The 57,671-nt window shown below is 70.7% G+C and carries 50 protein-coding genes (1 of these 50 cut by a window edge); 33 read left to right on the top strand and 17 right to left on the bottom strand.

Annotation, left to right across the window (positions count from 1 at the left end; all coding sequences use genetic code 11):
* A protein-coding gene (gene corA, locus AB0M11_RS11105; protein WP_365703757.1) for a magnesium/cobalt transporter CorA crosses the window boundary here: on the bottom strand, window positions 1-931 show its 5' portion. Its footprint begins 74 nt before the window's first position; the window shows 931 of its 1,005 coding nt (coding positions 1-931); it begins with the start codon at window positions 929-931; its stop codon lies off the left edge, out of view.
* Window positions 932-993: 62 nt separating this feature from the next.
* Here corA and AB0M11_RS11100 point away from each other — a divergent pair, with 62 nt between their 5' ends.
* From AB0M11_RS11100 to mshC, 4 genes are all read left to right on the top strand, one after another.
* Window positions 994-1,680 carry a histidine phosphatase family protein gene (locus tag AB0M11_RS11100; RefSeq protein WP_365703755.1) on the top strand — a complete coding sequence of 229 codons (687 nt, stop codon included), beginning with the start codon at window positions 994-996 and terminating at the stop codon, window positions 1,678-1,680.
* A gap of 102 nt (window positions 1,681-1,782) precedes the next feature.
* Entirely contained in the window at window positions 1,783-2,373 is a 591-nt protein-coding gene (locus AB0M11_RS11095; RefSeq protein ID WP_365703753.1) for a DUF3090 domain-containing protein, read from the top strand.
* Complete coding sequence (locus AB0M11_RS11090; protein WP_365703751.1) at window positions 2,337-3,152, top strand: SCO1664 family protein; 816 nt, start codon at window positions 2,337-2,339, stop codon at window positions 3,150-3,152. Before AB0M11_RS11095 ends, AB0M11_RS11090 begins: the two co-directional genes overlap by 37 nt.
* 92 nt (window positions 3,153-3,244) lie before the next feature.
* Entirely contained in the window at window positions 3,245-4,474 is a 1,230-nt protein-coding gene (mshC, locus tag AB0M11_RS11085; protein WP_365703749.1) for a cysteine--1-D-myo-inosityl 2-amino-2-deoxy-alpha-D-glucopyranoside ligase, read from the top strand.
* Window positions 4,475-4,652: 178 nt separating this feature from the next.
* Here the strand turns inward: mshC and AB0M11_RS11080 are convergent, their stop codons facing one another.
* From AB0M11_RS11080 to AB0M11_RS11055, 6 genes are all read right to left on the bottom strand, one after another.
* The gene (locus AB0M11_RS11080; RefSeq protein WP_365703747.1) at window positions 4,653-5,702 is read right to left on the bottom strand and encodes a PAC2 family protein; all 1,050 of its coding nucleotides are present in this window, start codon (window positions 5,700-5,702) and stop codon (window positions 4,653-4,655) included.
* A gap of 151 nt (window positions 5,703-5,853) precedes the next feature.
* Entirely contained in the window at window positions 5,854-6,525 is a 672-nt protein-coding gene (locus tag AB0M11_RS11075; protein WP_365703745.1) for a FadR/GntR family transcriptional regulator, read from the bottom strand.
* A gap of 191 nt (window positions 6,526-6,716) precedes the next feature.
* Window positions 6,717-8,333 (bottom strand): glycerol-3-phosphate dehydrogenase/oxidase, encoded by a 1,617-nt coding sequence (locus AB0M11_RS11070; RefSeq protein ID WP_365703743.1) that lies wholly within the window; start codon window positions 8,331-8,333, stop codon window positions 6,717-6,719.
* A gap of 53 nt (window positions 8,334-8,386) precedes the next feature.
* Window positions 8,387-9,925: a glycerol kinase GlpK gene (gene glpK / locus AB0M11_RS11065; protein WP_365703741.1), complete on the bottom strand. Its 1,539-nt coding sequence runs from the start codon at window positions 9,923-9,925 to the stop codon at window positions 8,387-8,389.
* Window positions 9,926-9,999: 74 nt separating this feature from the next.
* On the bottom strand, window positions 10,000-10,794 hold the full coding sequence (locus AB0M11_RS11060) for an MIP/aquaporin family protein (protein WP_365703739.1): 795 nt from the start codon (window positions 10,792-10,794) through the stop codon (window positions 10,000-10,002).
* A gap of 374 nt (window positions 10,795-11,168) precedes the next feature.
* Window positions 11,169-11,933 carry an IclR family transcriptional regulator gene (locus AB0M11_RS11055; RefSeq protein ID WP_365703737.1) on the bottom strand — a complete coding sequence of 255 codons (765 nt, stop codon included), beginning with the start codon at window positions 11,931-11,933 and terminating at the stop codon, window positions 11,169-11,171.
* A gap of 360 nt (window positions 11,934-12,293) precedes the next feature.
* On the opposite strand from AB0M11_RS11055, the gene metH reads away from it, so the two are divergent.
* From metH to AB0M11_RS11040, 3 genes are all read left to right on the top strand, one after another.
* The gene (gene metH / locus AB0M11_RS11050; protein WP_365703735.1) at window positions 12,294-15,809 is read left to right on the top strand and encodes a methionine synthase; all 3,516 of its coding nucleotides are present in this window, start codon (window positions 12,294-12,296) and stop codon (window positions 15,807-15,809) included.
* A gap of 139 nt (window positions 15,810-15,948) precedes the next feature.
* Window positions 15,949-16,650 carry an HAD family phosphatase gene (locus AB0M11_RS11045; protein WP_365703733.1) on the top strand — a complete coding sequence of 234 codons (702 nt, stop codon included), beginning with the start codon at window positions 15,949-15,951 and terminating at the stop codon, window positions 16,648-16,650.
* 423 nt (window positions 16,651-17,073) lie between these two features.
* Window positions 17,074-18,678 (top strand): ABC transporter substrate-binding protein, encoded by a 1,605-nt coding sequence (locus AB0M11_RS11040; protein ID WP_365703731.1) that lies wholly within the window; start codon window positions 17,074-17,076, stop codon window positions 18,676-18,678.
* A gap of 99 nt (window positions 18,679-18,777) precedes the next feature.
* Here AB0M11_RS11040 and AB0M11_RS11035 read toward each other — a convergent pair whose 3' ends face one another.
* Together AB0M11_RS11035 and AB0M11_RS11030 are read right to left on the bottom strand one after the other, a co-directional pair.
* Window positions 18,778-19,449, bottom strand: a complete 672-nt coding sequence (locus tag AB0M11_RS11035; RefSeq protein ID WP_030608351.1) for a response regulator transcription factor — start codon at window positions 19,447-19,449, stop codon at window positions 18,778-18,780.
* A gap of 16 nt (window positions 19,450-19,465) precedes the next feature.
* Window positions 19,466-20,404 (bottom strand): RecB family exonuclease, encoded by a 939-nt coding sequence (locus tag AB0M11_RS11030; RefSeq protein WP_365703729.1) that lies wholly within the window; start codon window positions 20,402-20,404, stop codon window positions 19,466-19,468.
* 140 nt (window positions 20,405-20,544) lie between these two features.
* Between AB0M11_RS11030 and AB0M11_RS11025 the strand changes: the two genes are divergently transcribed.
* The 3 genes from AB0M11_RS11025 to AB0M11_RS11015 all read left to right on the top strand — a co-directional run bounded on the left by AB0M11_RS11025 (window position 20,545) and on the right by AB0M11_RS11015 (window position 24,054).
* On the top strand, window positions 20,545-22,206 hold the full coding sequence (locus AB0M11_RS11025) for a site-2 protease family protein (protein WP_365703727.1): 1,662 nt from the start codon (window positions 20,545-20,547) through the stop codon (window positions 22,204-22,206).
* Between the two features lie 82 nt (window positions 22,207-22,288).
* Window positions 22,289-23,191 carry a tRNA (adenine-N1)-methyltransferase gene (locus tag AB0M11_RS11020; protein ID WP_365703725.1) on the top strand — a complete coding sequence of 301 codons (903 nt, stop codon included), beginning with the start codon at window positions 22,289-22,291 and terminating at the stop codon, window positions 23,189-23,191.
* Window positions 23,192-23,472: 281 nt separating this feature from the next.
* Window positions 23,473-24,054 carry a hypothetical protein gene (locus AB0M11_RS11015; protein WP_365703723.1) on the top strand — a complete coding sequence of 194 codons (582 nt, stop codon included), beginning with the start codon at window positions 23,473-23,475 and terminating at the stop codon, window positions 24,052-24,054.
* Window positions 24,055-24,121: 67 nt separating this feature from the next.
* On the opposite strand, the gene AB0M11_RS11010 is transcribed toward AB0M11_RS11015, so the two are convergent.
* Complete coding sequence (locus AB0M11_RS11010; RefSeq protein ID WP_365703721.1) at window positions 24,122-24,427, bottom strand: ferredoxin; 306 nt, start codon at window positions 24,425-24,427, stop codon at window positions 24,122-24,124.
* Window positions 24,428-24,953: 526 nt separating this feature from the next.
* On the opposite strand from AB0M11_RS11010, the gene arc reads away from it, so the two are divergent.
* The 6 genes from arc (at window position 24,954) to prcA (ending at window position 31,138) form a co-directional block, all read left to right on the top strand.
* Window positions 24,954-26,720: a proteasome ATPase gene (arc, locus tag AB0M11_RS11005; RefSeq protein WP_365703719.1), complete on the top strand. Its 1,767-nt coding sequence runs from the start codon at window positions 24,954-24,956 to the stop codon at window positions 26,718-26,720.
* 244 nt (window positions 26,721-26,964) lie between these two features.
* On the top strand, window positions 26,965-28,476 hold the full coding sequence (dop, locus tag AB0M11_RS11000) for a depupylase/deamidase Dop (RefSeq protein ID WP_365703717.1): 1,512 nt from the start codon (window positions 26,965-26,967) through the stop codon (window positions 28,474-28,476).
* 190 nt (window positions 28,477-28,666) lie between these two features.
* Entirely contained in the window at window positions 28,667-28,885 is a 219-nt protein-coding gene (locus AB0M11_RS10995) for a ubiquitin-like protein Pup (RefSeq protein ID WP_234531430.1), read from the top strand.
* Between the two features lie 33 nt (window positions 28,886-28,918).
* On the top strand, window positions 28,919-29,512 hold the full coding sequence (locus AB0M11_RS10990) for an endonuclease VII domain-containing protein (protein WP_365703714.1): 594 nt from the start codon (window positions 28,919-28,921) through the stop codon (window positions 29,510-29,512).
* A complete protein-coding gene (gene prcB, locus AB0M11_RS10985) occupies window positions 29,464-30,309 on the top strand; it encodes a proteasome subunit beta (RefSeq protein WP_365703712.1) in 846 nt (281 codons plus the stop codon). The genes AB0M11_RS10990 and prcB overlap by 49 nt, the downstream gene beginning before the upstream one ends.
* 70 nt (window positions 30,310-30,379) lie before the next feature.
* Entirely contained in the window at window positions 30,380-31,138 is a 759-nt protein-coding gene (gene prcA, locus AB0M11_RS10980; protein ID WP_365703710.1) for a proteasome subunit alpha, read from the top strand.
* Between the two features lie 72 nt (window positions 31,139-31,210).
* Here the strand turns inward: prcA and AB0M11_RS10975 are convergent, their stop codons facing one another.
* Window positions 31,211-32,227: a LacI family DNA-binding transcriptional regulator gene (locus AB0M11_RS10975; protein WP_365703708.1), complete on the bottom strand. Its 1,017-nt coding sequence runs from the start codon at window positions 32,225-32,227 to the stop codon at window positions 31,211-31,213.
* An 88-nt stretch (window positions 32,228-32,315) separates the two neighbouring features.
* Here AB0M11_RS10975 and AB0M11_RS10970 point away from each other — a divergent pair, with 88 nt between their 5' ends.
* From AB0M11_RS10970 to AB0M11_RS10920, 11 genes are all read left to right on the top strand, one after another.
* Window positions 32,316-33,575: an MFS transporter gene (locus AB0M11_RS10970; protein ID WP_365703706.1), complete on the top strand. Its 1,260-nt coding sequence runs from the start codon at window positions 32,316-32,318 to the stop codon at window positions 33,573-33,575.
* Between the two features lie 9 nt (window positions 33,576-33,584).
* Window positions 33,585-34,946 carry a Pup--protein ligase gene (gene pafA / locus AB0M11_RS10965; RefSeq protein WP_028801611.1) on the top strand — a complete coding sequence of 454 codons (1,362 nt, stop codon included), beginning with the start codon at window positions 33,585-33,587 and terminating at the stop codon, window positions 34,944-34,946.
* 114 nt (window positions 34,947-35,060) lie between these two features.
* Entirely contained in the window at window positions 35,061-36,059 is a 999-nt protein-coding gene (locus tag AB0M11_RS10960) for an FKBP-type peptidyl-prolyl cis-trans isomerase (protein WP_365703703.1), read from the top strand.
* 75 nt (window positions 36,060-36,134) lie between these two features.
* Entirely contained in the window at window positions 36,135-36,506 is a 372-nt protein-coding gene (locus AB0M11_RS10955) for an FKBP-type peptidyl-prolyl cis-trans isomerase (protein ID WP_181801150.1), read from the top strand.
* A gap of 207 nt (window positions 36,507-36,713) precedes the next feature.
* Window positions 36,714-37,667 carry a WYL domain-containing protein gene (locus AB0M11_RS10950; protein WP_365703701.1) on the top strand — a complete coding sequence of 318 codons (954 nt, stop codon included), beginning with the start codon at window positions 36,714-36,716 and terminating at the stop codon, window positions 37,665-37,667.
* A 19-nt stretch (window positions 37,668-37,686) separates the two neighbouring features.
* Complete coding sequence (locus tag AB0M11_RS10945; protein ID WP_365703699.1) at window positions 37,687-38,700, top strand: WYL domain-containing protein; 1,014 nt, start codon at window positions 37,687-37,689, stop codon at window positions 38,698-38,700.
* A 59-nt stretch (window positions 38,701-38,759) separates the two neighbouring features.
* Window positions 38,760-39,020, top strand: coding sequence for a hypothetical protein (locus tag AB0M11_RS10940; protein ID WP_351490293.1), 261 nt, complete (start codon window positions 38,760-38,762; stop codon window positions 39,018-39,020).
* A gap of 10 nt (window positions 39,021-39,030) precedes the next feature.
* The gene (locus AB0M11_RS10935; protein WP_365703697.1) at window positions 39,031-39,225 is read left to right on the top strand and encodes a hypothetical protein; all 195 of its coding nucleotides are present in this window, start codon (window positions 39,031-39,033) and stop codon (window positions 39,223-39,225) included.
* A gap of 260 nt (window positions 39,226-39,485) precedes the next feature.
* Window positions 39,486-39,764 carry a Sec-independent protein translocase subunit TatA gene (tatA, locus tag AB0M11_RS10930; RefSeq protein WP_365703695.1) on the top strand — a complete coding sequence of 93 codons (279 nt, stop codon included), beginning with the start codon at window positions 39,486-39,488 and terminating at the stop codon, window positions 39,762-39,764.
* A gap of 47 nt (window positions 39,765-39,811) precedes the next feature.
* Window positions 39,812-40,753, top strand: coding sequence for a twin-arginine translocase subunit TatC (tatC, locus tag AB0M11_RS10925; RefSeq protein ID WP_365703693.1), 942 nt, complete (start codon window positions 39,812-39,814; stop codon window positions 40,751-40,753).
* Window positions 40,754-40,835: 82 nt separating this feature from the next.
* Complete coding sequence (locus AB0M11_RS10920) at window positions 40,836-43,688, top strand: DEAD/DEAH box helicase (protein ID WP_365703691.1); 2,853 nt, start codon at window positions 40,836-40,838, stop codon at window positions 43,686-43,688.
* A gap of 63 nt (window positions 43,689-43,751) precedes the next feature.
* Here the strand turns inward: AB0M11_RS10920 and AB0M11_RS10915 are convergent, their stop codons facing one another.
* From AB0M11_RS10915 to AB0M11_RS10895, 5 genes are all read right to left on the bottom strand, one after another.
* Window positions 43,752-44,300, bottom strand: a complete 549-nt coding sequence (locus AB0M11_RS10915; RefSeq protein WP_365703689.1) for a DUF1062 domain-containing protein — start codon at window positions 44,298-44,300, stop codon at window positions 43,752-43,754.
* Between the two features lie 196 nt (window positions 44,301-44,496).
* Window positions 44,497-46,152 (bottom strand): allophanate hydrolase, encoded by a 1,656-nt coding sequence (gene atzF / locus AB0M11_RS10910; RefSeq protein WP_365703687.1) that lies wholly within the window; start codon window positions 46,150-46,152, stop codon window positions 44,497-44,499.
* Between the two features lie 17 nt (window positions 46,153-46,169).
* Window positions 46,170-49,682 carry a 5-oxoprolinase/urea amidolyase family protein gene (locus tag AB0M11_RS10905; protein WP_365703685.1) on the bottom strand — a complete coding sequence of 1,171 codons (3,513 nt, stop codon included), beginning with the start codon at window positions 49,680-49,682 and terminating at the stop codon, window positions 46,170-46,172.
* Window positions 49,679-50,338: an urea amidolyase associated protein UAAP2 gene (locus AB0M11_RS10900; protein WP_365703683.1), complete on the bottom strand. Its 660-nt coding sequence runs from the start codon at window positions 50,336-50,338 to the stop codon at window positions 49,679-49,681. The genes AB0M11_RS10905 and AB0M11_RS10900 overlap by 4 nt, the downstream gene beginning before the upstream one ends.
* A complete protein-coding gene (locus AB0M11_RS10895) occupies window positions 50,335-51,159 on the bottom strand; it encodes an urea amidolyase associated protein UAAP1 (protein ID WP_365703681.1) in 825 nt (274 codons plus the stop codon). The genes AB0M11_RS10900 and AB0M11_RS10895 overlap by 4 nt, the downstream gene beginning before the upstream one ends.
* 186 nt (window positions 51,160-51,345) lie before the next feature.
* On the opposite strand from AB0M11_RS10895, the gene AB0M11_RS10890 reads away from it, so the two are divergent.
* From AB0M11_RS10890 to AB0M11_RS10865, 6 genes are all read left to right on the top strand, one after another.
* Window positions 51,346-51,972: a helix-turn-helix domain-containing protein gene (locus AB0M11_RS10890; RefSeq protein WP_365703679.1), complete on the top strand. Its 627-nt coding sequence runs from the start codon at window positions 51,346-51,348 to the stop codon at window positions 51,970-51,972.
* 334 nt (window positions 51,973-52,306) lie between these two features.
* Window positions 52,307-53,929, top strand: coding sequence for an ATP-binding protein (locus tag AB0M11_RS10885; RefSeq protein ID WP_365703677.1), 1,623 nt, complete (start codon window positions 52,307-52,309; stop codon window positions 53,927-53,929).
* Window positions 53,926-54,333: a roadblock/LC7 domain-containing protein gene (locus tag AB0M11_RS10880; RefSeq protein WP_046726726.1), complete on the top strand. Its 408-nt coding sequence runs from the start codon at window positions 53,926-53,928 to the stop codon at window positions 54,331-54,333. The genes AB0M11_RS10885 and AB0M11_RS10880 overlap by 4 nt, the downstream gene beginning before the upstream one ends.
* Window positions 54,330-54,752 carry a DUF742 domain-containing protein gene (locus AB0M11_RS10875; protein WP_365703675.1) on the top strand — a complete coding sequence of 141 codons (423 nt, stop codon included), beginning with the start codon at window positions 54,330-54,332 and terminating at the stop codon, window positions 54,750-54,752. The genes AB0M11_RS10880 and AB0M11_RS10875 overlap by 4 nt, the downstream gene beginning before the upstream one ends.
* The gene (locus tag AB0M11_RS10870) at window positions 54,733-55,353 is read left to right on the top strand and encodes an ATP/GTP-binding protein (protein WP_365703673.1); all 621 of its coding nucleotides are present in this window, start codon (window positions 54,733-54,735) and stop codon (window positions 55,351-55,353) included. Before AB0M11_RS10875 ends, AB0M11_RS10870 begins: the two co-directional genes overlap by 20 nt.
* 35 nt (window positions 55,354-55,388) lie before the next feature.
* The gene (locus tag AB0M11_RS10865; protein WP_365703671.1) at window positions 55,389-56,873 is read left to right on the top strand and encodes a cytochrome P450; all 1,485 of its coding nucleotides are present in this window, start codon (window positions 55,389-55,391) and stop codon (window positions 56,871-56,873) included.
* Here AB0M11_RS10865 and AB0M11_RS10860 read toward each other — a convergent pair.
* Window positions 56,870-57,671: RluA family pseudouridine synthase (locus AB0M11_RS10860; RefSeq protein WP_365703669.1), on the bottom strand; the 802-nt coding region annotated here is incomplete at its 5' end. The genes AB0M11_RS10865 and AB0M11_RS10860 overlap by 4 nt on opposite strands.

Here is a 57,671-nt window from a genome sequence, read left to right as displayed (position 1 = left end):
GGTACGACCAGACCCAGTGCAGCTCCGGCATGTGGTCGAAGTTCATGCCGTAGATCCCCGCGATCATCGTGGGCACCGCGGCCATGGCCGCCCACGCGGAGATCTTCCGCATGTCGTCGTTCTGCCGCACGCTCATCTGCGCCAGATGGGCGTTGAGGACGTCCGACACCAGCCGGTCCAGGCCCTCCACGCTCTCGTTCACCCGCATCAGGTGGTCGTTGACGTCCCGGAAGAACGGGCGCGCCGACTCCTGCACGAAGGGCACCGTCACACCGCCGCCGTACGCACCCACCCCCGCCAGCTTGGTCATCGGCACGGCCAGCGGCACCGTCGCCCGCCGGAACTCCAGGATCTGCCGCTTGAAGGTGTAGATGCGCGACGCGGTGTGCCGGGAGCCGCCGGCGCTCGGCGAGAACACCTCGGTCTCCAGCTCCTCCAGGTCGTTCTGCAACTCGGTCGCGACCTCCAGGTAGTGGTCCACGATCGCGTCGGAGATCGAGTACAGCACCCCCGTCGGCCCGTGCTTCAGCATCTCGTGCTGCTCCTCCAGGTGCCGCCGGACGTCGCCGAGCGGCGACGGTGTCCCGTGGCGCACGGTGACCACGAAGGAGTCCCCGATGAAGATCATCAGCTCGCCGGAGGTCACCGTGTCGCTCTTCGGTTCGTAGGTGACCGGCTTCAGGACGACGAACAGCGAGTCGTCGTACACCTCGAGCTTGGGCCGCTGGTGGGCGGTCAGCGCGTCCTCGACCGCCAACGGATGCAGCCCGAACTCGTCGGTGACCAGGTCGAACTCGCGCTCCGTGGGCTCGTACAGGCCGATCCACAGAAAGCTGTCGCCACGGGCGCGTGCCTCGGCCAGGGCGTCGGAGAAGTCCTGCGGCGTCTCGGTCCGCTCACCGTCCCGGTAGATGGCGCAATCGACGATCACGGAGCGTATTCTCCCGTCGCTCGCGGCTCTGCGCACGTCGGCGTGCGCCTACCCTGGGCCGCATGCCCACGCTGATCCTCGTAAGGCACGGACGGTCCACCGCCAACACCTCGGGTGTGCTGGCCGGCTGGACGCCGGGCGTCGCCCTCGACGAGCGCGGAGCCGCCCAGGCGGCCGCGCTCCCCGGCCGGCTCGCCGGGCTGCCGATCTCCGAGATCGTCACCAGCCCGCTGCAACGCTGCCAGGAGACGGTTCGCCCGCTGCTCGACGCCCGCCCCGAACTCGCCGCCCACACCGACGAGCGGATCGGGGAGGCCCACTATGGCGACTGGTCCGGCCGCAAGCTCGCCGAACTCAAGGACGAGCCGCTGATGGAGGTCGTCCAGGCCCACCCCTCGGCGGCCGCCTTCCCCGGCGGCGAGTCCATGCGGGCCATGCAGACCCGCGCCGCCGAGGCGGTACGCGAGTGGAACGCGCGCGTGGAGCGCGACCACGGTGCGGACGCCGTCTATCTCATGTGCTCGCACGGTGACATCATCAAATCCCTCGTAGCTGACGCTCTCGGCCTGCATCTCGACCTCTTCCAGCGGATCTCCGTCGAACCGTGTTCCATCACCGCGATCCGTTACACCCGTCTCAGGCCGTTTCTCGTCCGCCTCGGGGACACCGGCGACTTCGCCTCCCTCGCCCCCCGCGAGGAACCTCCGGGCGAAGACGCCCCGGTCGGTGGCGGCGCCGGCGCGCCGTGATCGTCAGCCGCAGTAGGGTGAAGCGATCCACGTAAGCGGCCCCCTGGCCGCGTCGCCGCCCGCCCGAAGCCCACGCACTCTCGATTCCCATGGAGACAGGACGTGTCCCGTCAGGTGTTCCTCTACGATCCGCCGGACCGCTTCGTCGCGGGCACGGTCGGACTGCCCGGACGCCGTACGTTCTTCCTCCAGGCCACGGCCGGCTCCCGGACGACCAGCGTGGCCCTGGAGAAGACCCAGGTCGCCGCGCTCGCCGAACGCATGGACGAACTCCTCGACGAGGTCGTGCGCCGCAGCGGCGGCAACGCGGCCGTGCCCGCCGTCGCACCCACCGAGATCGCCGACAGCGCCCCGCTGGACACCCCCATCGAGGAGGAGTTCCGCGTCGGGACCATGGCGCTCGCCTGGGACGGCGAGGAAGAACGCATGATCGTCGAGGCGCAGGCCCTCGTGGAGCTGGAGGCCGACTCCGAGGAGGACCTCGCCGAGGCCGAGGAGCGGCTCCTCCAGGACGAGGAGAACGGACCCCCGATGCTGCGGGTCCGGCTGACCGGCGCGCAGGCCAGGGCCTTCGCCAAGCGCGCCCTCGACGTCGTCAACGCCGGGCGGCCGCCGTGCCCGCTGTGCAGCCTCCCGCTCGACCCGGAAGGACACGTATGTCCGCGCCAGAACGGATACCGCCGCGGAGCGTGACCGCCGCCGAGCTGCTCGCCCACGGTGAGCTGAAGGTACGCGGCCGCATCCGCGACGCCTCCAACGCGGCGCTGTTCTGCACGGTCGCGCACGACGGCCAGGAGGCGTCCTGCGTCTACAAGCCGGTCGCCGGGGAGCGCCCGCTGTGGGACTTCCCCGACGGCACCCTCGCCCAGCGCGAGGTGGCCGCCTACGAGGTCGCCGCGGCCACCGGCTGGGACCTGGTCCCGCCCACCGTGCTGCGTGACGGCCCGTACGGCGAGGGCATGGTCCAGCTGTGGATCGACGTCGACCCCGAGGGCGCCGACCTGCTCGCCCTGGTCGACGCGGAGGAACCGGAGCCGGGCTGGAAGGCCGTCGGCTTCGCCGACGTCGGCGAGGGCCGCACCGCGCTGCTGGTGCACGCCGACGACGAACGGCTGCGCCGGCTCGCCGTCCTCGACGCCGTCGTCAACAACGCCGACCGCAAGGGCGGACACCTGCTGCCCACCGCCGACGGCCGGCTGTACGGCATCGACCACGGCGTCACCTTCAACGTCGACAACAAGCTGCGCACCCTGCTGTGGGGCTGGGCGGGGGAGGACCTGACCGGGGAGGCCGTCGAGGTCCTCGGAAAGCTGCGCGAGGCCCTTGACGGGCCGCTGGGGACCCGGCTGGCCGAGCTGATCACCACCGCCGAACTGGACGCCACCCGGGCGCGGGTCGAGACGTTGCTCACCACCGGAAAGCACCCGGAGCCGAGCGGCGAGTGGCCGGCCATCCCCTGGCCCCCCGTATAGCGCTCACCAGCACACTCCGGCCCAGAGATCAAGAGTGCCTTCCCGGTCCTCCGGTTCGTATACCGAACTCGGGTCCGGTTACGCTCATGTACATGCATGCCTGGCCCGCTTCCGAGGTCCCCGCCCTGCCTGGTCAGGGCCGCGACCTGAGGATCCACGACACCGCGACCGGTGGTCTGGTCACCCTGGACCCCGGTCCCGTCGCCCGTATCTACGTCTGCGGCATCACGCCGTACGACGCCACCCACATGGGGCACGCGGCGACCTACAACGCGTTCGACCTCGTTCAGCGCGTGTGGCTCGACACCAAGCGGCAGGTGCACTACGTCCAGAACGTGACGGACGTCGACGACCCGCTCCTGGAGCGCGCGAACCGGGACGGCGTCGACTGGGTCGCCCTCGCCGAGCGCGAGACGACCCTCTTCCGCGAGGACATGACCGCCCTCAGGATGCTGCCGCCGCGGCACTACATAGGCGCGGTCGAGGCCATACCCGGCATCGTGCCGCTGGTCGAGCGGCTGCGCGAGCTCGGCGCCGCGTACGAACTCGACGGCGACATCTACTTCTCCGTCGAGGCCGACCCGAACTTCGGCAGGGTCTCGAACCTCGACGCGGCCGCCATGCGGCTGCTCTCCGCCGAACGCGGCGGCGACCCCGACCGCCCCGGCAAGAAGAACCCCCTCGACCCCATGCTGTGGATGGCCGCCCGCGAGGGCGAGCCGAGCTGGGACGGCGGCTCCCTCGGCCGCGGCCGTCCCGGCTGGCACATCGAGTGCGTGGCGATCGCGCTGGACCACCTCGGCATGACCTTCGACGTCCAGGGCGGCGGCTCCGACCTGGCCTTCCCGCACCACGAGATGGGCGCCTCGCACGCCCAGGTGCTCACCGGCGAGTTCCCGATGGCCAAGGCGTACGTGCACGCCGGCATGGTCGCTCTCGACGGCGAGAAGATGTCCAAGTCCAAGGGCAACCTGGTCTTCGTCTCCCAGCTCCGCCGGGACGGCGTCGATCCCGCCGCCATCCGCCTGGCCCTTCTCTCCCACCACTACCGTGCCGACTGGGAGTGGACCGACCAGGTCCTGGCCGACGCGGTGGCCCGCCTGGACCGCTGGCGCGCGGCGGTCTCCCGCCCGGACGGCCCGCCCGCCGAGGCCCTGGTGGAGGAGGTCCGCGAGGCCCTCTCCCACGACCTGGACGCCCCGGCCGCGCTGGCGGCGGTGGACCGCTGGGCGGTACAGCAGCAGACCGAGGGCGGCACGGACACCGGCGCACCCGGGGTCGTGTCGCGAGCGGTGGACGCGCTGCTGGGCGTGGCCCTTTGAGGAAACGCCGGCCTCGGCGCCCCGACGAGGCGCGGGGTTGTGCCGATGTGCCCCGCAGGGGCGCCGGGAACTGCGCGCTCAGCCGCGTCTCACCGGGCGTGGCACACAGCGCGTCCCCGTCGGCTGAAGAGACCCCTGCGTGACAGGGGCGGTACGCACCGCGCGTACCGCCCCTGCCTCACTCCTCGGAGGTGTCCTCGCCGTCCGGTCCGGAGTCCCTGCCGGGGTCTCCGTCCTCCCCGGGAGACCCGGTGTTCTCCGCGCTCCCCGGCGTGTCGGACTTCGGCGGCCGCGCCGGCCGCCCCCGGCCGGCCGGCCCGCCGGGGTTGTCCCGCAGGTACGACGCACTGTCGCCGCCGTCCGCCGTGGCATGGCCGCCCGGCGGGCTCACGTCCCGGCGCCGCAGGTAGCGCTCGAACTCACGGGCGATCGCCTCGCCCGACGCCTCCGGTAGCTCGGCGGTGTCCCGGGCCTCCTCCAGCGTCTGCACGTACTCGGCGACCTCGCTGTCCTCCGCGGCCAGCTGGTCCACCCCGACCTGCCAGGCGCGCGCGTCCTCGGGCAGCTCACCGAGCGGGATCCGCAGGTCGAGCAGGTCCTCCAGCCGGTTCAGCAGCGCCAGCGTGGCCTTCGGGTTGGGCGGCTGGGAGACGTAGTGCGGGACCGCGGCCCAGAGCGAGACCGCCGGCACGCCCGCGTGCGTGCACGCCTCCTGGAGGACGCCGACGATGCCCGTCGGGCCCTCGTACTTGGTCTCCTCCAGGTCCATTCGCTGCGCCAGGTCCGCGTCCGAGGTGACCCCGCTGACCGGCACCGGACGGGTGTGCGGGGTGTCCCCGAGCAGCGCGCCCAGCACGACCACCAGCTCGACGCCCAGCTCGTGGGCGAAACCCAGCAGTTCGTTGCAGAACGAGCGCCAGCGCATGGACGGCTCGATTCCCCTGACCAGCACCAGGTCGCGGGGCTTGTCGCCGCCGACCCGGACCACCGACAGCCGTGTCGTCGGCCAGGTGATCTTGCGCACGCCGGCGTCCATCCACACCGTGGGGCGGTTCACCTGGAAGTCGTAGTAGTCCTCGGCGTCGAGCGCCGCGAACACCTCGCCCTTCCACTCCCGCTCCAGATGCGCGACCGCGGTGGAGGCGGCGTCACCGGCATCGTTCCAGCCTTCGAACGCGGCCACCATGACTGGGTCGATCAGCTCGGGAACCCCCTCCAGCTCGATCACCCAGTGCCTCCTTCCGACGTGCCCTCGCGTACGTCCCAACCTTACGGCGTGAGGCGGGGGCGCCCGCAGCCCCCTTGCACGGGGGAGTGAACGGATCACTGCCCCGTTCGCCGCCCTCGAACACCCTTGATCAAAAGAAGCCGCAAGCGCTTCACAGACTGCTGCGCAGCCACTGCTCCACGCTCGCGATGTGCACGGTGGCCCAGGACCGGGCCGCTTCCGCGTCCCGGTCGCGCAGCGCGGCCAGGATCGCCCGGTGCTCCCGCAGGGTCCGGGCGACCGCGTCCTCCTGGGTCAGGCCGCGCCAGATCCGGGCCCGGGTGGTCGGCCCCGACAGCCCGTCAAGAAGGGAGCACAGCACCGAGTTTCCCGAGCTCTGCACGATGCCCCGGTGGAACTCCAGGTCGCAGGCGACCAGTTCCTCCACCGAGGGCGCGGCGCCGAGCGCGTCCAACTGGGCGTCCAGCGCGTCCAGTTGCTGTTCACTGATCCGGAAGGCGGCCATCGCGGTCGCGGCCGGCTCCAGGATCCGGCGCACCGCTAGGAACTCCAGCACCGTGTCGTCGCGGTGGAAGTCGACGACGAAACTCATCGCCTCCAGCAGCAACTGCGGGTCCAGGCTGGTGACATACGTGCCGTCGCCCTGCCGGACGTCCAGGATGCGGATCAGCGACAGCGCCCGCACCGCCTCCCGCAGCGAGTTGCGGGACAGCCCCAGTTCGGCGGCGAGCTCGCTCTCCTTGGGCAACCGGTCCCCGGGCCGCAGCGCACCGGAGACGATCATGTCCTTGATCTTCTCGATCGCCTCATCGGTGACTGCCATGCCGGCCTCCCTGTAGCTCAGACATCCGATGTCTCAGCCATTATGCGGCCTGGTCAGACGTCCGAGGCCATGCTTCCGGGCAGTCGGGTACGCGAAGGGGGCGGCTCCCGGGGGAGAGGAGCCGCCCCCTTGACAGACCCGGCCCCGGTACGGCGGGGCCGGGGCCCGAAGCGGCTGCGCGAGCCCTGTGGCTACTTCTTGTCCAGCAGTTCCTGGACGCCGGCCCGGACGTCGTCCGTGGCCAGGCCGCGGATGGTGAGCGTGGTGCGGCGGCGCAGCACGTCGTCCGCGGTCTCGGCCCACTCGTGGTCGCGGGCCCAGACGACCTGCGCCCAGATCTCCGGGGCGTCCGGGTGGACGCGCTCGGCGAGCCGCGGGTCCTCGTTGGCGATCCGGGCGATGTCGAAGGCGAGCGAACCGTAGTGGGTGGCCAGGTGCTTCGCGGTGTCGGCGGCCATCCGCGGACCCGGCGCCGGGTTGTCCACCAGCAGGCGGTGCGCGACCGCGCGGGGGTTGGCGACACCGGGCAGCGGCAGCTTCTTGGGCAGCGAGGCGATCGGCTCGAAGTCGTCGCCCAGCGGGTGGCCCGGCAGCGCCTCCAGCTTCTCCATGACCGTACGGCCGATGTGCCGGAAGGTGGTCCACTTGCCGCCGGCGACCGACAGCATGCCGCCCCGGCCCTCGGTGACCACGGTCTCGCGCTTGGCCTTGGCGGTGTCGCCGGGACCGCCCGGCAGCACCCGCAGGCCGGCGAAGGCGTAGGTGATCAGGTCACGGCTGAGCTGCTGGTCCCGGACGGAGAACGCGGCCTCGTCCAGGATCTGGGCTATGTCCTTCTCGGTGACGGAGACGTCCGCGGGGTCGCCCTCGTACTCCTCGTCGGTGGTGCCGAGCAGCAGCATGTCCTCCCAGGGGAGGGCGAAGGTGATCCGGTACTTGTCGATGGGGGTGGCAAGCGCGGCCTTCCACGGGGAGGTCCGCTTCAGCACCAGGTGCGCCCCCTTGGACAGGCGGATGGACGGGGCCGCGTTCGGGTCCTCCATCCGGCGCAGGTGGTCGACCCAGGGGCCGGTCGCGTTGAGCACCAGGCGGGCGTTCACGCCGAACTCCTCGCCGGAGACGGCGTCCTTCAGGTCGGCGCCGGTCACCCGGCCCCGGGTGAAGCGCAGGCCGGTGACCTGGGCGTGGTTGAGGACGACCGCGCCCGCCTCGACGGCCGCGCGGACCGTCATCAGCGCCATGCGCGCGTCGTTCATCTGGTCGTCGCCGTACACGGCCACGGCCTTGAGGTTCTCGGTGCGCAGCTCCGGCACGTCCCGCTGCGCCCGCGCGGGGGAGAGCAGGTGGCCGACGCCGTCACCGAACGCGGAGAGCGCGGAGTAGGCGAACACGCCCGCCCCGAGCTTCGCCGCGCCGTGCGGCCCGCCCTTGTACACGGGGAGGTAGAAGGTGAGCGGGTTCGCCAGGTGGGGGGCCACCTGGCGGGAGACCGCACGGCGCTCGAAGTGGTTCTCCGCCACCAGCTTCACCGCGCCGGTCTGCAGGTAGCGCAGACCGCCGTGGAGGAGCTTGGAGGAGGCGGAGGAGGTGGCGCCGGCGAAGTCGCCGGCGTCGACCAGTGCCACCCTGAGCCCGGACTGCGCGGCGTGCCAGGCGGTGGAGATGCCCAGGATGCCGCCGCCGATCACGAGAAGGTCGTACGACGCCTTGGAGAGCTGCTCCCTGGTCTCGGCACGGCTCGGAAGCGAGCCGGAGGCCGGGTGCGTCCCCAGGGCAGGTACGGACTGCAGGGTGGACTGACTGGTCATGTCGGGTTCTTACTCCTCGTCAGAGCTCGATCGCGAGAGCTGGCGCGCTCTCGTCAGCTCTCGTCGTCGATCCAGCCCATGGTCCGGTCGACGGCCTTGAGCCAGTTCTTGTACTCACGGTCGCGGGTCTCCGCGTCCATGCGGGGGGTCCATTCGGCGGCCCGGCGCCAGTTGGCACGCAGTTCGTCGGTGCTGGACCAGAAGCCGACGGCGAGGCCGGCGGCGTAGGCGGCGCCGAGGCAGGTGGTCTCGGCGACCATCGGCCGCACCACGGGCGCGTCCAGGACGTCGGCGAGCTGCTGCATCAGCAGGTTGTTGGCGGTCATGCCACCGTCGACCTTCAGGGTCACCAGCTCGTCGCCGGAGTCCTTGGTCATGGCGTCCGCGATCTCACGGGTCTGCCAGGCGGTGGCCTCCAGGACCGCGCGGGCCAGGTGCGCCTTGGTGACGTACCGGGTCAGGCCGGCGATCACACCGCGGGCGTCGGAACGCCAGTGCGGGGCGAACAGGCCGGAGAAGGCCGGCACGAAGTAGGCGCCGCCGTTGTCCTCGACCGAGAGCGCGAGCGTCTCGATCTCGGCCGCGGTGGAGATCAGGCCCATCTGGTCGCGCATCCACTGCACCAGCGAGCCGGTGACGGCGATCGAGCCCTCCAGCGCGTACACGGTCGGCTGGTCGCCGATCTTGTAGCCGACCGTGGTCAGCAGGCCCGCGTAGGAGTTGATGATCTTGTCGCCGGTGTTCATCACCATGAAGGTGCCGGTGCCGTAGGTCGACTTGGTCTCGCCCTCGGAGAAGCAGGTCTGGCCGAACAGGGCCGCCTGCTGGTCGCCGAGCGCGGAGGCGACCGGGATGCCGCCGAGCAGGTCACCGAGCTTGCCGCCGGTGACCTCGCCGTAGACCTCGGCGGAGGAGCGGATCTCGGGGAGGATCTGCAGCGGCACGCCGATGGACTCGGCGATCTTCTCGTCCCACTGCGTGGTGTGCAGGTTCATGAGCAGGGTGCGGGAGGCGTTGGTCACGTCCGTGACGTGCTTGCCGCCGTTGACACCGCCGGTCAGGTTCCAGATGACCCAGGTGTCCATGGTGCCGAAGAGGATGTCGCCCGCCTCGGCGCGCTCCTTGAGGCCGTCGACGTGGTCGAGCAGCCAGCGGGCCTTGGGGCCGGCGAAGTACGAGGCCAGCGGGAGGCCGGTCTCGCGGCGGAAGCGGTCCTGGCCGACGTTGCGGCCGAGCTCGCGGCAGAGGGCGTCGGTGCGGGTGTCCTGCCAGACGATGGCGTTGTGGACGGGCTCACCGGTGTTCTTGTCCCACAGCACGGTGGTCTCGCGCTGGTTGGTGATGCCGATGGCCTTGATGTCGTCACGGGTGATGCCGGCCTTCTGGATGGCCCCGGCGACGACTTCCTGGACGTTGGTCCAGATCTCGTTGGCGTTGTGCTCGACCCAGCCCGGCTTCGGGAAGATCTGCTCGTGCTCCTTCTGGTCGACCGAGACGATACGGCCGTCCTTGTCGAAGACGATGCAGCGGCTGGAGGTGGTGCCCTGGTCGATCGCGGCGATGAAGGGGCCTGCGGTGTGGGCGTCGGTCACTGTGTGCTCCTCAGAGGTCCGTGTGTGCGGCGGTACGTCTGTTTACGTCTGCTTCTTCGGGGAGGCCTGACGCTCTAGGCGAAGGCGACGTTGTAGATACCCGCGGCTATGGCTCCGCCGATCAGCGGGCCGACCACCGGGATCCAGGCGTAGCTCCAGTCGGAACCACCCTTGTTGGGCAGGGGGAGGAGTGCGTGCACGATGCGCGGGCCGAGGTCACGGGCCGGGTTGATGGCGTAGCCCGTCGGGCCGCCGAGGGAGAGACCGATCGAGACGACCACCAGTGCGGTGATCAGGCCGCCCAGCACGCCGAGTCCGTTGCCCTTGTCGTTGAGGCCCTGGGTGAGGACCGCGAGGATCAGCACGACGGTGCCGATGATCTCCGTGGCGAGGTTCTGCACCGCGTTGCGGATCTCCGGGCCGGTGGAGAAGATGCCGAGCACCGGTCCTGCGCCCTGCTCCTGGGCCTCGACGGCCTTGGCCGTGGTGGCCTGCGCGCCCGGACCGCCGACGATCTCCTTGTCGGTGAGGTGGGCCTGGAACTGGCCGTAGTAGGCCACCCACACCAGGCTCGCGCCGATCATCGCGCCGAGCAGCTGTCCGGCGAAGTAGACCGGGACGTTGCTCCAGTCGCTGTTCTTGATGGCGAGCGCGACGGTGACGGCAGGGTTGAGGTGGGCACCGGACAGCGGTCCGGAGATGTAGACGGCCGTCAGGACGGCGAAGCCCCAACCGAAGGCGATGGCGAGCCAGCCGGCGTTACGGGCCTTGGAGGCCTTGAGCGTGACGGCGGCGCAGACGCCACCGCCGAGCAGGATGAGTATGGCGGTACCGATGGTCTCGCCGATGAAGATGTCGGAGCTGGACACCCGCGACTCCTTTGTCCTTCGTCCAGGGAAGCCGAACCCCGAGTCCCGTCGGGGTGTTGGCGCCCTCGGGGGTGAGAGCGATGTCGGCCTTTGGCGTTGTCACACTCTAGCGCGTATTGCCGGTAGGTGTTCGACAATGCCGACCGATGGACGGGAGTCTTGCTCCGGCGTTACGCGCACGTCAAGAGTTCTGTTATCGAAAGCGCGATCGTTATTGATCGCCATGAGTCGTCGATCGGCCTGGCCGTCCGCCGGGTGTCCAGTGAAAACTGCACTGATCTGCACCTTTGCCCTGTTATGTCCATCTCAGGGTACGACCGAGGCCGGTCCGCCGACACGCGAACCGGCCCCGGCCGTCGATCAGCGGCGCGCGCTCAGAAGCGGCCCGCGCCCAGGTCCCGCGAGACCGCGCGGGCGCAGTCCCGCACCGCCGCTATCAGGTCGGGCCGCAACTCCCCGTCCCTGCAGAGCCGTTCCACCGCGCCCGTGATGCCCACCGCGCCCACCGGCATACGGCGCCGGTCGTGGATCGGGGCGGCGACCGAGGCCACGCCCTCCCAGGTCTCCTCCACGTCGGCCGCGTATCCGCGCGCCCTGGTGATGTCGAGGATGTGCTCGAAGGCGTCCAGATCGCAGGTGGTGCGGTCGGTGAAGGGTTTGCGGTCGGCCTCCAGGGCCTCGCTGTGCGCCACCGGGTCGTAGGCCGAGAGCACCTTGCCCAGCGCCGTCGAGTGCAGCGGCTGCATGGCGCCGATCTCCAGCACCTGCCGGCTGTCGTCGGGCCGGAAGACGTGGTGCACGATCAGCACGCCCTGCTGGTGGAGCACGCCCAGGTACACGCTCTCCCCGCTGGAGCGGGCCAGGTCGTCCGTCCACACCAGCGCCCGCGCCCGCAGCTCGTGGATGTCGAGGTAGGTGGTGCCCAGCCGGAGCAGCTCCGCGCCCAGCTGGTAGCGCCCCGAGACGTCGTCCTGCTCGACGAATCCCTCCTGCTGGAGGGTGCGCAGGATGCCGTGGGCGGTGCCCTTGGCGAGACCCAGTGACGAGGCGATGTCCGACAGGCCGAGCCGTCGCTCGCCGCCCGCGAGCAGCCGCAGCATCGCGGCCGCCCGTTCGAGCGACTGGATGTTCCGTGCCATCGCCGTTCTGCCTCCGTCCCCGGTGACCCTCACCGTCACGACGCCGTAACCGTCGTTCGGCAATGTCGAACACTACCGGTCCATGTCGACTCCCCGCTAATGGTCCGTCGACATCCGTTACTTCACGTGTGGCCCGCCCTTGGGCACCCGGCCACACTCCCGCGCCCCGCACCCTGACCGCTGAGCGGCCGAAACGCCATGGCCGGCGTCATACTGCCCGGCCCACGGCTCACTCGTCCGCCACATGGACGCCCTGCCCATCCAAGCCCACTCCCGGTTAGGCTGGCGCCGTGCGTCCACCGCCGGGTCCGCCCGGAGAAACCGCATAGCCGACAGCCGTCGCATCCAAGGGAGCCCTTCATGGCCTCGTCGCCGCCGTCCCCTTCCACCGACAGCCGGACCCGTGTGTCCGCCCTCCGGGAGGCGCTCGCCACACGCGTGGTGGTCGCCGACGGAGCCATGGGCACCATGCTCCAGGCCCAGGACCCGACCCTGGAGGACTTCCAGGATCTGGAAGGCTGCAACGAGATCCTCAACCTCACCCGCCCGGACATCGTGCGTTCGGTCCACGAGGCCTACTTCTCGGTGGGCGTGGACTGCGTCGAGACCAACACCTTCGGCGCCAACTACGCGGCGATGGCCGAGTACGACATCCCCGAGCGGGTCTTCGAACTGTCCGAGGCGGGCGCCCGCATCGCCCGGGAGACCGCCGACGACTTCACCGCCCGCGACGGCCGCCAGCGCTGGGTCCTGGGCTCCATCGGCCCCGGTACCAAGCTGCCCACTCTCGGCCACGTCGGGTACACCACGATCCGTGACGCCTTCCAGCAGAACGCCGAGGGCCTGATCGCGGGCGGTGCGGACGCGCTGATCGTGGAGACCACCCAGGACCTGCTCCAGACCAAGGCGGCCGTCATCGGGGCCCACCGTGCCCGCGAGACCGCCGGCCTGGACGTCCCGATCATCGTCTCCGTCACCGTGGAGACCACCGGCACCATGCTGCTCGGCTCCGAGATCGGCGCCGCGCTGACCGCGCTGGAGCCGCTCGGCATCGACATGATCGGCATGAACTGCGCCACCGGCCCCGCCGAGATGAGCGAGCACCTGCGCTACCTCTCCCGGCACTCCCGCATCGCGCTGTCCTGCATGCCGAACGCGGGCCTGCCCGTCCTCGGCAAGGACGGCGCGAGCTACCCGCTCACCCCCTCGGAGCTGGCCGACGCCCACGAGACCTTCGTCCGCGACTACGGCCTCTCCCTCGTCGGCGGCTGCTGCGGCACCACCCCCGAGCATCTGCGCCAGGTGGTCGAGAAGGTCCGCGGCGTCACCCCGCCCGAGCGCAGTCCGCGCCCCGAGCCCGGCGCCGCCTCCCTCTACCAGACGGTCCCGTTCCGCCAGGACACCTCCTACCTGGCCATCGGCGAGCGCACCAACGCCAACGGGTCCAAGAAGTTCCGCGAGGCCATGCTGGAGGCCCGCTGGGACGACTGCGTGGAGATGGCCCGCGAGCAGATCCGAGAGGGCGCCCACATGCTGGACCTCTGCGTGGACTACGTCGGCCGTGACGGCGTCGCCGACATGGAGGAGCTGGCCGGCCGCTTCGCCACCGCCTCCACCCTGCCGATCGTCCTGGACTCCACCGAGGTCGACGTCATCCGGGCCGGCCTGGAGAAGCTCGGCGGCCGCGCGGTCATCAACTCCGTCAACTACGAGGACGGCGACGGCCCCGACTCCCGCTTCGCCAAGGTCACCAGGCTCGCCCGGGAGCACGGCGCCGCGCTGATCGCGCTCACCATCGACGAGGAGGGCCAGGCCCGCACTCCCGAGAAGAAGGTCGAGATCGCCGAACGGCTGATCGACGACCTCACCGGGAACTGGGGCATCCACGAGTCGGACATCCTCATCGACACCCTGACCTTCACCATCTGTACCGGCCAGGAGGAGTCCCGCAAGGACGGCATCGCCACCATCGAGGCGATCCGCGAGCTCAAGCGCCGCCACCCGGACGTCCAGACCACCCTGGGCCTGTCCAACATCTCCTTCGGCCTCAACCCGGCCGCCCGCATCCTGCTGAACTCCGTCTTCCTCGACGAATGCGTCAAGGCGGGCCTGGACTCGGCGATCGTGCACGCCAGCAAGATCCTGCCGATCGCCCGCTTCAGCGAGGAGGAGGTGCAGACCGCCCTCGACCTCATCCACGACCGCCGCGCCGAGGACTACGACCCGCTCCAGAAGCTCATGCAGCTGTTCGAGGGCGCCACCGCCAAGTCCCTCAAGGCCGGCAAGGCCGAGGAACTGGCCGCCCTCCCGCTGGAGGAGCGCCTCAAGCGCCGCATCATCGACGGCGAGCGCAACGGCCTGGAGGCCGACCTCGACGAGGCCCTGCGCACCCGCCCCGCCCTGGACATCGTCAACGACACCCTCCTGGACGGCATGAAGGTCGTCGGCGAGCTGTTCGGCTCCGGCCAGATGCAGCTGCCGTTCGTCCTGCAGTCCGCCGAGGTCATGAAGGCCGCGGTCGCCCACCTCGAACCGCACATGGAGAAGTCGGAGGCCGAGGGCAAGGGCACCATCGTCCTCGCCACCGTGCGCGGCGACGTCCACGACATCGGCAAGAACCTCGTCGACATCATCCTGTCCAACAACGGCTACAACGTCGTCAACCTCGGCATCAAGCAGCCCGTCTCCGCGATCCTGGAGGCCGCCGACGAGCACAAGGCCGACGTCATCGGCATGTCCGGCCTGCTCGTCAAGTCCACGGTGATCATGAAGGAGAACCTGGAGGAGCTCAACCAGCGCGGCCTCGCCGCCACCTACCCGGTCATCCTCGGCGGCGCCGCCCTCACCCGCGCCTACGTCGAGCAGGACCTGCACGAGCTCTACGAGGGCGAGGTCCGCTACGCCCGCGACGCCTTCGAGGGCCTGCGTCTCATGGACGCCCTCATCGGCGTCAAGCGCGGCGTGCCCGGCGCGGTCCTGCCGGAGCTCAAGCAGCGCCGGGTCCGGCAGACCCCCGCCGTCGAGGTCGAGGAGCGGCCCGAGGAGGGCCACGTCCGCTCCGATGTCGCCGTCGACAACCCCGTGCCCACCCCGCCGTTCTGGGAGACCCGCGTCGTCAAGGGCATCCAGCTCAAGGAGTACGCCAGCTGGCTGGACGAGGGCGCCCTCTTCAAGGGCCAGTGGGGCCTCAAGCAGGCCCGCACCGGCGAGGGGCCGACGTACGAGGAGCTCGTCGAGACCGAGGGCCGCCCACGGCTGCGCGGCCTCCTCGACCAGCTCCAGACGGAGAACCTGCTGGAGGCGGCCGTGGTGTACGGCTACTTCCGGTGCGTCTCCAAGGACGACGACCTGATCATCCTGGACGACCAGGGCAACGAGCGCACCCGGTTCACCTTCCCCCGCCAGCGCCGCGGCCGCCGGCTCTGCCTCGCCGACTTCTTCCGCCCGGAGGAGTCGGGGGAGACGGACGTGGTCGGCCTCCAGGTCGTCACCGTCGGCTCCCGCATCGGCGAGCGGACCGCGAAGCTGTTCGAGGCCAACTCCTACCGCGACTACCTCGAACTGCACGGCCTGTCCGTCCAGCTCGCCGAGGCCCTCGCCGAGTACTGGCACGCGCGCGTGCGCTCCGAGCTGGGCTTCGCCGGCGAGGACCCGGCCGACATCGAAGACATGTTCGCCTTGAAGTACCGGGGTGCCCGCTTCTCCCTCGGCTACGGGGCCTGCCCGAACCTGGAGGACCGCGCCAAGATCGCCGACCTGCTCCGGCCCGAGCGGATCGGCGTCCACCTGTCCGAGGAGTTCCAGCTGCACCCCGAGCAGTCCACGGACGCGATCGTGATCCACCACCCGGAGGCCAAGTACTTCAACGCACGCTGAGGCGTCCGGCGCGGCCCGCGGCGCGCCGAGACACGCGCCACAGAGCACACTGATCGGATAAGTCGTACACTGGTCGGTCCACAGCAGGCCGGTTCCCCGCATGGGAACCGGCCTGATCGTCCCTCAAGGAGGTACGTGGATGACCAGCACGGTCCCCGCGCTCGGAACCCGGACGGCCGAAGGCTCTGCCCTCCAGGCCGTGCTCCTCGACATGGACGGCACCCTGGTGGACACCGAGGGCTTCTGGTGGGACGTCGAGGTCGAGACCTTCGCCCGCCTCGGCCACGCCCTCGACGAGTCCTGGCGCCATGTCGTGGTCGGCGGCCCCATGACCCGCAGCGCCGGGTTCCTCATCGAGGCCACGGGCGCCGCCATCACGCTCGCCGAGCTCAGCGTGCTGCTCAACGACGGCTTCGAGGAGCGCATCGGCACCGCCCTGCCGCTGATGCCCGGCGCCCAGCGGCTGCTCGCCGAGCTGTACGAGCAGCAGATCCCCACCGCCCTGGTCTCCGCCTCGCACCGGCGCATCATCGACCGTGTCCTGACCGCGCTGGGCCCCCAGCACTTCACCCTCTCCATCGCCGGCGACGAGGTCTCCCGGACCAAGCCGTACCCCGACCCCTACTTGCTCGCCGCCGCCGGGCTGGGCGTGGATCCGGCCCGGTGCGCGGTCGTCGAGGACACCGCGACCGGAGTCGCCGCCGCCGAGGCGGCCGGCTGCCAGGTGGTCGCCGTCCCGTCGGTAGCGCCGATCGTCCCGGCCGAGCGACGTACTGTGGTGACCTCGCTGGAAGAGGTCGACCTGGCTTTCCTGCAGGGCCTGATGACGGAAATGCGCTAGCCGTTCACCCAGCGTACAAAGTCCATTGAGTGAAATCACCGCACTGATCACCAACGGAATTCGCACGTGTTCGACGGGCTGAATTCCGATACCCCGTCACAGAAATGCCCGTGTGACGTTCCCCACGTGCACGGAGAGTCGACAACGTTGGCCGACTGTGCAGTCCACCCCCGTTCGGGGGGAATCGGGGTGACCTTGTGTCCCGATTGGGGAGACGCTGCACTAATCCTGCCGCTGTCGGGTGTTCGGTGCGTCCACAACCGGTTCCCCTGCGTGATGGGGCCTCAACTCGCGCCGCTGCCAACCCTCCTGCGGACGCGGACTAATCTCGTCGCGAGAACATCGCCGTAACCCCCGTGATCCGCTTCGACACCCCATGCATGCGGGATACACGGACTCGATCAGCTCTGGAGAACTTCGAGCATGAACCGCAAGACTTTGGTGCTGCCGGCCGTCGTCGGCCTGCTCACTCCCGTGCTCGCCGCGTGCGGTGGATCCGGCAGCGGGAGCAGCAGCAGCGACGCGATCGTCGTCGGCACCACCGACGGGTTCACCGCCACGAAGGACGCCCCGGCGCCGATCGACCCCGCCTACTCCTACGACGTCGGCGGCTGGAACATCCTGCGGCAGACCGTGCAGACCCTCATGTCCCAGCCCAAGGGCGACGGCGACCCGGTGCCCGACGCCGCCGAGAGCTGCTCCTTCACCGACAGCGGCAGCGAGCGCTACGCCTGCAAGCTGCGGGACGGCCTGAAGTTCTCCGACGGCAGCGCCGTCACCGCCGCGGACGTCAAGTGGTCCATCCAGCGCGCCCTGAACATCAAGGCCGACACCGGTGTCTCCGCCCTCCTCTCGAACATCGACACCATCGAGACCCAGGGCGACCGCGACATCATCTTCCACCTCAACAGCGCCGACGCCACCTTCCCGTACAAGCTGTCCACCCCGGTCGCGGGCATCGTGAACCCGAAGGACTACGAGAAGGGCAAGCTCCGCGACGGCTTCGCCATCGACGGCTCCGGCCCGTACACCTTCAAGGCCGACGTCAAGGACGACAAGCTCGTCTCCGCCACCTTCACCAAGAACCCGAACTACAAGGGCAGCGTGAAGGTGAACAACCAGCAGGTCGTCCTGCGCACCTACGACGACGCCGCCGCCATGGGCGACGCGATCGACAAGGGCGACATCGACGTCATGACCCGCACCATGTCGCCGTCCCAGATCAACAAGCTCGACGCCGGCGACGACTCCAACGTCGACCTCGTGGAGATGTCCGGCCTGGAGATCCGCTACCTCGGCTTCAACACCGACGCCCCGACGGTCAAGTCCAAGGCCGTCCGCCAGGCCATGGCCCAGGTCATCAACCGCGACGAACTCGTCGCCAAGGTGTACGGCTCCCAGGCCGAGCCGCTGTACTCGCTGGTCCCGGCCTCCATCACCGGCCACTCCAACTCGTTCTTCAACAAGTACGGCGACCCCAGCGTCTCCAAGGCCAAGAGCCTGCTGACCGCGGCCAACATCATCACCCCGGTGAAGCTGACCCTGCACTACACGACCGACCACTACGGTCCGGCCACCAAGCAGGAGTTCGAGGTCCTCAAGCAGCAGCTCAACAGCAGCGGCCTGTTCGACGTCAGTATCCAGGGCACCCCCTGGGACACCTACCAGACGGCCGAACGCAAGGGTGCCTACGACGTCTACGGCATGGGCTGGTTCCCCGACTTCCCGGACGCCGACAACTTCCTCGCGCCCTTCCTCGACAAGGACAACTTCCTCAAGTCGCCCTACGTCAACAACAAGATCATCAAGACCCTGATCCCGGATTCCCGCCGCGAGGCCGACCGCGCCAGCGCCGCCGGCAGCCTGACCGAGATCCAGAACGACGTCGCCGACGACGTCCCGGTGCTGCCGCTCTGGCAGGGCAAGCAGTACGTCGCCGCCCGCGACGACATCACCGGCGTCGCCTACGCCATCAACTCCTCCGCCAGCCTCCAGCTGTGGGAGCTCGGCCGCGGCTCCAGCAGCTGACGCCCGGTCACACGCACGCGAAGGGCGCCCCTCTCAAGGAGAGGGGCGCCCTTCGCGTGCCCGGCGCCGTCCGCGTGCCCGGCGCCGTCGTCCCGCCGTCTACTGCGCGCCGGGCCGCACCAGACCGCTCTCGTACGCGTACACCGCCGCCTGCACCCGGTCCCGCAGCCCCAGCTTCGTCAGCACATGCCCCACATGCGTCTTCACCGTGGTCTCGCTGACGAACAGGTCAGCGGCGATCTCCGCGTTCGACAACCCCCGCGCCACCAGCTTCAGCACCTCCACCTCACGGTCGGTGAGCGTGTGCAGGGTGTCCGGCACCGGCTCCTCACCCGACGGCAGATGCGTCGCGTACTTGTCCAGCAGCCGACGCGTGATGCTCGGCGCCAGCATCGCCTCGCCGTTCGCCACCACCCGGATCGCCTGCACCAGCTCATTGGCCGGGGCGTCCTTCAACAGGAAACCGCTGGCCCCCGCGCGCAACGCCTCCACCACGTACTCGTCGAGATCGAACGTGGTCAGCACCAGCACCTTCGCCGGGCCGTCCCGGCCGGGACCGGTGATCTGCCGGGTCGCCTCCACACCGTCCATCCGCGGCATCCGGATGTCCATCAGCACCACATCGGGCTGCAGCGCCCGCACCTGGTCGAGGGCCTGCAGGCCGTCGCCGGCCTCGCCCACGACCGCGATGTCCTGCTCCGCCTCCAGAATCATCCGGAACCCGGTACGCAGCAGCGGCTGGTCGTCGACCAGTAGGACGCGGATGGCCACGATGAGTCTCCTTCTGCTAGTCCGCGCCCATTCTGCCCTGCGCCGCATCCCCGGACTCCGCCGACCTCACCGGCAGCGGATACGGCGGGGGAGTGCCACCGAACTCGGGACAGTGCGCCTGGTGGTCGCACCAGCCGCACAGCTTCGTCGGACGCGGCCGCCACTCGCCCGACTCCGTCGCCCGCCGGATCGCCTCCCAGAGCGCGAGCAGCTTGCGCTCCACCCGCTGCAGATCGGCGAGCACCGGGTCGTACGTCACCACGTCACCGCTGCCCAGATACACCAGCTGCAGCCGCCTCGGCACCACGTTCTTCAGCCGCCACACCACCAACGCGTAGAACGTCATCTGGAACAGCGCGCCCTCGGCGTACTCAGGCCGCGGCGCCTTGCCCGTCTTGTAGTCGACGATCCGCACCTCACCCGTCGGCGCCACGTCCACCCGGTCGATGATCCCGCGCAGCCGCAGCCCCGACTCCAGCTCGGTCTCCACGAACAGCTCCCGCTCCACGGGCTCCAGCCTGACCGGATCCTCGAGCGTGAACCACCGCTCGACGAGCTGCTCCGCCTCACCCAGCCAGCGCGCCAGCCGCTCGCCCTGCGGATCCTCCCCGAACAGCTCCCCGAGCTCCGGCCGGGACTCCCGCAGCCGGTCCCACTGCCCCGGGATCAGCGACTTGGCCCGCGGCGCCGTCCGCTCCGCCGCGGGCGCGTCGAACAGCCGCTCAAGAACCGCGTGCACCAAAGTCCCCCGCGTCGCCGCCTCGCTCGGCCGCTCCGGAAGCCGGTCGATCACCCGGAACCGGTACAGCAGCGGACACTGCATGAAGTCACTGGCCCGCGACGGCGACAGCGAGGCGGGCGGCCCGGCCGCCCTCCCCGCCGCCGTGACCGGCACTTCCCCCTGTGCGACGACCGCGTCCCGACCCGGCGAGGCGTCCTCGATGCTGCTGTCCATGACCACAGACCATACGGCCCGCCACTGACAGTCACCCAACCCACGAGCCCCCCGGCCCGCCCAGGGGGTGCCGGGGCGGAACACGCCACGACGGCCGCATACCATCGACCAGAGACGGACATGACTAACGAGGGGACACCGTGGACGTGAGCGGCGGCAGCGGGCAGCCCCGGTCGGACAACCCCGACCCGACCGAGCACCGCCCGGGGCCCGCCGAAGGCGGCCCCGACCCCACCGAACCCCGCCCCACCGCCCCCACCGACCAGGCCGAACCGGCGCAGCGGACACCCGCCGAGGAGCCCGCGCCCGAGGCCCCGGGCACACCGAAGACCCCGGAGGCCCCGAAGACCCCGGAGGCCCCGGAGACCCCGGAGGCCCCGGAGACCCCGGAGGCCCCGGAGACCCGCCAGACCTCGGAGACCCCGGATACCGCGGATACCGCGGATACGCCGAAGGCACCGGCAACCCCCGAGACGTCGGCAACGCCGGAGCCGGAGCCGGAGCCGGAGCCGGAGCCGGAGCCGGAGCCGGAGCCGGAGCCGGAGCGCGAGCCGGAACCCGCGTCCCGCGCCGACGCGGCCCGTGAAGGCGGCCGCCCGGACCCCGCGCCGGCCGGCATGGCCAAGGGACAGCCGCCACGGCGGCCCAAGGAACCCGGAGGCGGACTGCTCATGGGGCGGCCCTTCGGCGTCCCGGTCTACGTCGCCCCCAGCTGGTTCCTCGTCGCCGCCCTGATCACCTGGGTCTTCGGCGGCCAGCTCGACCGCGTACTGCCCGAACTCGGCGCCGCCCGCTACCTCGTCTCCCTCTTCTTCGCCATCGCCTTCTACGCCTCCGTCCTGGTCCACGAACTCGCCCACACGGTCGCCGCGATCCGCTTCGAACTCCCCGTCCGCCGCATCCAGCTCCAGTTCTTCGGCGGCGTCTCCGAGATCGAGAAGGAAGCCGAGACCCCCGGACGCGAGTTCGTGCTGGCCTTCGTCGGCCCGCTGCTCTCCCTCGTCCTGTCCGGCCTCTTCTACCTCGCCATGCAGCCCGTCCGACCCGGCACCGTCCCCGGCGTCCTGCTGGCCGGCCTGATGGTCTCCAACCTCATCGTCGCCGCCTTCAACCTCCTGCCCGGCCTGCCCCTCGACGGCGGCCGGATGCTCCGCGCCGTCGTCTGGAAGATCACCGGCAAACCCATGAGCGGCACCATCGCCGCCGCCTGGGTCGGCCGCGCCCTCGCCGTCTCCGTCCTCATCGGCCTCCCGCTCCTCAACCACTGGGGCGCCTTCGGCGGCGGCACCGACGACAGCAGCGGCATGGACGCCGTCACCGACGCCCTGCTCGCCGCCATCCTCGCCGCGATCATCTGGACCGGCGCCGGCAACAGCCTGCGCATGGCCCGGCTCCGCGAACACCTCCCCGAGCTGCGCGCCCGCACCCTCACCCGCCGCGCCGTCCCGGTCGAGACCGACACCCCGCTTTCCGAAGCCCTGCGCCGCGCCAACGCCGCCGGCGCCCGTGCCCTGGTCGTCGTCGACGCCGACGGCACCCCCCTCTCCCTCGTCCGCGAGGCCGCGATCGTGGGCGTACCCGAGCACCGCCGCCCCTGGGTCGCCGTCAGCGGCCTCGCCCAGGACCTCACCGACGGAATGCGCGTCTCCGCGGAGCTGGCGGGCGAGGACCTCCTGGACGTCCTGCGCGCCACCCCCGCCACCGAATACCTGGTCGTCGAGGAGACCGGCGAGATCTACGGCGTGCTGTCCGCGGCGGACGTGGAACGCGCCTTCGTCAGAGCAATGGCCAGGCCGGCCTGACGACGCCCCGGCATGGAAACGCCTCGCCCCCCTGTCGGTCAGGCCGGTCAGGCCTCCCGCAGGGAACCGGTAGGGTGTTCACATGTCCGAACCGACCGGTGCCGCCCGCAGGCGCGGGCCCTTCAAGGTCGGGGACCAGGTACAGCTGACCGACCCCAAGGGCCGCCACTACACGTTCACGCTCGAAGCCGGGAAGAACTTCCACACCCACAAGGGCTCCTTCCCGCACGACGAACTGATCGGCGCTCCCGAGGGCAGCGTTGTCCGCACCACCGGCAACGTCGCCTACCTCGCGCTGCGCCCCCTGCTCCCCGACTACGTCCTGTCCATGCCCCGCGGGGCAGCCGTCGTCTACCCCAAGGACGCGGGGCAGATCCTCTCCTTCGCCGACATCTTCCCCGGCGCCCGCGTCGTCGAGGCCGGCGTCGGCTCCGGCTCGCTCAGCAGCTTCCTGCTGCGCGCCATCGGCGACCAGGGCATGCTCCACAGCTACGAGCGCCGCCCGGACTTCGCCGAGATCGCCCAGCAGAACGTCGAGCGCTACTTCGGCGGCCCGCACCCCGCTTGGCAGCTCACCGTCGGCGACCTCCAGGACAACCTCTCCGACACCGACGTCGACCGGGTCATCCTCGACATGCTCGCCCCCTGGGAATGCCTGGAGGCCGTCTCCAAGGCGCTCGTCCCCGGCGGCATCCTCTGCTGCTACGTGGCCACCACCACCCAGCTCGCCCGGACCGTCGAGTCCATCCGCGAGATCGGCTGCTTCAACGAGCCGACCTCCTGGGAGACGATGATCCGCAACTGGCACGTGGAAGGCCTCGCCGTCCGCCCCGACCACCGCATGATCGGCCACACCGGCTTCCTGCTCACCGCCCGCCGCCTCGCCGACGGCGTCGAGCCGCCCATGCGCCGCCGCCGCCCCGCCAAGGGCGCCTACGGCGAGGACTACGACGGCCCCAACGCCGACGGCGGCGCCGGCCGCTGAGCCCGTCCCCACCGCGTCAACGCACGAGCGCCGCGGCCGAGTTCCCCGGACCCGCCGGAACTCGACCGCGGCGCTCACCCGTTGAAGCCCGCCCGGAAGCCGGCCCGTGAGCCGCCGCGGACACCAGCACCGCCCCCCTCGGGCACCGCAGACACCCGTCGACCGGGCCGGGTACCCCACCCGCTCAGGAAAGCCCACCCCCGCCGTTCCCACCCACTGTGACGTGTGGCACGATGCAGGCCACCCCCCCACCGGCACAGGCCTCACAGGAGACACTCCTAGTGCAGCAATCCGTGGTCCCGGAGCTCGCTCACACCGACACCCGCCCCATGCACTGGCTCGCCACCGCCGCCGCCGTGGCCGGCGTGGTCGCTCTGTCGTCCCTCTTCCAGCCGGGCTCGGCCAAAGCCGCCCAGCCCGCCGCCGCAACCGGCACGAAGACCGCACCCGCGGCCGCCGCGCCGCCCAGCACCACCGGCGTGGACTTCCCCCTCGACTGCGGCCCCGTGAAGGAGCTGGTCGTCAAGAAGGCCACCGGCGACCTCGACGGCGACGGCAGACCGGAAACCGTGGCGGTGGTCCACTGCGACTCGGCCATGGGCACCCCGCCCGACGGCGTCTACGTCCTCACCCAGGCTGCCGACGCCACCAGCCCCCGCGTCGTCGCCACCCTCGTCGACCCCAAGGACCGGTTCACCGTGACCGACTTCGCCGTCACCGGGAAAACGGTCACCGCCACCCTGCTCGGCTATTCATCGGACAATGTGCCCAGTTGCTGCCCGGACCTGAAGTCCACCGCCAAGTGGCAGTGGAACGGCCACGCGTTCGTCCGCTCCACCCCGGCCGCCAGCCACAGCGTCTGACGGCCGGCCCCGCTCTCACCGCCCGCCGCCGACACCGCCGTCGGCGTCGCGCACAGTGGCCGGAAAGTCACCCCGCGTCCGGCCCGTACACCTCGACCCGGTCCGCGACCCGGCGCACATGGATGCACTCGCCCGGACACTCCCGCGCCGAGTCCACCACATCCGTGAGCAGCGGCAACGGCACCGGCGCCGTCGCACCCGCCGCCTGGAGCAGCTCGTCGTCCGCGCCCTTCACATAGGCCAGGCCGTCGATGTCCAGCTCGAACACCTCCGGGGCGTACTGGGCGCAGATCCCGTCCCCCGTACACAGATCCTGGTCGATCCAGACCTCCAGCGCCTCACCGCCGGCCAGGGCCTCCTGCTGCACGGTCATCTCTCCTGCCGTCGAAAGCGCCGGCCCGCGGGACCCGGGGGTCACCCGATCCCGCCCCGGCGGATGCTGAACGCCCTCGACCCTACCCCCGCCCCCCAGCCGCCCGCGCATCCTCCCGGCGCACCCCCTGGGCCGCCGCGGGCCCGCGCGCACGGCGCGTCCCACCGCGCGGTACGGCGGCGCTCGGCCACCGGACCGATCGACTTGAGCCAACCCGCGACCCGCTTCCACCCTCACCCGCCCCACCCGACCGGTCGCTCTGTGTAAGAAACCCGCCACCGGGGCACAACCCCTGAACCGACACTGGAGCGGACAACTCCGGTCAGTCACGAAGGGTTTTGACCACTCCGGGCCTGGAACACGCCGCTTCCGAATCGCGTTGAGTGGGTATCCACCCGGCACGAGGGAGAACGCAATGGGTGACCGACGACACACCTTGACAGTCTTTGTGATCTAGGGGTTTCAATCGACACCCACCCAGGTAGGGTCTGGAAGCGTCCAGCTCCCCTTGGAGGAGGTGAGGACCGTGGCAGCCCACGACGACGACATGAACCGCGGCATCCGCCCGGGACGGGGGTCCGACGACCCGTCCGAGCAGATCGCCTATCTTGAGCAGGAGATCGCCGTCCTGCGACGCAAGCTCGCCGACTCTCCGCGACACACGAGGATTCTCGAAGAGCGGATCGTCGAGCTGCAGACGAACCTGGCCGGCGTGTCCGCCCAGAACGAGCGACTCGCGAACACCCTCCGCGAGGCCCGCGACCAGATCGTGGCCCTCAAGGAAGAAGTCGACCGACTCGCACAGCCGCCGGCCGGCTTCGGCGTCTTCCTCACGGCGAACGAGGACGGCACCGCCGACATCTTCACCGGCGGCCGCAAACTCCGGGTGAACGTCAGCCCGAGCGTCGACCTGGACGACCTCAGGCGCGGCCAGGAAGTCATGCTCAACGAAGCGCTCAACGTGGTCGAGGCCATGGAATTCGAGCGCGTCGGCGACATCGTCACCCTCAAGGAGATCCTTGAGGACGGCGAGCGCGCCCTCGTACTGGGGCACACCGACGAGGAGCGGGTGGTACGGCTCGCCGAGCCACTGCTGGACGTGAACATCCGCCCCGGCGACGCCCTGCTGCTCGAACCCCGCTCCGGCTACGTCTACGAGATCGTCCCCAAGAGCGAGGTCGAAGAACTCGTCCTCGAAGAAGTCCCCGACATCGGCTACGAACAGATCGGCGGACTCGGCGGCCAGATCGAGGCCATCCGCGACGCCGTCGAGCTCCCCTACCTCTACCCGGACCTGTTCAAGGAGCACGAACTGCGCCCGCCCAAGGGCGTCCTGCTCTACGGACCCCCCGGATGCGGCAAGACACTCATCGCCAAGGCCGTCGCCAACTCGCTGGCCAAAAAGGTCGCCGAAGTCACCGGCCAGGCCGCCGGCAAGAGCTTCTTCCTCAACATCAAGGGCCCCGAACTCCTGAACAAGTACGTCGGCGAGACCGAGCGGCAGATCCGCCTCGTCTTCCAGCGTGCCCGGGAGAAGGCCAGCGAGGGCACCCCCGTCATCGTCTTCTTCGACGAGATGGAATCCCTCTTCCGCACCCGCGGCTCCGGCGTCAGCTCGGACGTGGAGAACACCATCGTCCCCCAGCTGCTCGCCGAGATCGACGGTGTCGAAGGCCTGCAGAACGTGGTCGTCATCGGCGCCTCCAACCGCGAGGACATGATCGACCCCGCCATCCTCCGCCCCGGCCGGCTCGACGTGAAGATCAAGATCGAGCGTCCCGACGCCGAGGCAGCCAAGGACATCTTCGGCAAGTACCTCACCGAACGCCTCCCGCTCCACGCCGACGACCTCGGAGAACACGGCGGCAGCAAGGCCACCACCGTCGAAAGCATGATCCAGACGGCAGTGGAACACATGTACGCCGAATCCGAGGAAAACCGCTTCCTGGAAGTCACCTACGCCAACGGCGACAAGGAAGTCCTCTACTTCAAGGACTTCAACTCCGGCGCCATGATCGAGAACATCGTCGGACGCGCCAAGAAAATGGCGATCAAGGACTTCCTCGACCACAACCAGAAGGGCCTCCGCGTCTCCCACCTCCTCCAGGCCTGCGTGGACGAGTTCAAGGAGAACGAAGACCTCCCCAACACCACCAACCCCGACGACTGGGCCCGAATCTCCGGAAAGAAGGGCGAACGGATCGTCTACATCCGTACCCTCATCACCGGAAAGCAGGGCGCGGACACCGGACGCTCCATCGACACGGTGGCCAACACCGGACAGTACCTGTAAAACACAGGGCGGCTGCGGGTGCCCACACCGGGTACCCGCAGCCGACTGTTTTTCCGGCCGAGACCGGAACCGAGGCGAGCAAGGCAATGACGCAAATGATCTCCCCACCAGCGCGGCGGCGTTCTAGGCTCGTTCCTACCGCCGAGTCGCGCAGTGCGGGGACGGGCACCGCACACGCACCGGAGCGCCAGCGGTACGCGAGCGCAGCCCACGACCGAGGGCTCCGCCGGGCAAGGAGGGCCGCATGACCGTACGGCGAGTAATGGGCATCGAGACGGAGTACGGAATCTCCGTCCCCGGCCACCCCAACGCCAATGCCATGCTCACCTCGTCCCAGATCGTCAACGCCTACGCGGCGGCGATGCACCGGGCCCGCCGGGCCCGCTGGGACTTCGAGGAGGAGAACCCCCTACGGGACGCCCGAGGCTTCGACCTCGCCCGCGAGGCCGCCGACGCCAGCCAGCTCACCGACGAGGACATCGGCCTCGCCAACGTGATCCTCACCAACGGCGCACGCCTCTACGTCGACCACGCACACCCCGAGTACAGCGCCCCCGAGGTCACCAACCCCCGCGACGCCGTCCTCTGGGACAAAGCCGGCGAACGCATCATGGCCGAAGCCGCCGAACGAGCCGCCGCACTCCCCGGCGCCCAGCCCATCCACCTCTACAAGAACAACACCGACAACAAGGGCGCCAGCTACGGCACGCACGAGAACTACCTGATGAAGCGGGAAACCCCCTTCTCCGACATCGTGCGCCACCTCACCCCCTTCTTCGTCTCCCGCCAGGTCGTCACCGGCGCCGGCCGCGTCGGCATCGGCCAGGACGGCCACGAACACGGCTTCCAGCTCAGCCAGCGCGCCGACTACTTCGAGGTCGAGGTCGGCCTGGAGACCACGCTCAAGCGGCCCATCATCAACACCCGCGACGAACCCCACGCCGACGCGGAGAAATACCGCCGCCTCCACGTGATCATCGGCGACGCGAACCTCTCCGAGACCTCCACCTACCTCAAACTGGGCACCACCGCCCTCGTCCTCTCCATGATCGAGGACGGCTTCATCGCCGTCGACCTCGCCGTCGACCAGCCCGTACGCACCCTCCACCAGGTCTCCCACGACCCCAGCCTCAAGCGCCTCGTCACCCTCCGCAGCGGACGCACCCTCACCGCCGTCCAGCTCCAGATGGAGTACTACGAGCTCTCGCGCAAATACGTGGAGGAGCGCTACGGCGCCGACGCCGACGACCAGACCAAGGACGTCCTCACCCGCTGGGAGGACACCCTCAACCGCCTCGAACGCGACCCCATGAGTCTGGCCGGAGAACTCGACTGGGTCGCCAAACTGGAGCTCATGGAGGGCTACCGCCGCCGCGACGACCTCGACTGGGACGCCGCCAAGCTCCACCTCCTCGACCTCCAGTACGCCGACGTGCGGGCCGAGAAGGGCCTGTACAACCGCCTGACGGCCCGCGGCCGCATCAAGCGGCTCCTGACCGAGGCCGACGTCGAGCGGGCCCGTACGAACCCGCCCGAGGACACCCGCGCCTACTTCCGCGGCCGCTGCCTGGAGCAGTACGCCGACGACGTCGCCGCGGCCAGCTGGGACTCGGTCATCTTCGACCTCCCCGGCCGCGACAGCCTCCAGCGCGTCCCAACCCTGGAACCGCTACGCGGAACGCGAAATCACGTCAAGGAGCTCCTGGACCGCTGCCGCACCGCAGAAGACCTGGTCAGGGTCCTCTCCGGCGGCTGAGCGGGTACCCGGAGCACACCGGGCGGCCGGGGTCAAAACCCCGCCGCCCGGGAATCATCGAGGTGGCCCCCGTAGGTTGGAGAAACTGCGGGGCCGATGTCGGACCCGGCTTGTAGGGTCTGATCATCACCGATCGGCAGGAAAGCCGACCTGTCGACCCATGTCGGGCGAACTGAGCGGGGTGAGTGTCATGGCAACCAAGGACACCGGCGGCGGACAGCAGAAGGCGACGCACTCCACCGAGGAGGTCGAGGAGCAGGCGGCAGAGTCGCAGGGCTCCGAGGACCTCAAGGAACGGCACGAGAAGCTGAGCGACGACGTCGACTCGGTTCTTGACGAGATTGACGATGTCCTCGAGGAGAATGCAGAGGACTTCGTTCGAAGTTTCGTTCAGAAGGGTGGCGAATAGCCTTCGAATCGAAGGATTCGGGGGCGTCGCACGGTGGAGATCCAAGAAAGCGCTAAGCGCTGTTCGCGGTGCGGGGAGCCCAAGCCGCGAGCAGCGTTCGCCCGTAACAAGAGCGCCCGTGACGGGCTTCAGGCCTACTGCCGGGAATGCTGGGCTGAGTACCACCAGGCCCGTCAGCTGGCCAAGGGAAAGAACGTGCGGCCGCGTGTGGACACACCGGACGGACACAAGTACTGCCGAAGCTGCAAGCAGATCAAGCCGCACAGTGAGTGGCATCGGAATGCCACAGCTTCCGACGGCCTCTCTACCAGCTGCAAGGACTGTCGAGCGGCGAAGGGGCGTGCCGGGCATCTGAAGCGCAGCTACGGTCTCACAGAAGCCGAGCGGGATGCCATGATCGCCTCGCAGATGGGTGTCTGCGTGATCTGCTTGAAAGCTTCCCCCGTACATGTGGATCACTGCCACGAGACGGGTAGGGTCCGTGGCGTACTGTGCTTCAACTGCAATTCGGCCATCGGCAAGTTGGGAGACGATCCCGACGCTGTTCGTCGGGCAGCCGCCTACCTGGAAGGAACTCCGTGGAAGCCAACACTCGTAGCACCGGGCGTCTACCAGCTGCCTTCCTGACGCCTGGGTCCTCTTCGTTCATGGACTTTCTCGGTGAGCACCAGCCGGAGCTGCTGCCCGGCAGGCGGCAGTTGCCGCCCACGCAGGGGGTGATCGAGGCGCCGCACGGGACGACGATCGTGGCGGTGACCTTCCCCGGCGGCGTGGTGCTCGCCGGTGACCGCCGGGCCACGATGGGCAACGTGATCGCGCAGCGGGACATCGAGAAGGTGTTCCCGGCGGACGAGTACTCGGCCGTCGGTATCGCCGGCACCGCCGGTCTCGCCGTGGAGATGGTGAAGCTCTTCCAGCTGGAGCTGGAGCACTTCGAGAAGGTCGAGGGTGCCCAGCTGTCGCTGGAGGGCAAGGCGAACCGGCTGTCGACGATGATCCGGTCGAATCTCGGCATGGCGATGCAGGGGCTGGCCGTGGTGCCGTTGTTCGCCGGGTTCGACGTGGACCGGGCGAAGGGGCGGATCTTCTCGTACGACGTGACGGGTGGCCGTTCCGAGGAGCACAATTTCGCCGCGACCGGTTCGGGCTCGGTCTTCGCGCGGGGTGCGATGAAGAAGCTGTTCCGTGACGACCTGTCCGAGGAGCAGGCGACCACTCTGGTGGTGCAGGCTCTGTACGACGCGGCCGACGACGACTCCGCGACCGGTGGTCCGGATGTCGCCCGCCGGATCTACCCGATCATCACGGTGATCACCGAGGACGGTTTCCGCCGGCTCACCGAGGACGAGGCGTCCGAGCTGTCGCGTGCGGTGCTGGCGCGCCGCCTGGAGGAGCCGGACGGTCCGCGCGCGGCGCTGCTGTAGGCGCCGGGGCGTTCTTATCAAGGTGATCCCTGTGACTTCGACGGAACCCTAAGGAAGGGGACGGATACCGGTGTCGACGCCGTTCTATGTCTCACCTCAGCAGGCGATGGCGGACCGTGCCGAGTATGCCCGGAAGGGCATCGCGCGTGGCCGTAGCCTGGTTGTGCTCCAGTACGCCGACGGCATCGTGTTCGTCGGTGAGAACCCGTCCCGTGCGCTGCACAAGTTCAGCGAGATCTATGACCGGATCGGTTTCGCGGCCGCCGGTAAGTACAACGAGTACGAGAACCTGCGGATCGGTGGCGTGCGCTACGCGGATCTGCGGGGTTACACCTATGACCGTGACGATGTGACGGCGCGTGGTCTGGCGAACGTGTATGCGCAGACGTTGGGCACGATCTTCTCGTCGGCGGCGGAGAAGCCGTACGAGGTGGAGCTGGTGGTCGCCGAGGTGGGGGTGGTTCCGGAGGGTGATCAGATCTATCGGTTGCCGCACGATGGTTCGATCGTGGATGAGCACGGTTCGGTGGCGGTCGGTGGCAACGCGGAGCAGATCAGTTCCTACCTGGACCGTGAGCACCGTGAGGGGATGACTCTCGCGGAGGCTCTGAAGCTGGCTGTGACGGCGCTGTCGCGGGAGTCGAACGGTACGCAGCGGGAGATTCCGGCGGAGCGGCTGGAGGTGGCGGTGCTGGATCGTACGCGTCCGCAGCAGCGGAAGTTCAAGCGGATCGTGGGTCCGCAGCTGGGGCGGTTGCTGGAGGCGGGCGGTGCGGCGACGGCTGCCGAGGCCGAGGAGGCGGAGGAGTCCGGCGGGGACGTGGAGTAGTCCCGCTCTCACTTCGATCGCTCTGCGCCCCGTCCGGGAGTTTCCGGGCGGGGCGTGGGTGTGTTCGTGGGGTCAGGGCCGTGGTGGGGGTGCGGTGGAGCCGCGGACGACCAGGTGGACGGGGATGTCCCCGGCTTCGGGTTCGCGGCCGTCGAGGACGTCGAGGAGGGCGTGCATGCCGCGTTCGCCGAAGAGTTCGGCGTCGAGGCGGACGGTGGTGAGTTCGGGGTCGATGGCGGTGGCGAGGGCGAGGTCGTCGAGGCCGGTGACGGAGATGTCGTCGGGGATGCGCAGGCCGTGGCGGCGCAGGGCCTTGTAGGCGCCGGCGGCGAGTTTGTCGTCGTCGCAGACGAGGGCGGTGGGGCGGGGGCCGGGGGTGGCGAGGGCGGCTTCGGTGGCGGCCTGGGCGCCTTCGATGGAGATGGGGGCGTGGACGGTGCGCACGGAGGTGCCGGGGACGGTTGCGGTGCGGGTGGCGAGTTGGCGTGCGCGTACGTCGAAGGTCCAGGAGGCGACGTCGGCGGCGAGGTGCAGGAAGTGGCGGTGGCCGAGGCCGAGGAGGTGGTCGGCGACCTGGCGTACGCCGTCGGCGATGTCGAGGTTGACGGTGGCGGCGCCGAGGCTGCCGTGGGGGTCGCTGTCGAGCATGACGAGGGGGAGCTGGTCGCCGCGGATGGCGGTGAGGGCGTCGGCGGCCATGGAGGAGGCGATGACGCCGTCGAGGGCGGCCTGGGCGGAGGCGAAGGGGTTGCGGGCGGGGCCGATGCCTTCGGGGGAGGGGTAGAGGACGACGCCGAAGCCGTGGGTGGCGGCGATGCGGGCGGCGCCGGTGTAGACGCCCGCGAAGAATTCGGTGGTGAGGGCGGGGACGACGAGGAGGACGGTGCGGGTGCGGCCGAGGCGGAGGTTGCGGGCGGCGAGGTTGGGGCGGTAGCCGAGGTCGCGGGCGGCTGCGCGGACGCGTTCGGCGGTGGTTGCGGAGACGCGGCCGTGCCATTTGTCGCCGAGTACGAGCGACACGGCGGCCTGGGAGACGCCGGCGGCCTGGGCGACGTCGCGGCTCGTGGGGCGCGTGTTGCTGCGTGGCACCGGGGGTGGGCTCCTTCGTGTGGACGGGTGAACAGCGCACATGGTACGTATGGGCCACGGGGTTATACGTAAAACGTGGAGGTGGTGCATGGCCGCGGGGTACCTGGAGATCCTCAGGGCGAGGCACGCGGCCCGGCTGTTGGCGGGGACGCTGGTGGGCCGGTTGCCGAACGCGACGGCGGCTCTGGCGATCGTGCTGTTCGTGCGGGCGCAGGGCGGTGCCTACAGCCTCGCGGGGGCGCTGGCGGCGGTGTACGGCGTGGCGAACGCCGTGGGGCAGCCGGTGCTGGGGCGGCTGGTCGATCTGTACGGGCAGCCGCGGGTGCAGCTGCCCGCGGCGCTGGTGTCGGCCGCGGCGATGGCCGTCTTCGCGTTCGCGGGTACCGGGCCGCTGCCGGTCGCCTGTGTGGCCGTGGCGGTGGCCGGGCTGTGCACGCCGCCGTTGGAGGGGGGTCTGCGGGCCCTGTGGCCGGGTGTCCTCGGTGCGGAGGACCGGGTGCACACGGCGTACGCGATGGACGCGGTGGCGCAGGAAGTCATGTTCACGGTGGGGCCGTTGCTGGTGACGTTGTGTGTGTCGCTGTGGTCGGCGCAGGTGGCGCTGGTCGTGGTGAACGTGGTGGGGGTCCTGGGGTCGCTGTCGGTGGTGGTCTCGCCGCCGTCGCGTGCGTGGCGTTCGGCGCCCCGTGAGGCGCACTGGCTGGGCGCGCTGCGCTCGTCCGGGCTGCTGGTGTTGCTGGCGGCGTTCCTGTTCGTGGGGATGGCGCTGGGTTCCATCACGGTGGCGTCGGTGCCGTATGCGGACGGCCATGGCGGTGACGTGGTGTACGGCTGGCTGATGGCCGCGCTGGGGCTGGGTGCGCTGCTGGGGGGCACGGTGTACGGGGCGCGGCGGTGGAGGGGGGAGCCGGCGCGGCGACTGCGGGTGCTGGTGGCTCTTCTGGCGGTGTGTTATCTGCCGCTGATGCTGATGCCGGGTGCGGTGGCCATGGTTCTGCTCACGGTGCTCGCGGGGGTGTTCCTGGCGCCGGCGATCGCGTGTGCGTTCGTGCTGGTGGACCGGCATGCGCCGGGGGGTACGGTCACCGAGGCGTTCTCCTGGCTGGTGACGACGTTCACCGTGGGTGCGTCGGTGGGAACGGGCGTGGCGGGGCCGGTCGTCGAGGCGGGCGGGGCGTTGTGGGGGTTCGCGGTGCCGGGGGTGGCGGGGGCCGTGTCGTTGCTGGTCCTGGCGGTCACCGGGCGGGTCCTCGCAGCTCCCGGTGGGGGTGCGGTGGTTGCCGGCGGTTCGGAAAATGATCCAAATCGTGCGGCCGAACCCCGTTTCAGCTCGGGGGATCGGGCGTAATGTTCAGTCATGGACCGCCGCATTTTCGGGCTGGAGAACGAGTACGGCGTCACGTGCACGTTCAGGGGACAGCGCCGCCTGTCGCCTGACGAGGTGGCGCGGTACCTCTTCCGCCGTGTCGTGTCATGGGGCCGTAGCAGCAATGTCTTTCTGCGCAACGGCGCCCGGCTCTATCTCGACGTGGGCTCGCACCCGGAATACGCAACACCCGAGTGCGACAATGTGACCGAACTGGTCACCCACGACAAGGCCGGCGAGCGCATTCTCGAAGGACTGTTGGTGGACGCCGAACGACGCCTGCATGAGGAAGGAATCGCGGGCGACGTCTACCTTTTCAAGAACAACACGGACTCGGCGGGCAACTCGTACGGTTGCCACGAGAACTATCTGGTGGCGCGGCACGGGGAGTTCTCCCGGCTCGCGGACATTCTCATTCCGTTCCTGGTGACCCGGCAGCTGTTGTGCGGCGCGGGCAAGGTGCTGCAGACGCCGCGCGGTGCGGTGTACTGCGTGAGCCAGCGGGCGGAGCACATCTGGGAGGGCGTGTCGTCGGCGACGACACGTTCCCGGCCGATCATCAACACGCGTGACGAACCGCACGCGGACGCCGAGCGGTACCGCCGGCTGCATGTCATCGTGGGCGACTCGAACATGTCCGAGACGACGATGCTGTTGAAGGTCGGTGCCACCGACCTGGTGCTGCGCATGATCGAGGCGGGCACGGTGATGCGGGACCTGACCCTGGAGAACCCGATCCGGGCGATCCGTGAGGTGAGCCACGACATCACGGGCCGGCGCAAGGTGCGCCTGGCCAGCGGCCGGGAGGCCTCGGCCCTGGAGGTGCAGCGGGAGTACTACGAGAAGGCGGTGGACTTCTGCGAGCGCCGCGGTATCCGCACCGGCACGGTCGAGCAGGTGCTGGAGCTGTGGGGCCGGACGCTGGACGCGATCGAGGCCGAGGACCTGGACCGGATCGGCACCGAGATCGACTGGGTGATGAAGTACAAGCTCATCGAGCGGTACCGGGCCAAGCACAACATGACCATGTCTCATCCGCGGGTGGCGCAGATAGACCTCGCTTATCACGACATTCACCGTCGTCGGGGTCTGTATTACCTGCTGGAGAAGAAGGGGCAAGCCGCGCGGATCTGCAATGACTTGAAGATCTTCGAGGGCAAGTCGGTGCCGCCGCAGACGACTCGGGCGCGGCTGCGCGGTGATTTCATCCGGCGGGCCCAGGAGCAGCGCCGGGACTTCACGGTCGACTGGGTGCATCTGAAGCTCAACGACCAGGCGCAGCGCACGGTGTTGTGCAAGGATCCGTTCCGTTCGGTCGACGACCGGGTGGAGAAGCTCATCGCCGGTATGTGAGCGATCGGCACACTACGCCACACGGGCGCCGTACGTTTTCCGTACGGCGCCCTTCGCACGACGTAGAGTTGCGCGCACGCCATCCGCAAGATCGACCGATTACGAGGCTCTTCCGTGCGCCGACGCTCTCTTCTCCTTGCCGCTGTTCCCGCGGGACTGGTCACGCTGGCCGGGTGTGGTGACAACTCGTCCTCCTCCAGCAAGGCCAGTGCCTCGCCGTCGGCCTCCGCCTCGGTGCCGCCGCCGAAGATCGTGGACGGGCCGTTGCCGGCGATCACGGCGGGCACGAAGTTCGACGAGAAGCCGACGGTGGCCAAGGGCAGCGGGGACCCGTCGAAGGACCTGGCGGTCCGCACGGTGATCGCGGGCAGCGGGAAGACGGTCGCGGAGAACGACTTCATCCAGGCCAACTACCTGGGGCAGATCTGGTCCACGGCGAAGGTCTTCGACCAGTCGTACGACCGTACGCCGCTGCTGATGCAGCTCGCCGCGGGCAGCATCATCGACGGCTGGCGGTATGGGCTGGCGGGGAAGAAGGCCGGCAGCCGCGTGCTGATGGCCGTGCCGCCGACCTGGGGGTACGGCAGTTCGGGCAACGCGCAGGCGGGGATCAAGGGCACGGACACGCTGGTGTTCGTGGTGGACGTGCTGAACACGTTCAACTCGAAGAGCTCCAGCACGGGCAAGGAGGTCGCGCAGAGCGACGCCGCGCTGCCGAAGGTCGGGACGAACACGGACGGCAAGGCCCCGTCGATCGACATCCCGAAGGCGGACCCGCCGAAGAAGCTGGTGTCGAACTACGTGCTGGAGGGGGACGGCCCCGAGGTGCAGGCGGCGCAGACCATCCTGTGCCAGTTCAAGGGCGAGGTCTGGGAGAGCGGCAAGGTCTTCGAGCAGACGTATGAGAGCGGGCGGCTGGCGCAGTTCTCGGTCGCGCAGATGCAGGAGGCCCTCAAGGGGCTGGCGCAGGGGATCACCGGCAAGAAGGTGGGCAGCCGGATCCTGGTGGTCACGCCGCCGGACCTGGCCTACGGGAACAACCCGCCGAGCGGTGGTGTGGTGCAGAAGGGGTCGACGCTGGTCTTCTCGGTGGACATTCTCGCGGCGATGTAGTGGCGCGGGCGGCACCGGGTCGGGGATGAAAGACTGTCGGGGTTCCGTGTCGTTACACAAGCAGGAGCCTAAGACGTGAGCATCGACAAGCCCGAGATCGACTTCCCCGAGGGCGAGCCCCCGGCCGACCTGGAGATCAAGGACATCTGGGAGGGCGACGGCGAGGTGGCGCAGGCGGGCCAGACCGTCACCGTGCACTACGTGGGTGTCGCGTTCAGCACCGGCGAGGAGTTCGACGCCAGCTGGAACCGGGGTGCGCCGTTCCGCTTCCCGCTGGGCGGCGGCCGGGTCATCAAGGGCTGGGACCAGGGCGTGCAGGGCATGAAGGTCGGCGGCCGGCGCCAGCTGACCATCCCGGCCCACCTGGCCTATGGCAACCAGAGCCCGACGCCGGCGATCCAGCCCGGCGAGACGCTGATCTTCGTCGTGGACCTGATCGCGGTCTGAACCGCGGGGCCCGGCCGACGCCCCCGGGCACCGGCCGGACCGGGCCGGGAGACGGCCGGCCGAGGGCTCGTGCCGTGCGCGCGGGCCCTCGGTGTTTGTCAGGTGGTGTCCGTTTCGGTGCCTGTTGTTTGTACTGGCTTTTGCCGTGACACTCCGGAGCGGTACGGTCATCGGTCAGGAGCACCATAGGGAAGGCGAAGGGCGTCGATGGCCATTGCCAAGGCCGAGCGGCTGATGAACCTGGCGCTGTGCCTGCTGGGGACTCGGCGGCCGCTCAGCAAGCGTGAGCTGCGGGAATCCATTGAGGCCTACCTGGAAGCCGGGTCGGACGACTCCTTCAACCGGATGTTCGAGCGGGACAAGGACGATCTCCGTGAACTCGGACTGGTGATCGAGACCGTCGAGAACCTGGACGGCGAGGTCGGCTACCTCGCCCGCCGCGACAGCAACCGCCTGCCACCCATCACCCTGGACGCCGAGGAGGCCGCCGCCCTCGGCCTGGCCGCCAAGGTCTGGCAGCAGGCCCGGCTCGCCGGCGCCGCCAGCGGCGCCCTGCAGAAGCTGCGCGCGGCGGGCCTGCCCGAGGACGTCGACCCGTACGAGGCCCATGGCGCCCTGGAGCCGCGGATCCCCGTGCACGAGGCCGCGTTCGAGCCGCTGATGCTGGCCTGCCGGGACCGCCGCCCGGTCCTCTTCGACTACCGCAAGGCCACCGCCGCCCACCCCGAGACCCGGAACGTGGAGCCCTGGGCCCTGGAGTGCTGGCGCGGCCACTGGTACCTGGCCGGCTTCGACCGCGACCGGGGTGCCGAGCGGGTGTTCCGGCTGTCCCGGATCACCGGGAAGGTCCGCTCCCGGGGCGGCGCCTTCACCGCGCCGGTCCCGGACGTCGTCACCGTCCGGGAGACCGTGGCGAGCTGGGCCGGGGAGGTCGCCGACCGGTCCGCGCTGATCCGGCTGCGCTCGGGGTCCGGGTACCCGCTGCGGGCGAAGGCCACGGCGGTGCGGGAACTCGGCGACGGGTGGGACGAGTTGGAGATTCCGTACGGGCACGGGCTGGACGCCTGGCTGGTGGAGTTCGGGCCGGACGTGGTCGTGCTGGAGCCGGCCGAGCTGCGGGCGGACGTCATGGACCGGCTGCGTGCCGTGGCCAAGGGCTGAGGGGGAGCGGAGCAAGGCAGTGGCAGGCAAACCGGTCAGGCCCGTGAACGCCATCGACCAGACCCGGCGGATGCTCTCCCTGGTGACCTATCTGCGCGAGCGCCCCGGCGCCCGGATCGCGGACGTGGCGCGCGCCTTCGGCATCACCGAGGACGAGCTGGTCTCCGACCTCGACGTGCTGCCCATGTGCGGCACCAGCTTCCGGGGCGGGGATCTGCTGGACATCGACACCGACGGCGAGCGGATCTGGTGGCACAACGCGGCCGCGCTGGGCGAGGAGGCCGCCGAACCGCTCCGGCTCGCCGCGGACGAGGCGACCGCGCTCCTGGTCGCCGCCCGCGCGGTGGCCACCCTGCCCGGCCTGCGCGAGGGCGACCGGCAGGCGCTGCTGCGGGCCACCGCCAAGGTGGAGACCGCCGCGGGCGAGGCGGGCGACGCCAGCGCCCGGCTGTCGGTCACCTTCGAGTCCGAGGGCGGTGTCTTCGCCGACGTCGACCGGGCGATCGCCGAGCGCCGCCGGCTGTGGATCCGCTACTACTCGCCCGCCCGTGACGAGGTCACCGAGCGCGAGATCGACCCCATCCGCCTGGTCAGCGTCGGCCACACCTACGTGGAGGCCTGGTGCCGCCGCTCCGAGGCGCGGCGCACCTTCCGGCTCGACCGGGTGGCCGAGATCAGGATCCTCGACGAGCCGTCCGCGCCCCCCGAGATCGAGCTGCGCGACCTCTCCGAGGCCCTGGTGCAGCCGGCCGCGGAGGACCCGGAGGTGGTCGTCGAGGTCGGTCCGGCCGGCCGCTGGGTCGCCGAGTACTACCCGCACGACAGCGCGGATGAGCTTCCCGACGGCGGGCTGCGTATTACCCTGCGCACCCCCGATCCGGCCTCCCTGCGCCGGCTGGCGCTCAGGCTCGGCGGCGACGGCCGGATCGTGTCACCGCCCGAGCTGGCCGACAGCGCCCGCCGGGCGGCCCGCGAGGCACTGGCCGCGTACGACCGCGTAGGGCACGGCGATGAGGAAGGGCAGGGGCTTTGAACGAGTCTTCGGGGATTCCGGGCGAGTCTTCGGGTTCCGGTGGCGCGGGCGCGCGGGAGATGACGGTCGCGGCCGCCTTCGCCGGGATGAGGAGAGTGGTCCCCGTGGTCTTCAGGGCCGGCTGCCCGGACTGCCGGGGCAGCTTCGAGCTCACCGCGAGCGCCCTGCGGCTGGCCATCGGGGCCACCAGCAAGACGACGTTCTACTCGTTCACCTGCCCCGACTGCGGGGCCGCCGTCCGCAAGCCCGCCGGCGAGCGGATCGTCGAACTGCTCACCGGCGGCGGGGTCAGGACACTGCGGCTGCACCCCACCGTCTAGGCTCGGCCCCATGGTCTGGGCGATGGTCGCGGTAGCTGTGGGTTTCGTGGGTCTCGCCGTGCTCGGCGTGCTCGCCTTCCGGGTCTTCCTGGAGGCACGTCGGCTGGGAGCGCAGGTCGCGGACTCGGCTCGGCGGATCAACCGGGCCGCCGAGGACCTGGAGCGGGCGGCCGTCAGCACCGCTCGTGCTGTCGACACGCTGTGACCCCCGCTGTGCGAGGGGTGTGAGCAGGAGGCCGTAAGCGGTTTGTGTCACTTCGCCCTGTGACGGCGCCCGTAGGGGCGGGTACGCTGCTGCACGCGGCACGGAGAACGAGGCCCGTTCCGCGGACCGGGAGTACGCACGGGGATTGCCTCACGTTTACCCCTGAGCGTTACGATCGCTGAGAGCACGATCACTCGGACGCGTGTCCGACGGATCGGACAGCACCCCACCCAGCCGCCTCGGTGAGAAGGTAAAGACTTATGTTCGGAAGGCTCGGAGCCCCCGAGATCATTCTCATCCTTGTCGTCGTCATCCTGCTGTTCGGCGCGAAGAAGCTTCCGGACATGGCCCGCTCGCTCGGCAAGTCCGCGCGCATCCTCAAGAGCGAGGCCAAGGCGATGAAGGAAGAGGGCAGCAGCACCTCCCAGGCACCCGCCTCCGGCGAGCAGCCCCAGGCCCAGCGCACCATCCAGGCGTCCCCCGGCGACGTGACCAGCTCCCGCCCGGTCAACGAGCCTTCGGACACCACCCAGCGCTGACGCAGGGCCGGTAAGCCCCGGCCCGCCGCACGAGATGAGGACGTGGGTTGCCAAAGTCTGCCCGCAAACAGGAGAAGGATCCCGAGGGGCGGATGCCTCTCGCGGATCACCTTCGTGAGCTCCGCAACCGGCTCGCGAAGGCCATGCTGGCCATCATCGTCATCACGGTGGTCGCCGCCTTCTTCTACAACAACATCATCGACTTCCTCACCAAGCCGATCCTCGAATCGGTCGGTTGCGCGCACACCTTCTCGGAGATGAACAAGACCACCGGTGACGAGCAGTGCGCCCAGATCACCATCAACGGTCTGCTCGCGCCCTTCACGCTCGCTCTCCAGGTGTCCCTGATGGCAGGTGTGGTCTTCGCCTCGCCGGTCTGGCTGTACCAGCTGTGGGCCTTCGTCGCCCCTGGTCTGCACAAGCACGAGAAGAAGTACGCCTACGCGTTCGTCGGGACCGGCGTCCCGCTCTTCTTCGCCGGTGCCTTCTTCGCGTACAAGGTCCTGCCGACCACCGCGAAGGTCCTCATCGGCTTCACCCCGCACGGCGTGAGCAACCTGCTGCCGCTCGACGACCTGCTGCAGCTGGTCACGCGCATGGTGATCGTCTTCGGTCTCTCCTTCGAGCTGCCGCTGCTCCTGGTGATGCTCAACCTCACCGGCATCATCTCCGGCAAGCGGATGCTCGGCTGGTGGCGGGCGATGATCCTCGGCATCACGATCTTCGCGGCCGTGGCCACCCCGAGCACCGACCCGCTCTCCATGCTGGCCCTCGCCGGGCCCATCTGGGTGCTCTACTTCGGCGCGGTCGCCTTCTCCCTCCTCAACGACCGGCGCAGGCGCCGCCGCGACGACGACGGCCTCGACGACGACGAGGCCTCCCACCTCGACCTCACCCCCGAGGACATCGGCGAGGTCGAGACCGTCTCCGCGAGCCGCGCGCTGCCCGAGGCTCCGGAGCGCGTCAACGGCTACGACGACGTGACCTGACCGGCCCCGTCACCGGCTCGCAGGTGCCCGCGTCCCACGACGCGGGCACCTCTTCGTTCTCCGCCGTCCCGTCTTCCGCATAATGATCGTCCTGTTGTCAGTGGGGACCGGTACGCTCGAAAGCACGATGACAGAGGATCTCTCACCGGCCGAGCGGTATGCGGCGGCCCGCAGGCGGGCCGCCGAGCAGGCCACCGCGCTCGCGTCGTTCCGCGAGATGTACGACTTCGGCCTCGACCCCTTCCAGATCGAGGCCTGCCAGGCACTCGAAGCCGGAAAGGGCGTACTGGTGGCCGCCCCCACCGGCTCGGGCAAGACGATCGTGGGCGAGTTCGCCGTCCACCTCGCCCTCATGCAGGGCAAGAAGTGCTTCTACACGACACCCATCAAGGCGCTGTCGAACCAGAAGTACGCCGACCTCTGCCGCCGCTACGGCGACGGCATGGTCGGCCTCCTCACCGGTGACAACAGCATCAACCCCGACGCCGCCGTGGTCGTCATGACCACCGAGGTCCTGCGGAACATGCTGTACGCGGGCTCCCAGACCCTCATCGGCCTCGGCTACGTGGTCATGGACGAGGTGCACTACCTCTCCGACCGCTTCCGCGGCGCCGTCTGGGAAGAGGTGATCATCCACCTCCCGGAGTCCGTGACCCTGGTCTCCCTGTCGGCGACCGTCTCCAACGCCGAGGAGTTCGGCGACTGGCTCGACACCGTCCGCGGCGACACGGAGGTCATCGTCTCCGAGCACCGGCCCGTCCCGCTGTTCCAGCACGTGCTCGCCGGGCGCCGGATGTACGACCTGTTCGAGGAGGGGGAGGGCCACAAGAAGGCCGTCAACCCCGACCTGGCCCGGCTGGCCCGCATGGAGGCACAGCGTCCGTCGTACCAGGACCGCAGACGCGGCCGCGCCATGCGCGAGGCCGACCGGGAGCGGGAGCGCCGGCAGCGGTCCCGGGTGTGGACACCGGGCCGCCCCGAGGTCATCGAACGGCTCGACAACGAGGGCCTGCTGCCCGCCATCACCTTCATCTTCAGCCGCGCCGCCTGCGAGGCCGCCGTCCAGCAGTGCCTGTACGCGGGCCTCAGGCTCAACGACGACGAGGCGCGCGAACAGGTGCGCGCCCTCGTCGAGGAGCGGACCTCGTCCATCCCGCGGGAGGACCTGCACGTCCTCGGCTACTACGAGTGGCTCGAAGGCCTGGAGCGCGGCATCGCCGCCCACCACGCCGGCATGCTCCCGACCTTCAAGGAGGTCGTCGAGGAGTTGTTCGTCCGCGGCCTGGTCAAGGCCGTGTTCGCCACCGAGACCCTCGCGCTCGGCATCAACATGCCCGCGCGCTCCGTGGTGTTGGAGAAACTCGTCAAGTGGAACGGCGAGCAGCACGCCGACATCACCCCCGGCGAGTACACCCAGCTGACGGGCCGTGCCGGCCGGCGGGGCATCGACGTCGAGGGCCACGCGGTGGTGCTGTGGCAGCGCGGCATGAGCCCCGAGCACCTCGCCGGGCTCGCCGGCACCCGCACCTATCCGCTGCGGTCCAGCTTCAAGCCGTCGTACAACATGGCGGTCAACCTGGTCGAGCAGTTCGGGCGGCACCGCTCGCGGGAGCTGCTGGAGACGTCGTTCGCGCAGTTCCAGGCCGACAAGTCGGTCGTCGGCATCTCCCGTCAGGTCCAGCGCAACGAGGAAGGGCTCGCCGGTTACAAGGAGTCCATGACCTGCCACCTCGGCGACTTCGAGGAGTACGCGCGGCTGCGGCGTGAGCTGAAGGACCGGGAGACCGAACTGTCCCGGCAGGGCGCCGCCCAGCGGCGCGCCGAGGCGGCCGTCGCCCTGGAGAAACTCAAGCCCGGTGACGTCATCCACGTGCCCACCGGCAAGTACGCCGGACTGGCCCTGGTGCTGGACCCCGGACTGCCCGCCGGCCGGTCCAACGGCCACCGCGGCTTCGAGCAGCACGACGGGCCCCGCCCGCTGGTGCTGACCGCCGAGCGGCAGGTCAAGCGGCTCGCCTCCATAGACTTCCCGGTGCCGGTCGAGGCGCTGGAGCGGATGCGGATCCCGAAGTCCTTCAACCCGCGCTCCCCGCAGTCCCGTCGGGACCTCGCCTCCGCGCTGCGCACCAAGGCCGGGCACATCCCGCCGGAGCGGGCCCGCAAGAAGCGGTCGCAGGCGGCCGACGACCGGGAGATCGCGCGGCTGCGCACCGCGATCCGCGCGCACCCCTGCCACGGCTGCAACGACCGTGAGGACCACGCCCGTTGGGCCGAGCGCTACCAGCGGCTGATCCGGGACACCTCCCAGCTGGAGCGGCGCATCGAGGGGCGGACCAACACCATCGCCCGGACCTTCGACCGGATCGTGGCGCTCCTGACCGAGCTGGACTACCTGCGCGGCGACGAGGTCACCGAACACGGCAAACGGCTGGCCCGGCTCTACGGCGAACTCGACCTGCTCGCCAGCGAATGCCTTCGGGCGGGCGTCTGGGAGGGTCTCGGCCCCGCCGAACTCGCCGCCTGCGTCTCGGCGCTGGTGTACGAGGCCCGGGTCGGAGACGACGCGATGGCACCCAAGCTGCCCTCCGGGAAGGCGAAGGCCGCGCTCGGCGAGATGGTGCGGATCTGGGGGCGGCTGGACGCCCTCGAAGAGGAGTTCCGCATCACCCAGACCGAGGGCGTCGGGCAGCGGGAACCGGATCTCGGTTTCGCCTGGGCCGTGTACATGTGGGCCTCGGGCATGGGGCTCGACGAGGTGCTGCGGGAGGCGGAGATGCCCGCCGGCGACTTCGTCCGGTGGTGCAAGCAGGTCATCGACGTGCTGGGGCAGATCTCGGCCGCGGCCCCGGTGGAGGGCTCCACGGTGGCGAAGACCGCGCGCAAGGCGGTCGACCTGGTGCTGCGGGGAGTCGTGGCCTACTCGTCGGTGGGCTGACGGGAGCGAGCGCGTGGGGCCTGTCCGGCGATTCCCGCCGGACAGGCCCTTCGTCGTGCGGGGTCAGCGCAGACGCGTGAAGGCGAAGTCGCCGGAGAGCCTGCTCTCCAGCCGGACCGCCGAGATCACCTTCCCCTCCGTGACCAGCCGCTCGACCTCGGCCCGCGACAGACCGCAGCCCTCGGCGATCAGCCGCACCGGCCGGACCGGGACCCGCGCCCCGAACCGGACCGAGACGTCGATCACCGCGCGGCCCAGGTGATCCGAGCCGCCGGTGTCGAGCCGCCAGGCGCCACGCCAGTCGAGGGCGACGCGGTTGCGGCGCAGTACCGCGGGGTCCTGCAGCAACTCGGCCGTCAGAGCGAGGTCGTTGTCGTGCAGCCGGTCCAGCAGACCGGGGGGTACGGAGCGCACGTTCGCCCGCTCCAGGAGGGTGAGTTTCGCCGTCTGCCCGCATCCGGTACAGAGCACGAGCAGCCAGGCGTCGATGAGTTTGTGATGGGCGTTGACGCGGAACCTGCCGCTCGCCCGGAAGCGTTCCGACCCGCAGGTGTGGCAACGGCGGACGACAAGCGGCAGGCAGGTGGGCATGACCGCCCAGGTGGTGAGCACAGAAGTACACCGGTTCCAGTGAGAGATCCGCAGCAGGAAGAGGCGCGGCGCACAGGTGCGGCGCGCGACCGATCAGCGCTTGGGAGGTCTCACACGGTGTACAACGGCACGTCCTTCGTCCGACGACTGGGGCGGGCAGCACGGTAGCGGCGCCCGGCGGCGCCGCTCCACTGGTTTTTCCGGGTCCCCGCGGGTGTCAGCGCGACGCCAGGAAGGCGCGCCAGCCGCCGTGCCGGGTGATGTCCTCGGCACCCGCCGTCGCGCCCGGCTCGCACAGGAAGCCCGGGACGCCGGTGCCGTCGGCCAGTTCCACCCGGCCCAGGGTCATGGGGCGGGGGAGCGCGCTCAGCAGCCGGCCCAGTCCCTCGGCCGGCAGGTTCCAGACCTCCGTCTCGATCGCCGCGCCGCCCGCTCCCACGTGCACCAGGCCGGGCTTGGGCGGCGTGGTCGTCAGCGCGTGGAGGCGGTAGACCGGAGCCGTCGTCGTCGTGCGCTCCCGTACCGCCCCGAGCGCCAGGAGCTGGGGATTGAGCGGCTGGCCCGTCAGGTGGGCGCCGACCACCGCCAGGCGCACCCGCGGTTCCAGGGTGCGGGCGACGGCGGCCAGGCGGCCGTCGGTGAACGCCGGGCCGATCAGCATCACCCCGAAGGGCAGGCCGTCCACCTCACCCGCCGGGACAGCCACCGCCGCCAGGTCGAAGAGGTTGGTGGAGTTGGTGAATCGGCCCAGGCGGGCGTTGGCGCCCAGCGGGTCGGCCGCGACCTCGGCGAGGGTGGGGTGGCCCGGAGCCGTGGGCAGCAGCAGGGCGTCCGCGTCGCCGAGTCCGGCCAGGGCACGGGTGCGCAGCTCCGCCAGCCGCTCCTGGTCGGCGAAGAGCCGGTGCGCCGGGATGTCCCGGGCGCGGGTGATGATGCCGGCGACCGTGGGGTCCAGGCCCTCGCCCCCGGAGGAGATCGCCTTGTCGACAAAGGAACCCACGGCTGTGTAGCGCTCGGCCACGAACGCGCCCTCGTAGAGCATCGCGGCCGCCTCGGTGAAGGGGGTCAGGTCGACCGGGCGAATGAGGGCTCCGGCGGCGGCCAGACGGTGCACCGCCTCCTCGTACGCCTGTGCCCACCCCGCGTCCAGCTCGCCGAGCTGGTCGCGGGGCGGGACGGCGATGCGCCAGGGGCCGGGAAGCCGCTGGGGGAGCGGCGGGAGCGCGCGGCCCGGCGGGGCCGCCATGTGGGCGAGGGCCTGCTCCGCCTCCGGGAGGGTGCGGGCGAACACGGTCACGCAGTCCAGGGACGCGCAGGCCGGGACCACACCGGCCGTCGGGACCAGGCCGCGGGTCGGTTTCAGGCCCACGATGCCGTTGAAGGCGGCCGGGACCCGGCCCGAGCCCGCGGTGTCCGTGCCCAGCGCGAGGTCGACGATGCCGAGGGCCACGGCCACGGCGGAGCCGGAGCTGGAGCCGCCGCTGATCCTGGTGGGGTCGACGGCGTTGCGGACCGGACCGTACGGGGAGCGGGTGCCCACCAGGCCGGTCGCGAACTGGTCCAGGTTGGTGGTGCCGAGGACGAGCGCGCCGGCCGCCCGCAGCCGGGCCACCACGGGGGCGTCGGCCTGCGGTGCGTACGCGTACGCCGGGCAGCCCGCCGTCGTGGGCAGCCCGTGCACGTCGATGTTGCCCTTGGCGGCGAGCAGGCGGCCCGCGAGCGGCAGGTGTTCCCCCGCCGCCACCCGCTCGTCGATCGCGCGGGCCTCCGCCTCGGCCTCCTCCCGGGGGCGCAGGTCGATCCAGATCTCGGGCCGGTCGACGGCCTCGACGCGCTCGTAGGCGGCACGGACACGGGAGACGGTGCTGGACATGGTTGTGCTCCTCGGGGTCAGTTCCGGGCCGGTGCCAGGACGAGCAGGGCCGTGCCCGCCTCCACCTGGTCGCCGGGCCGGGCCAGGATCTCCGTGACGACACCGGTCATCGGCGCGTGCACCCTGGACTCCATCTTCATCGCCTCCAGCGCGAGCAGGGGCTGCCCGCTGGTCACCTCGTCCCCCGGCGCCACGTTCAGCTGCCATACCGAGGCCGCGAACTCGGCCTCGATCAGCCGGCCGCCCGGCGGCACCGCCACCTCGGCGGGCCGGGCGGCGGGCACCGTGGCCGCCTCGGCCCGCGCGAACTCGCCCGCCGCCTCCCAGGCGTCCCGCTCCGCGGCGAAGGCCTTCTGCTGGCGGGCCCTGAACTCCCCGATGGAGTCGGCGTGTTCGGCGAGGAATTCCTGGTAGGACGCGAGGGAGAAGGTGCCCTCCTCGATGCGCGGCACGAACCGGCCGGAGGTGATGTCGGCGCGCAGCTCCAGGAGTTCGTCCGCGGACACCGGGTACCACCTGATCCGGTCGAAGAAGCGCAGCAGCCACGGCATCCCCGGCTGGAACGCGCCGCGCTGCTGCCAGCCCGACCAGACCTGGGTCGTACGGCCCACGAACTGGTAGCCGCCCGGCCCTTCCATGCCGTAGACGCACAGGTACGCGCCGCCGATGCCGACGGAGTTCTCGGCGGTCCAGGTCCGGGCCGGGTTGTACTTCGTGGTGACCAGACGGTGCCGCGGGTCGAGCGGGGTGGCGACCGGGGCGCCCAGGTATACGTCGCCGAGGCCGAGGACCAGGTACTCGGCGTCGAAGACCGTGCGGTAGACGTCCTCGACCGTGTCCAGGCCGTTGATCCGGCGGATGAACTCGATGTTCCACGGGCACCAGGGCGCGTCGTCACGGACGCCCGCCATGTAGCGGGCGATCGCCTCCCGGGTGGCCGGGTCGTCCCAGGAGAGGGGGAGGTGGACCGTGCGGGAGGGGACGACCAGTTCGTCGGTGGCCGGCAGTTGCGGCACGATCTCCCGCACCCTGCGAAGAAGTTCGGCCTGGGCGAGGCGGCTCGGATCGGTCTGGATCTGCAGCGAGCGGATGCCCGGCGTCAGATCGGTGACCCCGGGCAGCTCCGCCGCCGTCACCGCCTCCATCAGCGCGTGCACCCGCATCCGCAGGGCGAGGTCAAGTTGCATGGGGCCGAACTCCACCAGCAGGTTGTCGTCGCCGCTGCGCCGGTAGGTCACGTCGCCGTCCCGGGCGAGGACACCGCCGTCGACGATCTCGGGCCGGGGCGCGCCCGTGACGTCGACCGGAGCGAAGCGGACCGTGTCGCCGGGGCGGAGCTGGCCGAGCTTCCAGCGCTCGCCGCTCAGCACCGTCGCCGGGCAGACGAAGCCGCCCAGGGAGGGGCCGTCGGGGCCGAGCAGCACCGGCATGTCACCGGTGTAGTCGACGGCGCCGACCGAGTACGGGGTGTCGTGGATGTTGGACGGGTGCAGGCCCGCCTCGCCGCCGTCGGTGCGCGCCCAGCGCGGCTTGGGGCCGACCAGGCGGACCCCGGTGCGCGCCGAGTTGAAGTGCACCTTCCACTCGGCCGCGTAGAAGTCCCGGATGTCGTCCTCGGTGAAGAACTCCGGGGCCGCGTGCGGGCCCTCGACCGCCGCGAGACGCCACTCGCCGGTGAAGCGCGGCCGGTCGGCGACGGGCGCGCCGTCGGTCACGGCCCCGCCGTGCAGGACGTCGCCCGTGCGCAGCGCCCGGCCGCCGTGGCCGCCGAACCGGCCCAGCGTGAAGGTGCTCGCGCTGCCCAGGAAGGCGGGGACGTCGAGACCGCCGCCGGCGACCAGGACATAGGTGCGCAGGCCGTGCTCGGCGGGGGCGCCGATCTCCAGCAGGCCGCCCGCCGGGACCGTCACCGGCTCCCACTGGGCGACCGGGGCGCCGTCGACCGTCACGGGGGCCGGTGCGCCGGTCACGCAGACGGTGGTGGGGTGGGTGAAGCGCAGGGCCGGCCCCTGGAGGGTGCATTCCAGGCCGGGCGCGCCCGCCGGGTTGCCGAGGGCGAGGTTGCCGAGGCGGAAGGAGCGGTCGTCCATCGGACCGCTCGGCGGGACGCCGACCTGCCAGTAACCGGTGCGGCCCGGCCAGTCCTGCACCGTGGTGAGCGTGCCGGCCGCGACGACCTCGATCCGGGGAGTGGGGTCGGTGACCTCGGCGAGGGTCGCGGTCGAGTGGGTGGCGGCGCGGAACGCGGGGTCGGCGAGCGCCGCGCGCACCAGGCCGAGGTTGGTCTCGATGCCGTCGACGCGGGCGGCGGTCAGCGCCTCGTCCAGCCGGCGCAGCGCCGCCGCGCGGTCGGGGCCGTGGGCGATCACCTTGGCGAGCATCGGGTCGTACGACGTCGTCACCTCGGTGCCGGTCTCCACCCAGCCGTCGACGCGCACCCCCGCGGGGAACTCCACCCGGGTCAGCAGACCCGCGCTGGGCCGGTGGCCGCGGGAGGGGTCCTCGGCGTAGACGCGGGCCTCGACGGCGTGGCCGCGCGGTGCGCCCGGGTCGCGGACGACGTCGGTCTCGCCGCGCGCGAGCCGCAGCATCCAGGCGACCAGGTCGACGCCGTAGATCTCCTCGGTGACCGGGTGCTCCACCTGGAGGCGGGTGTTGACCTCCAGGAAGTAGGCCTCCTCACGGGCCGCGTCGTACACGAACTCGACCGTCCCGGCCGAGCGGTAGCCGACCGAGGCGCACAGGTCGCGGGCGGCGCCGGCGAGCCGGGCGCGGACCGTTGCGGGCAGGCCGGGCGCGGGTGCCTCCTCGACCACCTTCTGGTTGCGGCGCTGGAGGGAGCAGTCCCGGTCGCCGAAGGTGACGACCCGGCCGGCGCCGTCGCCGAAGACCTGGACCTCGACATGGCGGGCGTGCTCGACCAGGCGTTCCAGGAAGACCCCGGCGGAGGCGAAGGAGGCGGCGGCGACCCGCTGCACCCGGTCCCAGGCGTCGGTCAGTTCATCGGCGGACCGACAAGCCGACATGCCGATACCGCCGCCACCGCCGGTCGCCTTGAGCATCACGGGGTAGCCGATGGCCGAGGCCGCGGTCAGGGCCTCGCCCAGATCGGCCAGGAGCCCGGTGCCCGGGGCCAGCAGCACCCCGGCGGCCTCCGCCGCCGCCCGCGCGGTGTGCTTCGCGCCGAACAGCTCCAGCTGCTCCGGCGTCGGGCCGACGAAGACGATCCCGGCCTCCTCGCAGCGCCGGGCGAAGGCGGCGTCCTCGGACAGGAAGCCGTAGCCGGGGTGGACGGCGCCCGCGCCGGTGTCCTTGGCGGCCTTCAGGACCAGGTCGGCGTCGAGGTACGACTCCTTCGCCGGGGCCGGGCCGAGCCGCACCGCCTCGTCGGCGAGGCGTACGTGCGGCGCCGAGCGGTCGGGGTCGGAGTAGACGGCGACCGTGCGCAGGCCGAGTTCGCGGGCGGTGCGGATGATGCGGACGGCTATCTCGCCCCGGTTGGCGACCAGCAGCTTCTCGAACGAGGTCATCCTGCGGCTCCGGTGATCGTCATCCGCACGGCCGTCGGGTCGAAGCCGTTGCAGGGGTTGTTGATCTGCGGGCAGTTGGAGACCAGGACCAGGACGTCGCGTTCGGCGCGCAGGGTCAGCTTCCGGCCGGGGGCCGAGAGGCCGTCGACGATGCCGAGGGTGCCGTCCTGCTCGACGGGCACGTTCATGTACCAGTTGATGTTGGAGACCAGGTCGCGCTTGCCCAGGCCGTGCCGGGCGCCCTCAGCGAGGAAGTTGTCCACGCAGGCGTGCTGGGACCAGGTGTGGTGGCCGTAGCGCAGGGTGTTGGACTCCTTGGAGCAGGCGCCGCCGACCGTGTCGTGCCGGCCGACCTCGTCGGCGGTCACGGTCATCAGCGGGGTGTGCTCGTTGGAGAGCAGCACGCTGCCGGTGGTCAGGAAGAGGGAGCCCTGGGCGTGGACGGTGTCGGGCGCGCTGTAGCGCACCGACGTGTCGTGGGCGTCGTAGACGAGGAAGTCGACGGCCTGGTTGCCGTGCAGGTCGGTGATGGTGAGGGTCTCGCCCGTCCGGATCACGGCGGACCAGGCGGCGCGGGCCGGGACGACGGTCTCCGTGCTCGTGCGCGTGCTCGTGTTCGTCTTCGTGCTCGTGCTGGTCTTCGTGCTCGTGGTCACGCGAGCCCCCTGGCGGCGAGGAATTCGGACGTGTTGAGGAAGGCGCGGCGGCCCTCGGGGGTGGCGTCCCAGAGCGGGTCGCCGGGCGAGGTGGGGGCGGCCCGCCAGGCGAGCACCTCCAGCGGGGTGCTGACGTACTCGGGGCGCGGGTCGGCCGGGTGCGGGACGTTCGCGAGCAGGACGGTCACGTCCTGCTCGGTGCGGAGCGTGACGCTGCCGCCGGGGCCGGCCGAGCCGGTGAAGTCCAGCGTGCCGTCGTCGCGCACCCGCACGCCCTGGAAGAACGACAGGGACGGCGGCAGGTCGCGCGGTTCCAGGCCGTTCTTGGCCGCCGCCAGCTTGAACAGCTCGCGGCCGGCGGGGGAGGAGGACTGCGGGGTGCCGTCGCCGTACCGCCCGGTGTTCCGCACCAGGGTGGAGGTGCCGCACAGGGCGTCGTGGCGGCCGGAGGTGTCGGCGACGACGGAGGCCAGCACCCGGCCCTGGTCGGACAGGAGCAGCACGCCCTCGCCGAGGTAGGCGTTCCACTGGACCTTGACCGTGTCGGCGACGTTCAGCCGTTCCCAGGGGCGGTCGGCGGCGTACAGCAGGAGGTGGGCGCAGGCGTCGCCGGACAGGTCGGTCAGGCGCAGCTCGGTGCCGCGGGCCAGGACGCGGTGCGTGTAGTTGCCGCCGGCCACCGTCTCGGCCCACACCAGGTGACCGGCCTCGCAGGGCGGGTCCGGCCAGTCGGCGGCCGGCACCACGGGCATGGCCTCGGCGCGGGTGCCCTCCTGGGCGCGGGCGTGTGCCCGGGCTCCGTACGTGGTCGCTGTCGCCATCGCTGACCTCCGGATCCTTCGGCTGTGGGGTTATTTCTGTCGCTCGACAGAAATTAGGGGCGGGTCGGGTCGACGGCGTTGCCGTGACGTTCCGGCCCGGTTACCGAGGGCTCACCGGGGGCGGCGGCCCGGCGTCCGGGGCGTCGGCGTGATCGCCGTGCGGCGGCGTGTGCGAGGATCGAACGCATGGGGACGAGCAGTGGCCGCCGGGTCGGCCGGCCGCGGGCCGCGCAGCGACCGGACAGCGGCCTTGAGCCGCGGGCCGAACTGCTCGCCGCCGCGGCCGAGTTGTTCACCACCCGCGGCTACGCGGCCACCACCACCCGGGCCGTCGCCGAGCGGGCGGGCATGCGGCAGGCGTCGATGTACCACTACGTCTCCGGCAAGGAGGAACTCCTCGCCGAGCTCCTGGAGTCCACCGTCACGCCGTCGCTGGCCTGTGCGCGCGAGCTCCTCGCGGACGGGGTGACCCCGGCCGAGGAACGGCTGCGGATCCTGTGCCGGGCCGACGTGGAGCTGCTGTGCGCCGGGCCGCACAACCTGGGCGCGCTCTACCTGCTGCCCGAGGTGCACACCGACCGGTTCGCGGGCTTCCGCGCCGTGCGCGCCGAACTCAAGGACTCCTACCGTCAGTTGATCGCCGCCACGGCGGCCGGCAGCGCGCTGGCCAAGGGTGAGCTGGAGCTGCGGACCGATCTCGTCTTCGGGCTGATCGAGGGTGTCATCCTGGTCCACCGGTCCGAACCGGAGCGCCCCGCCCAGGAGTTCGCCCGCGCCACGGCCGAGGCGGCGCTGCGGATCGTCGGGATCTGAGGGGTCCCGCGCGGGGCGGCCGAGGTTCGCTCGGGCGGTCATTTTTCACCCGTCACGGCGAGTGGCACCGTACGGATGTACGCCGTGACGTTCGGTGTTCGAATGGGTGCCCTGCGTGTAAAACGACCGAGGGTACTCCAGTCCTTCGGGCGGTTTCCGGTGCTTGCCGAATATGACACGGCGATGATCCGGTCGGATTAAGCTCGCCCGCAGCGCACCGAGTTGAGGTGAATTCGTGCGCTTGTTCCCAAATGTACGGAAGATCCGACTGCTCCATGAACCTTCCCCCCACGAGCTCCCCCGACACCCAGCCGATTCGTCTCAGAAGGCATACATGGTGAGTGTGCAATCGCCTCCCAATGGCCGTGAACTCTCCCCGGCGCGCGTGCTGTTGCTGCCCGCCATACTGATGGCCGCGGCAACCGCCGCCGCCGTCGTCCTGGTGGCGGAGCCCGCCCGGGTCGCCGTCGGCGTCTGCGGGACCGTCGGCATGCTGCTGGTGCTCGCGACGGCGGCGGAGGCGGTGCGCCGCGGCCGCCGGCTCGACGTCGCCCGCGCCGAGCACGACCGTCACCGTGCGTATCTGGAGCGGACCCTCAACGCGCACGAGGAGGAGATCGACCGCCTCGGCCGGGAGGTCTTCCCGACCGCGCTCTACCGGCTCAAGGCCGGCGAGTCACCCAAAGAGGTGGTCCGCCAGCTCTTCGACCTCGATCCGCGGATGCGCCAGGCCCCCGAGTCGCAGCGCCGGCTGATCCGCGTCATGCTCGACATCATCGACGAGGAAGACCTGCAGCGCGACTCCCTGGAGCGCTCGTTCGTCAGCGTCGCCCGGCGTGTCCAGGCCATCGTCCACCAGCAGGCCCACGAACTGCGGGAGATGGAGGAGGACCACGGTCGCAACCCCGAGGTCTTCGACGACCTGCTGCGCATCGACCACGGCACGGCGCTGATCGGGCGCCTCGCCGACTCGGTCTCCGTGCTCGGCGGCGGCCGCCCCGGCCGCCAGTGGCCCAACCCCGTCGCCCTCTACAGCGTGCTGCGCGGCGCCATGTCCCGGATCCTGGAGTACCGGCGCATCGAGCTGCACTCCATCTGCCAGGTCAACATCAAGGGCACCTCCGTCGAGCCGGTCATCCACGCCGCCGCCGAACTCCTCGACAACGCCACCCGCTACTCGCCGCCCTCCACCAAGGTGCACGTCACCGCCGTCGAGGTGCAGTCGGGCGTGTGCATCGAGATCGAGGACGCCGGCGTCACCCTCAACGAGGAGGCCCGGGACCGCCTGGAGGGCCTGCTGGAGAAGGCCAAGCAGGGCAAGGACATCCAGGTCCTCGGCGAGAACCCGCGCCTCGGCCTCTCGGTCGTGGGCCGTCTGTGCAAGACGTACAACATGGACGTCTCGCTGCGCCCCTCCGCGTACGGCGGCGTCCGGGCCGTCCTCATCGTGCCCAGCGACATGATGACCACGGACCCCGCCCCCGGCATCGCCCACGGCATCGGCGCCACCGGCATCCCCCAGCCCGAACTCGGCGCCCTCGAAGGCCCCAAGCGCCCGCCCAAGCGACGCCGGCCCACCAGCCCCCGCATCCCCGCCGGGATCTCCATGGAGGACGACGTCCCCGAGGTCACCGAATGGACGGCGGGCGGGCTGCCGCAGCGGCGCAGCCGGATGAAGACCCCGCTCAGCCAGCGGATCGCCGAACAGGCCGCCATCGAGCGCGCCGAACGCGAGGGCACCCCGACCATCTGGTCGCAGCACAAGGAACCCGAGCCCGAGAAGCCGGAGCCGGAGCGCCGCGAACCCGGCCTCTGGGTCGAGGCCTTCTGGGAGGGGCTCAAGAAGAACAACCCGGGTGTCCACCCCACCGACTTCACCCGGAACCCCACCAAGTACCTGCACCTGATCAACGATCCGGCCGGCGCCGAAGCCGACGACGAGGGGGACCTCAAGTGATCCAGCAGCGAGGCAACTTCGACTGGATGCTCAAGCAACTCGCCGACGGTGTACCGGGCGTCGAGATGATCGTCGTGCTCTCCGCCGACGGCCTGCGCATCGCCCGGCACGGCGGCGACCCCGACGCCGCCGACCGGCTCGCCGCGGCCTGCGCGGGCGTGCAGAGCCTGGCCGGTGCCGTCGCCCAGGAACTCCCCATCAGCAACGGCGACATGAACCTCGTCCTGATCGAGATCGACAGAGGCTACTTCTACCTGATGTCCGCCGGTGCCAACGCCTACCTCGCCGTGTTGGCCGACGTCACCTGCGAACCGGGCCGGATGAGCGAGATGATGCGCGACCTCGTCGTCCGCATCGGCGCCCACCTCACCAGTCCGCCTCGGCGGAACGGGCAGACCGTATGACTCCTCCGCAACGCAAACGGCGCCGGCCCAAGCCGGAACTCGCACCGCCCCCGTCCATGCCGCCGACCCCCGAGAACGGCGGCGAGGACGGCGACACCAGGAACCCCGAACGGCTCTACGTCATCAGTGGTGCCGACGGCGCCCGCGCCGAACTCGACCTGGTCACCCTGATCGTGGCGCGCGCCGCCCCACCGCCTTCCGTCACCCCCGAGCAGGCGGCGCTGCTCCGGCTCTGTCTCGCCCCCCTGTCCGTGGCCGAGCTCTCGGCCTACCTCAACCTGCCGTTCAGCGCGATGACGGCGCTGATCACCGAGCTGATCACGGCCGAACTGGTGCAGGCGCGCGCCCCGATCGTCCGCCAGGCGCTCCCCGACCGTTCACTTCTCGAAGCGGTGATGCATGGACTTCAAAAGCTCTGAGACGATCCCCGGCCCCCGCACCGAGGATCATCTGCCGCACACCGCCCAGGCCGCGGTGAAGATCGTGATCGTGGGCGGCTTCGGGGTCGGCAAGACCACCATGGTCGGTTCCGTCAGCGAGATCAGACCGCTGACCACCGAGGAGACCATGACCCAGGCGGGCATCGGCGTCGACGACAACTACGGCTCCGACACCAAGACGGCCACCACCGTGGCCATGGACTTCGGCCGCATCAGCATCACCGACCAGCTGGTCCTCTACCTCTTCGGCACCCCCGGCCAGGAACGCTTCTGGTTCCTGTGGAACGGCCTGTTCGAAGGCGCCCTCGGCGCGGTCGTCCTCATCGACACCCGGCGCCTGGAGGTCAGCTTCGACGTCATGGGACGCCTGGAGGAACGCGGGGTGCCGTTCGTCGTCGCCGTCAACTCCTTCCCCGACGCGCCCCGTTACCCCATCGAGGAACTGCGCGTCGCGCTGGACCTGCCGTCCGACGTGCCCATCGTGGAGTGCGACGCCCGCCGCCGGGCCTCCAGCCGTGACGTCCTGATGACCCTGATGCGCTTCCTGCACTCGCTCGCCATGTCCGGCGCGCTCACCTGACTCCCCCTTCTTCCGACCTCTTCGGAGCGATCACTGTGACGCCTGAATCCCCCTTCCCGGCCGGCGCCGGCACCGAGCCGGTCCCGCCGCCCGGCTGCCCGGCGCACCACCGCGGCCCCGGCGGACTGCAACGGCTCTACGGCGCCGAGGCGGACCACCTGGGCGACCTGTACGAGAAGCTGCGCGAGGAGCACGGCTCCGTGGCGCCCGTGCTGCTCCACGACGACGTGCCGATCTGGGTGGTCCTCGGGCTCACCGAGAATCTGCAGATGGTCCGCACTCCCGCCGTCTTCACCCGGGACAGCCGGATCTGGACCCCGCTGCGCGAGGGCATGGTCAAACCCGACCACCCCCTCATGCCGCACATCGCCTGGCAGCCCATCTGCTCGCACGCCGAGGGCGAGGAACACCTGCGGCTGCGGGCGGCGGTCCAGGGCGCCATGACGACCATCGACCACCGCAGCATCCGCCGCCTCATCGGCCGCTACACCCAGCTGCTGGTCAACGAGTTCTGCGAGAAGGGCCGCGCCGAACTGGTCTCCCAGTACTCCGAGCACCTGCCGATGGCCGTCATGTGCGAACTGCTCGGCATGCCCGAGGAGTACAACGACCGGATCGTGGAGGCCGCCCGCGACATGCTCAAGGGCACCGAGACCGCGATCGCCAGCAACGAGTACGTCATGGGCTGCCTGACGCGGCTCACCGCCCGGCGCCGGGCCCGCTCCGATGACGACTTCACCAGCCACCTCATCAACCACCCGGCCGGGCTCAACGACGACGAGGTCGCCCAGCACCTGCGGGTCGTCCTCATCGCCGCCTACGAGACCACCGCCAACCTCCTCGCCAACGCCCTCCGCATGGTCCTCACCGAGCCCGGCTTCCGCGCCCAGCTCAACGGCGGCCAGATGACCGTGCCCGAGGCGATCGAGCAGTCCCTGTGGGACGAACCGCCGTTCAGCACCGTCTTCGCCTACTTCGCCAAGCAGGACACCGAACTCGGCGGCCAGCGCATCCGCAAGGGCGACGGACTGCTCTACGCGCCCGCGCCGGGCAACGTCGACCCGCGTGTCCGCCCCGACCTGAGCGCCAACATGCAGGGCAACCGCTCCCACCTGGCCTTCGGCGGCGGCCCGCACGAGTGCCCCGGCCAGGACATCGGCCGGGCCATCGCCGACGTCGGCGTCGACCAGCTGCTGACCCGGCTCTCCGACATCCAGCTCGACTGCGAGGAGGACGAGCTGCGCTGGCGCGCCTCGATCGCCTCCCGGCACCTGGTGGAACTGCCGGTGCGCTTCGACCCCAAGCCGAAGCAGGACGTCACCCTGATGCCGAGCCCGGCCCTCGTGCCCCCGCAGCGCACCGAATGGCAGCTCGGCACCACCCGTCCGGCAGCACCGGAACCGGTCCCCGCCCCCGCCCCCGCGCCCCCTCCGGTCGCGCCGCCGGCCGTGCCCGCCTTCGAAGCGGCCGCGCCGCGCGGCATCTGGCCCCGGCTGCGCCGCTGGTGGCTGGGCCGTTAACGGCTGCGCCGACCGGCCCAGTCGTCGTACGACTCCCAGGCCCGCAGCGTCCGCCCGCTGCGCAGCCGGTGCGCCACCCCCGTCACCGGATCGGTGAACTCCAGGCTCCGCGCCAGCAGTTGCAGCGGCCGCCGGAAGTCACCGTCCGGCACGGGGCCGGTCACCACCGGATACAGCGGATCCCCGAGGATCGGCACACCCAACGCGCTCATGTGGACCCGTAGTTGATGGGTCTGCCCGGTGTGCGGGGTGAGCCGGTAGCACCCCAGGTCCCCTCTGCGCCCGACGAGTTCGACCAGCGTCTGCGCGTTGGGTTCCCCGTCGACCTCCCGGGCCGCGAGCACCCCGCGCTCCTTCAGGATCCGACTGCGCACGGTCCGGGGAACGGCGAGCGAGGGGTCGTACGGGGCGATCGCCTCGTACTGCTTGCGCACCCGCCGCTCGCGGAACAGCGTCTGGTAGGCCCCGCGTTCCTCGGGCCGCACGGTGAACAGCACGAGGCCGGCGGTGAGCCGGTCCAGCCGGTGCGCGGCCCCGAGCGAGGGAATCCCCAGCTCCCGCCGGAGCCGGGCCAGCGCGGTCTCGGTGACGTGACTGCCGCGCGGGGTGGTGGCGAGGAAGTGCGGCTTGTCGACGACGACGAGGTGGTCGTCCCGGTGGACGACGTCGAGCGGGAAGGGCACGGGGACCTCGGCGGGCAGGTCGCGGTGGAACCAGAGGTAGCGGCCGGGGGAGTAGGGCGCCCACAAGGCCTCCCGCATCGAGGCCATGGCCGCCGAACTCACCCGCGCCGGCGTG

Origin of the sequence: Streptomyces sp. NPDC051987 (assembly GCF_040680735.1) — a bacterium.
Lineage (GTDB): Bacteria > Actinomycetota > Actinomycetes > Streptomycetales > Streptomycetaceae > Streptomyces.
Note: the sequence above shows the minus strand (reverse complement) of the source record. Positions and strands in the feature narration are given on the sequence as shown.

Excerpts from the sequence above, each read along its gene's own strand:
- AB0M11_RS11100 (WP_365703755.1), top strand. The coding sequence starts at position 994 with ATGCCCACGCTGATCCTCGTAAGGCACGGACGGTCCACCGCCAACACC.
- AB0M11_RS11090 (WP_365703751.1), top strand. The coding sequence starts at position 2,337 with ATGTCCGCGCCAGAACGGATACCGCCGCGGAGCGTGACCGCCGCCGAG.
- mshC (WP_365703749.1), top strand. The coding sequence starts at position 3,245 with ATGCATGCCTGGCCCGCTTCCGAGGTCCCCGCCCTGCCTGGTCAGGGC.
- AB0M11_RS11075 (WP_365703745.1), bottom strand. The coding sequence starts at position 6,525 with ATGGCAGTCACCGATGAGGCGATCGAGAAGATCAAGGACATGATCGTC.
- AB0M11_RS11070 (WP_365703743.1), bottom strand. The coding sequence starts at position 8,333 with ATGACCAGTCAGTCCACCCTGCAGTCCGTACCTGCCCTGGGGACGCAC.
- AB0M11_RS11055 (WP_365703737.1), bottom strand. The coding sequence starts at position 11,933 with ATGGCACGGAACATCCAGTCGCTCGAACGGGCGGCCGCGATGCTGCGG.
- metH (WP_365703735.1), top strand. The coding sequence starts at position 12,294 with ATGGCCTCGTCGCCGCCGTCCCCTTCCACCGACAGCCGGACCCGTGTG.
- AB0M11_RS11045 (WP_365703733.1), top strand. The coding sequence starts at position 15,949 with ATGACCAGCACGGTCCCCGCGCTCGGAACCCGGACGGCCGAAGGCTCT.
- AB0M11_RS11040 (WP_365703731.1), top strand. The coding sequence starts at position 17,074 with ATGAACCGCAAGACTTTGGTGCTGCCGGCCGTCGTCGGCCTGCTCACT.
- AB0M11_RS11030 (WP_365703729.1), bottom strand. The coding sequence starts at position 20,404 with ATGGACAGCAGCATCGAGGACGCCTCGCCGGGTCGGGACGCGGTCGTC.
- AB0M11_RS11020 (WP_365703725.1), top strand. The coding sequence starts at position 22,289 with ATGTCCGAACCGACCGGTGCCGCCCGCAGGCGCGGGCCCTTCAAGGTC.
- AB0M11_RS11010 (WP_365703721.1), bottom strand. The coding sequence starts at position 24,427 with ATGACCGTGCAGCAGGAGGCCCTGGCCGGCGGTGAGGCGCTGGAGGTC.
- dop (WP_365703717.1), top strand. The coding sequence starts at position 26,965 with ATGACCGTACGGCGAGTAATGGGCATCGAGACGGAGTACGGAATCTCC.
- AB0M11_RS10995 (WP_234531430.1), top strand. The coding sequence starts at position 28,667 with ATGGCAACCAAGGACACCGGCGGCGGACAGCAGAAGGCGACGCACTCC.
- AB0M11_RS10970 (WP_365703706.1), top strand. The coding sequence starts at position 32,316 with ATGGCCGCGGGGTACCTGGAGATCCTCAGGGCGAGGCACGCGGCCCGG.
- pafA (WP_028801611.1), top strand. The coding sequence starts at position 33,585 with ATGGACCGCCGCATTTTCGGGCTGGAGAACGAGTACGGCGTCACGTGC.
- AB0M11_RS10950 (WP_365703701.1), top strand. The coding sequence starts at position 36,714 with ATGGCCATTGCCAAGGCCGAGCGGCTGATGAACCTGGCGCTGTGCCTG.
- AB0M11_RS10940 (WP_351490293.1), top strand. The coding sequence starts at position 38,760 with ATGACGGTCGCGGCCGCCTTCGCCGGGATGAGGAGAGTGGTCCCCGTG.
- AB0M11_RS10935 (WP_365703697.1), top strand. The coding sequence starts at position 39,031 with ATGGTCTGGGCGATGGTCGCGGTAGCTGTGGGTTTCGTGGGTCTCGCC.
- tatA (WP_365703695.1), top strand. The coding sequence starts at position 39,486 with ATGTTCGGAAGGCTCGGAGCCCCCGAGATCATTCTCATCCTTGTCGTC.
- AB0M11_RS10920 (WP_365703691.1), top strand. The coding sequence starts at position 40,836 with ATGATCGTCCTGTTGTCAGTGGGGACCGGTACGCTCGAAAGCACGATG.
- atzF (WP_365703687.1), bottom strand. The coding sequence starts at position 46,152 with ATGTCCAGCACCGTCTCCCGTGTCCGTGCCGCCTACGAGCGCGTCGAG.
- AB0M11_RS10905 (WP_365703685.1), bottom strand. The coding sequence starts at position 49,682 with ATGACCTCGTTCGAGAAGCTGCTGGTCGCCAACCGGGGCGAGATAGCC.
- AB0M11_RS10895 (WP_365703681.1), bottom strand. The coding sequence starts at position 51,159 with ATGGCGACAGCGACCACGTACGGAGCCCGGGCACACGCCCGCGCCCAG.
- AB0M11_RS10890 (WP_365703679.1), top strand. The coding sequence starts at position 51,346 with ATGGGGACGAGCAGTGGCCGCCGGGTCGGCCGGCCGCGGGCCGCGCAG.
- AB0M11_RS10885 (WP_365703677.1), top strand. The coding sequence starts at position 52,307 with ATGGTGAGTGTGCAATCGCCTCCCAATGGCCGTGAACTCTCCCCGGCG.
- AB0M11_RS10875 (WP_365703675.1), top strand. The coding sequence starts at position 54,330 with ATGACTCCTCCGCAACGCAAACGGCGCCGGCCCAAGCCGGAACTCGCA.
- AB0M11_RS10870 (WP_365703673.1), top strand. The coding sequence starts at position 54,733 with ATGGACTTCAAAAGCTCTGAGACGATCCCCGGCCCCCGCACCGAGGAT.